A 56269-nucleotide genomic window follows, 5' to 3' on the forward strand; every position below is an offset into this window, starting at 1 on the left:
CGTCACCATGTCGGCCTCAGTCCGCGTCGCGGCTCAGGGCGCGCACCGCCGCGGCGAACGACTCCCCCCGCTCGGCGTAGGAGCGGAACTGGTCCATCGAGGCGCTGGCGGGCGCGAGCACCACGCTGGCCGGGCCCGGCCGCACCATGGCGGCGAGCCTGCGCGCCTCGTCGACGGCTCGGTTCATCACCGTCCCAGTGTCACCGGGATCCACCCGTGCCACGGGAACCTCCGGCGCGTGTCGGGCGAGCGCCCCCGCGAGCGGCTCCGGGTCCACGCCGATGAGCACGACCCCGGCGAGCCGGTCCTTGCGGGCCAGCACCAGCTCGTCGAACGTCGCGCCCTTGGCCAGGCCGCCGGCGATCCACACAACGCTGCCCGGCTCGAACGCTGCCAGCGAGGCCGCGGCGGCGTGCGCGTTGGTGGCCTTCGAGTCGTCGACCCAGCGCACGCCGTCGACCTCCGCGACGATCGCCGAGCGGTGCTCGCCCGCGGCGAACCCGCGCAACCCGTCGCGCACCGCGGCCGGGGCACAGCCGTGGGCGAGCGCCAAGGCGGCGGCTGTCAGTGCGTCCTGGACAACGTGCGGCGGGACCCCGTCGGGGCCGGCCAGGTGTGCCAGGTCGGCGAGCGTCCCGAGCTCGGCCGCGTGGGTGTGCCGCTGCGGGGTGAATCCCCGGTCCACGAGCACGTCCTCCACGACGCCGAGCTGGCCGACGCCCGGGGTGCCGAGCGTCACGCCGATCGCCCGTGCGCCCTCCTCCACGTCGGCGTCCCGCACCAGCTGCTCGGTGAGCGGGTCGGACAGGTTGTAGACGCACGCGACCTGCGCGCGCTCGTACACCCGCCCCTTGTCCGCGGCGTACGCCTCGAAGGACCCGTGCCAGTCGAGGTGGTCGGGCGCCACGTTGAGCACCGCCGCTGCCTGCGCCGACATCGAGTGCGTGAAGTGCAGCTGGAAGCTCGAGAGCTCGACGGCGATCACGTCGAGGGAGGGATCGGTCACGACCTGCGCCAGTGGAGTGCCGACGTTCCCGGCCGCGACGGCGTGCTCGCCGCCGGCCCGCAGCATCGACGCCAGCATGCCGACCGTCGTGGTCTTGCCGTTGGTGCCGGTGACCGCCAGCCAGGGCGCGGGCCCGCGCCCGTCCGGGCGGTCCACCCGGAGCCGCCAGGCGAGCTCGACCTCGCTCCACACGGGGATGCCGCGATCGACCGCCGCCGCGAGCAGCGGGTTCGACGGGGGCCAGCCGGGCGATGCGACCACAACGTCCACGCCGTCGAGCCCGCCGTCCGCGACGAACCCCTCGACGTCGCGCACGTCGGCCTGCTCGGCGTGCTCGTCAGCCGTGGTCACGACCGCGCCGCGCGCGAGCAGCGCCTCGCGCGCCGCCTGCCCGGAGACGCCCAGCCCGGCGACCAGCACCCGGGCCCCGTCCACCTCCTGGAGGTCGCCGAACGGCACTAGCCCGTCACCCACTCCGCATAGAAGACACCGATGCCGAGCGCCACGAACAAGCCCGCGACGATCCAGAACCGGATCACGATCGTGACCTCGCCCCAGCCGGACAGCTCGAAGTGATGATGCAACGGGGCCATCTTGAACACCCGTTTGCCGGTCATCTTGAAGAAGCCGATCTGGATCACGTCAGAGAGCACGATCAGCACGAACAAGCCGCCGATGATCGCGGCGAGGATCTCTGTGCGGGACAGGATCGACAGCCCGGCGAGGGCGCCGCCCAGGGCCAGCGACCCGGTGTCGCCCATGAAGATCTGGGCAGGGCTCGCGTTCCACCACAGGAAGCCGAAGCAGGCGCCGGTGATGGACGCGGCGACCACCGCGAGGCTCATCGGGTCCCGGACCTCGTAGCACCGCGGGCCTGCCGAGCTCAACAGCTGGCAGCTCTGGTTGAACTGCCAGACGCCGACCAGAACATACGAGCCGAACACGATGAGCGAGACGCCCGTCGCGAGCCCGTCGAGCCCGTCCGTGAGGTTGACGGCGTTGGACCAGGCCGTGATGAGGAAGTTCGCCCAGATGACGAACAGCACCATGCCGAGGGTGACCCCGGCGAAGGCCAGGTCGAGGTTGGTGTCGCGGATGAACGAGATCTTGGTGGACGCCGGGGTGCGGAAGGCCTCGTTGGGGAACTGCAGGGCCGCGAGGGCGAAGGTCACGCCCACCACGCCCTGGCCAAGGAACTTCCACCGCGCCTTGAGGCCGAGGCTGCGCTGCCGGGAGATCTTGATGAAATCGTCCAGGAAGCCCACGATGCCGAGGCCGGTCATGAGGTACAGCACGAGCACCGCCGACACGGTGGGCAGCTGCCCGGTCGCGAGCAGGCCGCCGCCCCAGCCGAGCAGCGTGGCGCCGATGATGACGACACCGCCCATGGTGGGGGTCCCGCGCTTGGTGAAGTGCGCGGTGGGCCCGTCTTGCCGGATGAACTGGCCGTACTGCTTCTTGACGAGGAAGCGGATGAACAGCGGCGTGCCGAGCAGCGCGATCAGCATCGACAGGCCGCCGGAGATCAGGACGGCCCTCATGACGCGGCCACCTGCCCGCCCGCGATGAGCCGGTCACCCAGGCGCCAGAGCCCGGCGCCGTAGGAGGACTTCACCAGCACGACGTCGCCTGGGCGGAGCTCCTCGTCGAGGAACCGCTCGGCGGATTCGATGTCGTCGGCCACGGCGATCTCATCGCCCCACGACCCCTCGCGGTTGGCGCCGTCGCGGATCGGGTGGGCGCCCTCCCCCACGACGACGGTGAGCGCGATGTTGAGCCGCACGGCCAGCCGCCCGATGGCGTCGTGGGCCTCGCGCGCGTCCTCGCCGAGCTCGAGCATCTCGCCGAGCACGGCGATCGACCGCCGGTCGCGGCCTGCGACCACGGCCAGCGCCTTGAGGGCGGCCTGCATCGAGTCGGGGTTGGCGTTGTAGGAGTCGTCGATGACGGTCACGCCGTCGGGGCGGTCGACCACGTGCATGCGGTGCGGGCTGAGCGCCTCGGCCTCGCTGAGCGACGCGGCGACCTCGTCGAGGCCGAGCCCCACTTCCAGCGCGGCGGCCGCCGCGGCGACCGCGTTGTGCGCGTGGTGCTCCCCGACGAGCCGGAGCTCGACCGGGGCCTGGCGCACGACGCCGTCCGGCCCGGGGGCCTCGAGGGTGAAGCCTGCCCGGCCCGCACGGTCGATCCGCACGCCGCGCGCCCGGACGTCGGCGCCGGCCGACGTGCCGAAGGACACGACCTGGCCGGGGGCCACGTCCGCCATGGCCCGCACGCGCGGGTCGTCCGCGTTGAGCACCGCGACGCCATCCGGGACGAGGCCCTGGACGATCTCGGCCTTGGCCCTCGCCACCGCCTCGATGCCCCCGAACTCGCCGATGTGCGCGCTGCCGACGACCAGCACCACGGCCACGTCGGGCGGCGCGATGCCGGTCAGGTAGGTGAGGTGGCCGATGCCGCTGGCGCCCATCTCGAGCACCAGGTACCGGGTCGACTCGTCGGCGCGCAGCACCGTGAGCGGCAGGCCGATCTCGTTGTTGAAGGACCGCTCCGGCGCGATCGTGGGGCCGGCCGCCCCGAGGACCTGCGCGAGCAGGTCCTTCGTCGTCGTCTTCCCGACCGAGCCGGTCACGCCGATCACGCGGAGCCCGGCGCCGCCGGGCTCGAGCGAGGCCTCTCGCAGTCGGGCCAGCACCTCGCGGGCGAGATCGCCCAGCGCGCGCTCCACGTCCGGCACGACGACGCACGGCAGCGGCGCGCCGTCGGCCCCGTCGAGCGGGCGGGCGGCGAGCACCAGCCCGGCTCCCGCCTGGACGGCGCCGGCGGCGAAGTCGTGGCCGTCGACGTGCTCGCCGGGCAGCGCCACGAACAGCGAGCCCTCCTCGACCTCGCGCGAGTCGACCACGACCGGGCCGGTGACCACCGTCGCGGGGTCGAGCGACTCAGGGCACAGGGCTCCCCCGGTCGCGGCCGCGATGTCGGCCGCTGTCAATGCGATCACGCGTCCTGCCCTTCGAGCTCGCGCCGCGCCTGTGCTGCGGCCCGCAGCACGTCACGGTCGTTGTACCGGTGGAAGACCCCGGCGATCTCCTGGGTCGGCTCGTGACCCTTGCCCGTGATGATGATGGTGTCCCGCTCCGTCGCGATCTCGAAGGCGTCGTGGATGGCCTGGCTGCGGCTGGTCGCCTCGTGCACGTCGGCGAGGTCAGGGCGCACGGTCCGCACCCCGGAGAGGATCGCGGCGCGGATGGCCGCCGGCTCCTCGGAGCGCGGGTTCTCGTCGGTGACGATCAGCACATCGGCCTGCCGCGCGCCGATCTCGCCCATCATGGGGCGCTTGCCCTGGTCACGGTCGCCGTCCGACCCGAAGACCAGGATCAGCCGTCCGGGCGTGATGGGGCGCACGGCGTCCAAGGCGAGCACCAGCGCGTCCGGCGTGTGCGCGTAGTCGACCAGCCCGAGCGGCATGCCGTCGCCGCGCTCGACGACCCGCTCCATGCGCCCGGGGATCGCCGAGGCGTGGCCGACCGCGGCGATGGCCGTCGGCAGGTCCACCCCGGCGCGGTGCGCGAGGACGATGGCCAGTGCGGCGTTCGACACGTTCACCCGCCCCGGCAGCGGGCTCGCGGCGGCGTGCTCGGTCCCGTCCGGACCGCGGAGGGTGAAGCTCGAGCCGATGCCGTCGAGGCCGATGTCGGCGCTGGTCACCGCCCAGTCGGCGGTCTGAGCCGACGGGCCCTCGACCAGGGTCGAGACGGACTCGACGGGGATCGGCGCCTCGGCGGCGAGCCGCTGGCCCCACTCGTCGTCCACCACGACCACGCCGCGGCGGGCCTGGCCGACCGCGAACAGCCGCGACTTGTCCCGGAAGTACCCCTCCATGTCGCCATGGAAGTCGAGGTGGTCGCGCTGGAGGTTGGTGAACCCGACGACGTCGAACTCGAGACCGCCGACCCGGCCCAGCGCCAGCGCGTGCGACGAGACCTCCATGGTGCAGGCGGTCGCACCGCGCTCGTGCATGAGCGCCAGGATGGACTGCACCACCGGCGCCTCGACCGTGGTGCGAGGGCTCTCGATGGCCTCCGGCCCGATCCGCAGCTCCACGGTGCCCATGACCCCGGTGCTCGCGTGCTGGGCGCGCAGCGCCGCGTCGACGAAGTAGCTCGTGGTGGTCTTGCCGTTGGTGCCCGTGACGCCGACCGTGACGATCCCGTGCGCCGGGTGGTCGTGCGCCCAGGCCGCGACCGGGCCCGCCAGCGCGCGAGGGTCCGCGGTGACCAGGACGGGCACGGGTGGCTGGGCGGCGGCGAGGAGCTCCGCGCCGGCCTCGTCGGTGAGGATCGCGACGGCGCCGGCCTCGAGGGCCTGGGCCGCGTACGTCGCGCCATGGACCTTCAGGCCGCTCAGGGCCACGAAGAGGTCGCCGGGCTGGACGTCGCCGCTCGCCACGCTGACGCCGCTCAGGAGGGCGTCATGGCCAGGGACGACGCCGCGGACGGACAGGTCGAACGCGGCGACGAGGTCGACGACCCGATGTCTGGCTGGGTGCTGCGGGCGCATCCGACCCTGGGGGGACGTCATAGGGAGAATCTACCCCGGTCGGACGTGAGCCCCGCGCGCCGGCCGGGCCTCGAGCGCGTGACCGCGCGCACGCGCCGACGCTGCGCCGGGCCGTCCACCGGGATCACCACGTCGTCGGGTAGAGCGTCGCGACGGCGCCGCTCGGCGGCACCCCCAGCTCGAGCAGCGCGTCACGGGTGACCGCGCTGAAGACCGGCGCCGCGACCGTGCCGCCCCACTCGGAGGTGCGTGGGTTGTGCAGCACCACGCTCACGGCGATGCGGGGCTCGTCCGCGGGGGCCACGCCGATGAAGGAGGCGGAGATCCCCTTGGGGTTGAACGACTGCGCCGTGCCGGTCTTGCCGGCCACCCGGTAGCCGGGCACCGCCGCTCCCCCGCCCGTGCCGTCGTCGACCACACTCTCGAGCATGGAGAGCACGGTGTCGGCCGTGACCTTCGAGACGACTTGCGTGGGCGCGGCCTGGGTCGAGGCGGTGTACTGCCCGTCCGCCGACGTCCAGCCCTTGATCAGGTGGGGCTGCACCCGCACGCCGTCGTTGGCGATGGTCGCGAACACCTGGGTCGCCTGCAGCGCCGTGACCGAGACCCCCTGGCCGAATAGCACCGCGTGCTTGGTGCGGCCGTCCCACTCCTCCCACGGGTGCAGGATGCCGCGGGACTCCTGCGGCAGCTCGATCCCGGTCTTGGCGCCGAACCCGAACCGGGACAGGTAGTCGTGGCGCACCGCCAGCGGGAGCTTCTCGCCGATCATCACCGTGCCAGTGTTCGAGGACTGCGCCAGCACCCCGGTCGTCGTCAGCCGCTGGCCCGCGTGCTCGTGGGAGTCCTTGAAGGTCTGGTTGTTCTCCGTCGTGTACAAGTACGGCACCTCGAACTGCGTCAGCGGGTCCACCACGCCGTTCTCGAGGGCGGCGGCCATGGTGATGACCTTGGCCGTCGATCCGGGCTCGAACACGTCTGAGATCGCCCGCGAGCCGTTCAGGTCGCCGGTGGGGGCGTTCGGGTCGACCGATCCAGAGTCGGCCAACGCCAGGATCTCCCCGGTCACGACGTCCATCACGATCACGGCGCCGCCGTCGGCGCCCGTCGCCGCCACCTGGGCGTTGATGGCCTCCTCGGCCTTCCACTGCAGGTCGCTGTGGATCGTGAGCTGGACGGTGTCCCCCTCGACCGCGTCCGTCGACTCCTCATATCCCCCGGGGATGGCCTGCCCGCCCTTGCCCCGCTCCCAGACGAACGTCCCGGGCGACCCGGTGAGCTGGTTGTCGAGCATCGATTCGAGGCCCTGGGCGCCCACACCCTCCGCGTTGACCCAGCCCAGCAGGTTCCCCGCGACCGACCCGTTCGGGTAGACGCGGCTCAGCACGCGCTCGAACTGCACGCCGCCGATCGACAGCTTCTTGATGGCGCGCATCTGCTCGGGGAGCAGGCCCTTCTTGACCACCTTCCAGGTGCTCTCGCCCGTGAGCAGCGCGCCCAGCTCCGCGGCGTTCATCTCGAGCAGCGGGGCGAGCTTGGCGGCGGCGCCCGACGGCCCGCCGATCCGCGGCTCCGAGCCGCGCACCGACCACTCGGCGAGCTCCACCTGGTTCACGGCCAGGGTGTACCGCTCGACGGAGCGCGCCAGGACATCGCCCTTGGCGTCGGTGATCTGGCCGCGGACGGCCAACGTCGAGTCGCGGCCGAGCCGCTGCTGCAACGCCTCCTGGGCGACGGCCTCGCCATTGATCCCCTGCACGTACACGAGCCGGCCTGCGAACACTGTCAGCACCACCAGGACTGCGACCGTGAGGAACGCCTGGCGGCGGCGCGGGTCGCCAGGCCGCGGGCCTTGCGGGCCGCGCCCGCCTCGGGGCCCGGGCGGGCCGGGGGGGCGTCCGCCGCCCACGACAGCAGGCGTGCGGGTGCGCGCCGGGGCCTGTCCGCGCCCGCGCGCCGCGCCGGCCTTGGTGGGCGACGCGTCCCGCGGCGCCGACTGCGCGCGCCGCGCCGCGTCAGGCGCAGGTCGCCGCGCGCCGACGGCTGGCGCCGCGCCGCGCGGCGACGCTCCAGGGGTCCGCCGAGGCCCGTCGCCCTGCCCACGCGCCGCCGCGCCCCCACGCGGGGTCGGCGAGGCCTGCCGAGGGACGCCGGGATGATCCTGTGCGGGTCGACGCGCCCCCCGGCCGGGAGCCGGGGAGTCGGGCGGCGTCGGGACCCGCGGTGTCATCCGCCTGCTCCCGCACCCCCGGGGGCGCCCTGCACCGTGCCGTCGGCGAGGAACAGCCACGCCGTGCTCTCTGCCTTCACCATGCCGAGCGCCTGCGCCGATGAGGCGAGGTGCTCGGGCGATCGCAGCCGGTCGGCCTGCGCGGCGAGGTCCTGCTCTGCCTGCGCCAGCCGGTACAACTCGACGTCGAGCGCCTGCTTCTCGAACGCGCCACGCGCCATCGTCGTGTTGAGCAGCAGCGCCGTGACCAGCGCCGCGCCCAGGATGACCATGCATGCGAGCACGAAGGGGACCCGCGTGCGCGCCTGGGCCGGGGCCCGGACCAGCAGCAGCCTGGGGGTGGGCTGGCTCGCTGGGGCCGGCGCGGCGGGACGTGCCGGGCGCGGGACGGCGCGTGCCGCTGCCTGTGCGCTCATGACGATCTCCTCGGTGCGCCTCGGTCTCGCAGATGGTCTGGGGTGTCGCGCAGTCGTTCCGCGGCGCGCAGCCGCACCGATTGGGAGCGGGGGTTGCGCTCCCGCTCGAGCTCGTCGGCCTCCTCCGCGCCGCGGGTGACCAGGCGCAGGAACGGCCGATGGGTCTCGGGCTCCACGGGGAGCCCGGGGGGCGCGCTCGACGTGGCCCCCACCGCGAGCGCCCGCTTGACCAGCCGGTCCTCGAGGGAGTGGTAGGCCTCCACGACGATGCGCCCGCCGACGGCCAGCGCCTCGATCGACGCGGGAAGGGCCCGCTCGAGGACCTCGAGCTCGCCGTTCACCTCGATCCGCAAGGCCTGGAAGGTGCGCTTGGCGGGGTTGCCGCCGGTCTTGCGGGTGGCCGCCGGGATGCTGGCCCGCAGGATGTCCACGAGCTCTCCGGTGCGCGCCAGCGGCGCCGTCTCCCGCTGGGCCACGATGCGTCGAGCGATGCGCTGGGCGAACCGCTCCTCCCCGTACTCCCGCAGGATGCGGGTGAGGTCGCGGACGTCGTAGGTGTTGAGGACGTCCGCCGCGGTCTGCCCGACGGTCGCGTCCATCCGCATGTCCAGCGGGGCGTCCTGGGAGTACGAGAAGCCACGCTCCGTCTCGTCGAGCTGCAGCGAGGAGACGCCGAGGTCCATGAGGACTCCCTGCACGGCGGGGATGCCGAGGGAGTCCAGGACGTCGAGGATCTCGTCGTAGATCGCGTGCACAGGGGTGAAGCGCTCGCCGAACGGGGCCAGCCGCCTCCCTGCGAGGGCCAGCGCCTGGGGGTCCCGGTCGAGGCCGATCACCCGGACGTGCGGGAATCGGGCCAGCACCGCCTCGGTGTGGCCCCCCATGCCGAGGGTCGAGTCGACCATCACGGCGCCCGGCGCCTCGAGCGCCGGCGCGAGCAGCTCGAGGCAGCGCTCGAGCAGCACCGGGGTGTGGCGCGTCGACGCGTCGTCAGGCTCGCGGCCGTCCACGTCAGGGTGCATCGGTGTCTCCTCTCGCTTCGTCGGGCTGTGCGTCCCACCTGTACCCGGTGGGCCTGTATGTGGTCGGACGGCCCCTCCGCCGTCCGACCAGATCCCCCACCGGCCCTCTGTCGCGGGGAAGTGCGACAGAGAAGACGGGAGGAGATCTCATCGGGCGGTCTCAGGGCCTGTGTGGCCGCGGTCAGAACGGGCCGTTCGGGAAGACCTCCTCGGCGGTCTCGGCGTAGCCGGCCTCCTGCTCAGCGAGGTACGACTCCCACGCGGCGAGGTCCCACACCTCGACCCGGGATCCGGCGCCGATCACGGCGACCTCCCGGTCCAGGCCGGCGTAGGTGCGCAGCATCGGAGGGATCGAGATGCGGCCCTGCTTGTCGGGCAGCTCGTCGCTGGCTCCAGAGAGGAAGACGCGCAGGTAGTCCCGCGCCTGCTTGCTGGTCACCGGCGCCTGGCGGATCTGGTCGTGCATGCGCCGGAACTCGTCCATCGGCAGCAGGAAGAGGCATCGCTCCTGGCCACGGGTCATGACCAGTCCCGGGGCCAGCTGGGCGCGGAACTTGGCGGGAAGGATCAGCCGCCCCTTGTCGTCGAGCCGGGGCGTGTAGGTGCCCAGGAACGGCGCGGAGGAGCCGAAGCCGCTGAAGGTCGACTCGATGCTCACCGCCGCCCCCTCTGCTCCCCGCCGGCTCGCGCTCCACGTCTCTCATCCAGTCCTCACCAAGTGCCTCCACGGTACTCCACTTCCCTCCACCCGCAACCGGTGAAATTGGCGATTCACCCGACAGGGATTGCAAAACCGCAGGTCAGAGCGGTGGAGCGGAGTGGAGGGCGACAACGTCCAGCCGCCACGCGAGACGCGTGTCGCCGATCAGACCCGGTCAGCGGGGCGACCGTTTATGGTGGTTCCTCCACCCGCAATCGGAGGATCCGGACAGTCCTCCGAGTGGTCGCATGCCACGACGGAGAGGAACGTGGGGGGAAGTGGGGGCCGCCGCACCAGGCGGGTCAGATTCACCTGTACGGAGCACGCCACGCGCCAGCCCGCACATAGGCTCGTGCCCCCACCAGAAGGAGAGTCCCCATGCTGCAGGCTGTGCCGACGACCTCCGAGCTCACGGAGCTGGTCGAGACGACCGACCAGATCCGCGCGGGGATCGAGACGGTGGTCACCGGCCGGTCCGAGATCGTCGGGATCACGGTCGCCGTCCTGCTGGCCGAGGGCCACCTGCTGCTCGAGGACGTGCCCGGTGTCGGCAAGACCACGCTCGCCAAGGCGCTCGCCCGCACGATCGCGTGCAGCGTGGGGCGGATCCAGTTCACGCCCGACCTGCTGCCCAGCGACCTCACCGGCGTCAACATCTACCGCAGCCAGACCCACGAGTTCGAGTTCCGGCCGGGCCCGCTCTTCGCCCACATCGTCATCGGCGACGAGATCAACCGCGCCTCCCCCAAGACGCAGTCGGCGCTGCTCGAGTGCATGCAGGAGACGCAGGCGACGGTCGACGGCAAGACCTACGCCCTGCCCCGCCCGTTCCTGGTGATCGCTACCCAGAACCCCGTCGAGATGGAGGGGACGTACCCCCTCCCCGAGGCGCAGCGCGACCGCTTCATGGCGCGCCTGACCGTGGGCTATCCCAGCCTCGACGCCGAGCTCGACATGCTGGACCTGCAAGAGACGGCCGACCCGCTCGGCGCACTGCGACCCGTCACCGACGCCGCGCAGGTCGCCCAGCACGTCGCCACTGCCCGCCGGCTGTACGCGGCGCCCGGGGTCAAGCGGTACGTGGTCGACCTGGTGACCGCGACCCGCGGTGACACCGGCCTGCGCCTGGGGGCCTCCCCGCGAGCCTCCATCCAGCTGCTGCGCGCCGCCAAGGCGCTCGCGGCGATGTCCGGGCGCGACCACGTGCTGCCGGACGACGTGCAGCGGCTCGCCGAGCCCGTGCTGGCCCACCGCTTGATCGCGAGCACCGAGGCGCGGCTCTCCGGCCGGTCCACCAGCGACATCGTCCAGGACATCGTGGCCCGCATCCCACTGCCCTCCTCGAGCGCGGCGCCCCGCGAACGGCGGGCGACCGGCTGATGCGTCCGCGGCTGACCGGTCGTGGGGTCGGGCTCGCCGTCGGTGGGGCCTGCGGGGTGGCATTGGGGATCGCTCTCGGCGCGGTCGACCTGGCGCAGATCAGCGCGGTGGCGCTGCTCCTGGTCGTCGGGGCCTTCGTCGTCACCGCGCTCCGAGACCCCGGACGCGGGCGGCACCGGCTGCGGGTGCACCGCAGCGTCAGCCCCAGCCCCGTCCACGCCGGCTCCGAGGCACACGTCAGCGTCGAGGTCGTCGCCGACGACCTGACCGGCCGCGTGCGGCTCGGCGGGCTCCGGCTCGGCGAGCAGGCCTCCGCCGAGCTGTCCGGCGGGCGCCCGCTGCGCGCACGGGTGGTGCGCACCCACAGGTCCGTCGGCCTGACCTACCCGGTGCACCCCGCCCGCCGCGGCAGGTGGGAGCTGGGGCCGCTCATCGTCACGTGGAAAGACCCTTTCGGAGTGGTGCGCTCCAGCACCGCGCTGGGCGGGCAGGCGGTCATCGCCGTCTGGCCGGCGGTGACGGACTTGCCGACGCCGCGCGGGTTCCTCGTCGCCGAGCCGGACCGGGTCTCGCTGGGCGCCCGGAGCCCTTCCACGGACGACTCCTCGCTGCGGGAGTACCAGCTCGGCGACGACCTGCGGCGCGTGCACTGGCGGAGCAGCGCCAGGCGGGGCGAGCTCGTCGTGCGGTCCGACGAGCGCGCCGGCACCCGGCCGGTCACGGTGCTGCTCGACCTGCCCGGCCAGGTGGACGCCCTCGACTGGACGATCTCCTTGGGCGCCTCCATGGCCCTGGCGATGCTCGACGCCGGCCATCCGGTCCGGCTGCTCGGGCCGCCGTCGCCTCCGGGTTCGGACACCGCCGACGGCGTGCACGCGCGCCCCGGCCACGCCGCCCGCGCCGAGCTGCTCGACCGGATGATCGACGTGCAGTCCCCCGCGGCCGCAGACGCGGAGGACCAGTTGCTCACCGCGGTGCGCCTGCACCTGGGCAGCAGCAACGGCAATGAGATCGTGATGGCCATCGTCGGGCCGCTGAGCGCGCCCACACGCAGCGCCCTCGGGCAGCTCGCGACCGGCGCCGAGGGCTGGGCCATGGTGCGCACCGACCCGGAGTGGTCCGTCAACGACCGCCACGAGGCGGAGCGCACGGTCAGCCAGCTGCGGAAGCTGGGCTGGCGGGTGTGCGCCGTGCAACCCGGTGACGACCTCCGGGACAGCTGGAGCCGGATGCTGGGGGCACGATCGTGAAGGCGCCCCGCGAGCAGCGTGTCGTGCTGCGCGGAGCCCGAGGCGCCCTGGGCTCGGCACTGGTCGCGACGGCGGTCGGGGGCTGCCTGCTCGCCGTCCAGCCGCTGATCGCCCCTGGGCCGTGGCTCGCGGCGGCCCTCGCGGTGGTCGTGCTGCTCGCGCTCGTCACCGCGAGCGCGCGTGCGGTGACCCGCCGGCGGTGGGCGCCGACCCTCGTCGGCGCCCTCATCACGGCCGCCGGGGTGCTCATGTACTTCGGCGCCCCCGCGGGCCGCGTCGAGCTGGTGCCTGACGCGGGCTTCGTCGAACGCCTGGTGGCGATGACCCGCATCGCCTTCGACCTCATCAACGCCTCCGTCATCCCCATGCAGGCCTCCCGACCGATCGTGCTGCTCGTCGTGGTCGGCGCCGCGGTCCTCTTCCTCGCTGCCGACCTCGTGGCGCTAGGACTCGGCGCCCCCGCCTGGTCGGCTCTCGTCCTCTTGACCGTGTGGATTCCGGGGATCGTCCTCGGAGCGCCCGCCTCGGCGCCCGCCATCGCGATCACCGCGATCGCGTACCTGCTGCTCCTGGCCCTGTCGGCCGCCCCGGCCGATGTGAGCCTGGGGGCCGGCCAGCGGGCCGGCTGGTCAGTCGCGGCCGCCGGCGGCCTCGTCGCCATGGCGTTGGCCGCTGGACCGCTGATCTCGAGCGCGCCAGGCTGGGCCACGCTCCAGCTTCCGCAGTCCGGCTCCCACGCGGCTGGGCCTGTGCGGCTCGACGACTCCTTGGACATGCGCGACAGCCTGGGCCCGCGCTCGGAGCAGGTCGTCCTGCGCTACACGGTCGAGGGGACGGCCGACGGCTCGTCCCTGTCGGACGCTGCCACCCGAGCCGACGCCCAGTCCATCGGCCCGCTCCGCGCGTTCACGCTGCGCGACTTCGACGGCAGGACGTGGGAGCACTCCGGGTCGGATGACCCGCACCCCTGGGAGCGCGGCGAGCTCCTCACCCCGGACCCCGCCCTCCGTGGCGAGGTCCCCGACGCGTCCGCCGGGCTCCTCGCCGAGGTGAACGTCGACGTGGAGGGCCTGCGTGACTCGCGTCTACCGGTGAGCACGTTCGCCCGCACCGTGGAGATCGACGGGCCGTGGCTCTACGACGACGAGCAGGACGAGGTTGTCGGCGAGCGCACCACGCGCCGCGACACCACGTACGCGATGACGGTCCAGATCCCCGACCTGACCGCGGCGGACCTCCGCGCCTCCGCGCCCGGGGACGCCGCCGAGGTGGAGCCCTACCTCGCGGTGCCCCCGACCGACCACGCGCAGGACGTCGCGAACCTCGCCCGCGAGATCACCGCCGGAGCCTCCGGCGCCTACGAGCAGGCCATGGCGCTCCAGTCGTGGTTCCGCGATCCCCGGAACTTCGTCTACGACACCCGGGTCGACGCGGCGACCTCCGCGGACTCGGTGTGGGACTTCCTGCAGAGCAAGCGCGGGTACTGCGTGCAGTACGCCACCTCCATGGCGATCATGGCCCGCACCTTGGGCGTCCCCGCACGGGTCGGTGTGGGCTTCTTGCCGGGGACCCCCGGCAACGCTGGGGAGTACGTGGTCACCGGCCGGCAGTCCCACGCCTGGCCTGAGCTGTACTTCACCGATGTGGGATGGGTGAGGTTCGAGCCCACGCCCGCCGTGCAGACGGGCTCCCCGCCACGGTGGAGCGACCCGCTCGTGGCGGCCCCCGCGCCTTCCGTCCCGGCGCCCGCGGAGCCGGTCGCGCCGGCTGGCCCGGTCCCCACGGCGAGCGGCGCGCCCGCCGCTCCCAGCCAGGCCGTCCCCGAGCCCGACGTGGACGAGGCGGAGATCCCCCGGGCCCTGACGGCGCCGCTCGCCGGCATCGCCCTGGCGCTGCTGCTGGGCATCGTGGTGCTGGTGCGGCGCCGCACCGCCCGCGTCGCCCAACTCAGCGCGGAGGATGCCTGGGAGTGGCTCCGCGGGCGCCTGCGCCGGGAGCGCATCACGTGGTCGGACGCCCAGACACCGCGCCAGGTCGCGGCGCTGGTGCGGGAGCGGGCGGCGGAGGTCCGCGGGGAGCCATTGGGCCCCGAGGCGGATGCTGCTCTGACCAGGCTCGCCGACGCCGTCGAGAGCGACCGCTACGCGCCCTACCCATCGCCCCTGTCGCCGGACGAGGTGCGTGGTTGGGCCCGCATGGTGCTCGAGGGCGTCACGGCTCCGGCGGGCGACCCCGCCGATCCGGTCGATGCTGGGGCTGCGCAGCAGTAACCGGGCACCCGCGCGGGCATGCGCGGTGGACGCCTAGGCCCCCGGTAGGCGACGAGCGCGGCCCACGACCGCATGAGGCACTAGTGGTCGCCACACCGTGCGATCGCGCGTGGACGCCGTCCTGCGGCTGCGGCGAGGCGAGAAGCGATGGCCCCACCCCTCAACTCGGTGGGTCCGCACACGGACGACCCGCGCGTGCCCACGATGGGGGCGGAGGGGTCAGCGCCCGCCCTGGTCGCGCCGGTGCTGCCACCGCTGCTCGAGGCGCGTCATGAACCCGGCCTGGCGCTTCTGGCTGCCGGCAGGCTTCCCCTGCGTCGGCGTCGCCTTCCCGTTCGCGGGCTCCTTGGAGGAGCCGTGCGTGAACCCGAAGGCGACCGCGCCGAACATGATGACGAAGCCGAGGACGCCGATCCAGGCCTGCCGGGTGGCGGCTCCCGCGACCAGCATGAGGAGTCCCGCGACTGCGACCGCGCTCGCGAGGACGTATCGGCCGACAGACCGCCGGCCCCGCGAGGCCAGTGTGTTGGCGAGTCTGGGGTCGTCAGATGTGAGCTGTCGCTCCATCTGTTCCAGTACGCGCTGCTCGTACTCGGACAGAGGCATTACTACCCCCGTACTCCCCCGTAGAGACATCTTTCGATAAGGATAGGTCCCCGGGCACGAAGTCGGTAGTCGAGTCTCGCGCCCGCGGAGGGGGAATTGACCCGGCCGCGATGGCAGACCGTCCGAAACGCCCTCGAACCAAGTCCATCGCCCGTTCGGCATCACGACGAGCCGTGGTGTTCTCCGCCACAGCCTCCTCGAGCGTCGGCTGCTGGACCGCGGTCACCGCCGGGCTCAAACCCTCGGTGCGCACCCCGACCAGGCGTACCGGCAGTCCTCCGAGGTCCACTCCCGCCAGCAGGGCCCGCGCCGCCAGGTACACCTCCCGGCCGACGTCCGTGGGAGTCGCCAGGGTGCGCGACCGGGTGAGGGTGCGGAAGTCAGAGGTGCGCACCTTGAGGCTCACCGTGCGCGCGACCAGCCCGTGCGACCGGAGGCGCCCGGCGCACCGGTCGGCGAGATCGAGCACCTTGGCCTCGACCTGGCCGAGGTCGTGCAGGTCGACGTCGAAGGTGTGCTCCGCGCCGATGCTCTTCTCCTCGCGTCCGGGCTGCACCGGCCGAGGATCACGTCCCCAGGCCAGGTCGAACAGGTGCGCCCCCGCCACCTTGCCGACCGCGCGCTGAATGGTCCGCACGTCGCTGTCCGCGAGCTCGGCCACCGTGCGCACGCCCCAGCGTGCGAGCGCGGCCTCCGTCGCCTCCCCCACCCCCCAGAGGGCGCCGACGGGAAGCGTGCGCAGGTACTCGACCGTCGCCGCCCTCGGCACCAGCAGCACGCCATCGGGCTTGGCATGCCCCGATGCCAGCTTGGCGACGAACTTCGTGGAGGCGATCCCGACCGAGCACGTGATGCCGAACTCCGCTCGCACGTCGCGACGGATCTGCTCGGCGATGTGGCTCGGCGGCCCGAGCCGTCGTCGCGCCCCCGCCACATCGAGGAACGCCTCATCGACGCTCACCTGCTCGACCAGCGTCGTCACGTCGCGCAGCACGCGCATCGCGCCCTCCGAGACCGCGGAGTAGGCGGCGTGGTCGGGCGGGACGATGACAGCCTGCGGGCACATCCGGCGGGCCATCGCCATCGGCATCGCCGAGTGGACCCCGTAGGCGCGAGCCTCGTACGTGGCGGCGAGCACCACACCACGCTGCTCGCCGCCGACGATGACGGGCTTGCCTCGCAGATGGGGACGGCGGGCGAGCTCGACGGAGGCGTAGAAGGCATCCATGTCGACGTGCAGGATCGATACGCCGTCCTCGTCGTCACCCCAGTCGCGCCGCCCCGTGGGGCGCGGCCCCCGGCTCATGACGCGCGCGCGGCGAGCACGCCCGCGCCCGCGCCGTCATCGTCCGCCGCCCCGTCCTCGACGAGAGCGCGGACCGCGTCGAGGAAGTCCTCGGCAGCGCACACGGCCTGCTCCGCGCGGGCCGGGCTCACGACGTCGAACCGCCCGGCCTCGACGGCGGACCGCAGGGGCGCGCCAGCGGCGAAGTAGGCGCTCCACCGCTGCACCTCGGGAGCGACGAGGTCGATCATGTCCCACACCGTCCGGGGCGCGCGACGCCCGCCGGGGCGCCCCCGGGCCGCCAGCAGCGCGGCGCCCGCGCGGACTGCGGCGAGGTGGGCGTGCGACAGCTGCTCCCACGGCTCGGGGGAGAACTGCGCCGCCAGCAGCTCGCCATCGGCGCGCTGGAGCAACTCAGCGGCCGGGCCTGGGAGGCCGACCGTGACTCGGGATCGGATGGCGTCCATCTCCGACCACCTCCCTCTCTGCTCGGCTCAGTATCGAACACCTGTTCGACACTCGTCAACCCGTACCGTGGTGCTGTGGCTTCCCGCGACAGATCGGGGCGACGTCCCCCACAATCCCACCGCCCACCGACACGACCGGACTGGCCCGACGGGCCCATCACCATCCCCACCGGCACGGTCGAGCTCCTGCGATCGGCAGACGACCCCTCGGGGATCACCGTTCTCGTCAACGGAGTGCCCAGCTCGCACCTGGACCTCGACGACCCGCTGCGGCTGTCGTTCGAGTACATGCAGCAGATGGCGGTGCTCATCGGCCACGCCGCGCCCCCGGGCAGCCCGCTCGCCGTGGTGCACCTGGGCGCCGCGGGCTGCGCGCTCGCCCGGCACGTGCACGCCAGCAGGCCAGGCTCCCGCCAGATCGCCGTGGAGCTCGACACTGCGCTGCCCGAGCTGGTCCGCGCCTGGTTCGACCTGCCGCGCGCGCCCGCGCTGCGCATCCGGCCCGGCGATGCCCGCGAGCAGCTCTCGGCCATGGCCGACTCCTCGGCTGACGTCGTCGTCCGGGACGTCTTCGCCGGGGACCGCACCCCCGAGCACGTCACCACGGTCGAGTTCGCGCGAGAGGTCGCCCGGGTGCTGCGCCCCGGGGGCCTCTACCTCGCCAACTGCGCCGACCGTCCGCCGCTCGCCCTGGCGCGCTCCGAGGCCGCCACGCTCCAACAAGTGTTCGGCCACCTTGCCGCCATCGCCGAGCCTGGGCTCCTGCGGGGGCGCGGGTACGGCAACGTGGTGCTCGCCGGCACGGACGACGCCGCACTGCTCGCCTCGGCCCAGGTCGACCGCGAGATCCGGTCGCTGCCGGCCCCGGCCCGCATCCTGCACGCGGACGACGTGCGCGCGTTCGTGGGATCCGCCAGGCCGATCCTCGACCCGCGGCCCGTCGCGTCCGCCACGTCCGTGGACGCCGACGCCCCTCCGCCGCGTCTCCCCTGACGTGCTCCCCCGGCCCCTTATGCGACGGGCGGCGGGCTCCCCCTCCACGGGCAGCGGGGCGCGCACAACGCGACGAGGTCGCGCCCCCGTCGGGACGCGACCTCGTCGGTGGAACGCCTACTCCAGGCCGTGAGGGCCCCGGACTCAGCGAACGCGGGTGATCAGAGCGGGCGGACCTGCTCCGCCTGGGGGCCCTTCGGGCCCTGCGTGATCTCGAACTCGACGCGCTGACCCTCCTCGAGGGAGCGGTAGCCCTGCGAGTCGATCGCGGAGTAGTGAACGAAGACGTCTGCGCCGCCGCCGTCCTGGGCGATGAACCCGTAGCCCTTCTCAGCGTTGAACCACTTGACAGCACCCTGTGCCATGTTTCCCTGTCCTTCTGTTCCAACCGGTGACGACGCCGGGCCCAGCGCCCTGCGTCGTGCCGCAATGCCTTGTCCCGCGTCCTGCACCGGGTAGACCAGCCGGTCGGCTGGGGGTGTCACCCCTGGTGGGGCGGTGCCGGTCAAGCGTCAGTACGTCACTGCAACAGTCGCGATCTTCTCACGATGCCCCTGAGGACGCCATGGTTTGTGACCCGATGTGTCCCCAATTCGGCAACGATCCGATCACGACCACAGTGGGCCTTCGGGGACGTCGAGAACGACCGCCCGACGGGCTCAGGCGGCAGGCCCCTCGTCCGTGCGCTCGGCCAGGAATCGCTCGAACTCGGCCCCCAGCTCGTCGGCCGTGGGGAGCTGCGTGGTCTCGGCCAGCAGGCCGGTCCGCCCGGCGCTCCGCGTGAAGGCGTCGTACTGCTCTTCGAGGGCATGGACCACAGCGGCGACCTCCTCCGAGTCGCTGACCTGCCGCTCGATCTCGGCGATCGTCTCGTCGGCGGCCTCCGTCAACCCGCCCAGCCCGAGGTCGAGGCCGGTGGCGCGCTCCACGTGCTCGAGCGCCACCTTGCTCGCCAGCGGGAACACCGACTGGGCGAGGTAGTGCGGCACGTGGACGGCGAAACCCATCGCGTCGTGGCCGGACTCGCCCAGGCGCATCTCGAGCAGCGACGCCGCACTCGCCGGCACCTGGACGGCGCCGAACCATGCGGGGTAGCTGGCCACCAGCTCCGGCCGGGTCGCGTGCGCGGTGGCGGACAGCGGGCGGGTGTGCGGCACCCCCATCGGGATGCCGTGCAGCCCCACGGTCAGGGGGACGTCGAACCGCTCGACGAGCTGGCGCACTGCCGCGGTGAACCGCTCCCACTGGACGTCGGGCTCGGAGCCGTGCAGCAGCAGGAAGGGAGCCCCCTCCACGTCGCGGACCAGGTCCACGGCGAGTGCCGGCTCGTCGTAGTCGCTCCACGTGGTCGAGTCGAAGGTCATCGTGGGGCGGCGGGACCGGTAGTCGATGAGCTGGTCGACGTCGAACGTCGCCAGCCGAGAGGTGGCGAGGCTGTCCGTCAGGTGCTCGGCGGCCTTCCGGCCTGCCCCGCCGGCATCGACGAAGCCCTGCAGGGCGTGCACCAGGACCGGTCCGGACCCCAGCGCGGCACGCGCGGCCACCTCGGCGGCGACCACGGGGTCAACGTCGTAGAGCTCGCTCGGATCGAGCATGGGTCCTCACTCTCGTGCCGTCATGGAGCAGCGCGAACGCTGCTGCTCACCAGGTCAACGCACGGGCAGGCTGTGGTCTTCCCGTATCCGCGTGCCATCTCGGCACGCGGGCAGCGCGGAGCCCCTCAGCGCTTGGGCAGCCGGACCACCGTCACGAAGAAGTCGTCGATCTGGCGCACGACCTCGATGAACCGGTCGAAGTCCACGGGCTTCGTCACGTAGGCGTTGGCGTGGAGCGAGTAGCTCCGCACGACGTCCTCCTCGGCCTCCGAGGTGGTGAGCACGACCACGGGGATCGACCGCAGCTTCTCGTCGCCCTTGAGCGCCATCAGCACCTCGCGCCCGTCCATCCGCGGCAGGTTGAGGTCGAGCAGGATCAAGTCGGGCGTGGCGACGTCGGCGTACTGGCCCTCCTTGCGGAGGTACTCGAGCGCGCTCACGCCGTCGGAGACCACCGACAACCGGTTCGTCACCTTGTTGTCGGCGAACGCCTCGCGGGTCATCAGGACGTCGCCGGGGTCGTCCTCCACCAGCAGGACGTCGATGTCCCTGTGCGAACTCACCACGGGCGTCTCCTCAAGTCTTCGATCACGAACTCGTCACCGACCCGGGAGGGTCAGTTGTCCTGCGCCGCAGACGAGGGAAGCGTCCAACGGATGCTCGTCCCGACGCTGGGCGCCGGGTCGATCCAGATGTGACCGCCGTGGAACTCGACGATCTTCTTGCACAGCGCCAGGCCGATGCCGGTGCCCTCGTACACGTCCTTGGGGTGCAGCCGCTGGAAGATCAGGAACACGCGCTCCGCGTACTGCGCGTCGATGCCGATCCCGTTGTCGGTGCACTGGAACTCCCAGGAGTCTCCCACCTTCTGGGCGCTGACCTGAATCTGGGGCACCCGGTCGGGGTGGCGGAACTTCACGGCGTTGCCGACGAGGTTCTGCAACAGCTGCACCAGCAGTGCCCGCTCGCCGACGACGACAGGCAGCGGGCCCACGTTGATCTCCGCCCCCGTGGCCGCGACGGCCTCGTCGAGGTTGTCCACCGCTCGGGTGAGCGCGTCCGCCACATCGACTGGCTCCATCACGCCGCCGCCCCGTCCCGCCCGGGAGAACCCGAGCAGGTCTTGGATGAGCTGCTGCATGCGCTTGGCGCCGTCGACCGCGAACGCGATGTACTCGTCCGCCCGGTCGTCGAGCTGGCCCCCGTACCGCTTCTGCAGGAGCTGCGTGAAGCTGGCCACCTTGCGCAGCGGCTCCTGCAGGTCGTGCGAGGCGACGTACGCGAACTGCTCGAGGTCGCGGTTGGACCGGCGCAGCTCCTCGGCCTGCTCGGTGAGGCGCTCATGGGCCGCGGCGACCTCGCGTGACGACTCCTCGAGCGCGTCGAGCTGGTCGACGAGCGTGCGGCGCATCCGCTCCATGTCGAGAGCGAGCCCGGCGATCTCCCCAGGGCCGGTGACCACCACCGGGTGGGACAGGTCGCCCGAGCTGACGGCACGCGCGTCGGCTGCGAGTGCCGCGACGGGGGCGGTGATCCACCTCCGCAGCAGCACCCACAGCACGGTGCCGACGCCCAACGCCGCGAGGACCAGCACGACCACGGCGCTCGAGAGGATGGTCGTCCACGTGGACAGCTCCGCGCCGGCCGCGTCACGCAGCGCCCGCAGCTCGGCTAGGTAGGTCTCGACCTCCGACCGGGCCACGTCGAAGAGCAGCCGGCCGGCCTCGATCTGCTCGGCCGTCACCGACGCCGCGCCCTGGGAGGCGACCTGCGCCACCAGCGGCTCGGCGAACTCCTGCTGCCACCGGGCGGAGCCCTCGGCCGCGATGCGCGCGGCGTCGGTCGCCTCGGCGGGAAACCCGTGGGACTCCGCGAATTCCGCAAGGGACGCGAAGGTGGTGGCGGACTCCGCCGCCCGCTCGAACGGCTCGAGCGTGACCGCGTCCCCGGTCAGGGCGTAGCCGCGGACCGCGGTCTCGGCGTCGACCAACCGGACGTAGGCGCCGTCAGCGCGGGTGATCGCGTCGAAGTACACGCCCGTCACGTCGCCCTGGAGGGACACCACCCGGTTCAGGGCGATCCCCGAGGCCCCGACCACGAGGCCCAGCAGCACGCCGGCGGCGACCAGCATCTGGCCCAGCCGGTAGCGCAGGGTCGACGACCCGAGGCCCCGGCTCATGCGCCCCACCCCACGACCACGAGCGCGGCGTCGTCGACGAGCTCCCCGCCGTGCAGCTCATGGACGCCATGGAGCACCTCGGTGACCAGGTCGTGCGCGGCGTGGGCCACCGCGGCGTCGACGAGCCTGCGCAGTCCCTCCTTGCCGATCCGGTCCGCGCTGTCGCGCACCGTCGCCTCCAACACTCCGTCCGTGTACATCATGATCTTCCAGGCGTCGCCGAGCTCCAGCCGGAGGGGCGACCATCCACCGGTGACGGGGATGCCGAGGGCTCGCCCACGGGCCGTGGCAGGGGCCAGCCGGCTCCGCTCGCCCAGCATCAGCGGGACGGGGTGCCCGGCGAGGTACAGGTCGGCGCTGGCCCGATCGGCCGCCACCTCGATCATCGAGACCGTCGTGAAGACCTCCGGGCGGGACCGCTCGGCCTCCAGCACCCGCTCCAGCAGCGGGAGGATGTCCTCGGCGGCGACATCCGCCAGCACCAGCGTGCGCCAGGCCGTGCGCAGCGTGGCGCCCAGGGCGGCCTCGTCGGGCCCGTGCCCGCAGACGTCCCCGACCAGCGCCAGCACGGTGCCGTCATGGCGCTCGACGACGTCGTAGAAGTCGCCTCCGAGCAGGCCGTCTCGCCCGGCTCGGTATCCGACCCGCACCTCGAGGCGCGGGTCGTGCACCATCGGCGTGGGCAGCAGCGCGCGCTCGAGCCGGTTGTTCTCCTCCGCTCGCACGAGGCTCCGGTACAGCGCGCGGTCCGACTCCTCCAACCGGCGCCGCTGCACGGCGTACCGCACGGAGCGCCCGAGGGTCTCGCTGTCCGCCTCCCCCTTGACCAGGTAGTCCTGGGCGCCATGGGCCACCGCCGCGAGCCCGACGTCGCCGCCGGCCAACCCGGTGAGCACCACCACGGCGGGGGCGCCCGCCGCGAGCAGCCGCTGCAGGGCGTCGAAGCCGAAGGCGTCCGGCAGCCCCAGGTCGAGCAGCACGCAGTCGACGTCCAGGCGCTCCAGCGCCTCGTCGAGCGTCCGAGCCCGCAGCAGGCCCACGTGGAGGTCCGCGTCGCGCAGGCCCTCCTCGACGAGCAGCGCGTCACCGTCGTCGTCCTCGACGAGGAGCACCCGGAACTCGTCCTGTCCCGCGACGGGCGTCCCCACCGCCACCTGCGGCGCTGAAGCCATGTCGGTCACGGGTGTCCTCTCGTCGGTGCGGCGACCTGCAGCCTAGGGGCGCTTGCTGCGACCCGCCCGACGCGAACGGACATCTGACGCGATGCGGACATCGGCCTGCGTGCCGGATAATAGACGGCTGCCCGCGCTGCCATGCGGAGGGCGGGGGCGCCATGACGAACGGGACGGTGGATGTGGCGGGCATCGATGCGGAGCTGCGCGACGAGCAGGAGATGGTGGACCGGCTGTACGGCCGCCTGGACGCGCTCCGGGCCCAGACTCGCGACCGGCTCGTCGAGGTCCGGCGGCACGGCCCCTCGGGCTCCCCGCAGAACCGCAGCGAGCGCGACGCCTTCGCCACGCTGTACGAGGACCGGCTCGCCCAGCTCGAGGCTGTCGAGGAGCGCCTCGCGTTCGGCCGCCTCGACCTCACCGACGGAGCGCGCCGCTACATCGGCCGCATCGGCCTGACGGACTCCGAGCACGCCTCGATGCTCACCGACTGGCGCGCGCCCGCCGCGCAGGCCTTCTACCGCGCGACGGCGGCCCAACCCGACGACGTGGTGCGCCGCCGGCACCTGGTCACCCGTGGCCGCGCGGTCACCGGGGTCGAGGACGAGGTGCTCGACCTGGACCACCTCGCGGGGAGCGCGGACGGCGAGGCGTCGATGGCGGGCTTGTCCGGCGAGGGCGCGCTGCTGGCCTCGCTGGCCGCCGGCCGCACCGGTCACATGGCCGACATCGTGGCGACGATCCAGGCCGAGCAGGACGCGATCATCCGCTCGGACCTGCAGGGGTCCCTTGTCGTGCAGGGCGGGCCGGGCACGGGGAAGACGGCCGTGGCGCTGCACCGCGCGGCCTACCTGCTGTACGCACACCGGCGGCTGCTGGAGCGCTCCGGCGTGCTGCTCGTCGGCCCGAGCCGCACGTTCCTGCGCTACATCGACCAGGTGCTCCCCTCGCTCGGGGAGACCGGTGTGGTCACCTCGACGATCGCCGAGCTGTTCCCCGGCGTCGTCGCGACGGGCGTCGAGGACGACGCTGTGAGCGAGATCAAGGGCCGGCCGGTGTGGGCGCGGATCATCGAGCGCGCGGTTCGCCAGCGCGAGCGCACGCCGCGCGAGGCCACCGAGATCTCGGTGGACGGCCGGATCGTGGTCGTCGAGCCGTCCGACGTCGCGTCGGCGATCGCCCGCGCACGCCGTGGCAACCGGCCCCACAACCTGGCCCGCACCGCCTTCGTGCGGGACATGCTGTCCCGTCTCGCCGACCAGTACATCGCCCAGCTCGGATCCCCCCTGGCGCCCGAGGACCGCGCGGAGATCGTCGAGGAGCTGCGCACCACCCGCGAGGTGCGGATCGCCCTCAACCTGGCGTGGATGCCGCTGACGCCACAGGGCCTCGTGCGGGACCTGTTCAGCAAGCCGTACCGGCTCGAGGCCGCCGCGCCCGAGCTCACGAGCCGCGAGCGCCGGCTCCTGCTGCGCTCCGCCGACGCCGAGTGGACGGCGGCGGACGTCCCGCTGCTGGACGAGGCGGCGGAGCTGTTGGGCGAGGACGACCAGGCAGCCCGCGCGCAGGCCCGCGCGGACGCGGTGCGTCGTGACGCCGAGCTGGACTACGCGCGCCGGGTGCTGCAGTCGAGCGGCAGCGACGGGCTGGTCTCCGCCGAGATGCTCGCGGACAGGTTCGCGGCCACCGGCCCCCGCCTGACCACCGCCGAGCGCGCCGCCGCCGACCGGACGTGGACCTACGGGCACGTGGTCGTCGACGAGGCGCAGGAGCTGTCGGCGATGGCGTGGCGGATGCTGCTGCGCCGGGTGCCGACCCGGTCGATGACCATCGTGGGGGACGTCGCGCAGACGAGCTCGGCGGCCGGGGCGCGCAGCTGGCAGACGATGCTCGACCCCTTGCTGCGGTCGTCCTGGCGGCTGTCGGAGCTGACGGTGAACTACCGCACCCCCGCCGAGGTCGCCGACGCCGCGCAGCGGGTCGCACGCGCTGCAGGGCTGCCCGTGAGCCGGCTGACGTCGGCTCGCCGTGTGCCCGGGGCGCTGGCCATCGAGCGCGTCGACCGGGAGGGCGTGGCGGCTGCCGCGGCAGGCCAGGTGCGCCACTGGCTCGACGAGCTGGACGCGGGGGGATCGGGCGGGCGGATCGCCGTGGTGGGAGCTCCTGAGCTGCTCGCGGAGGCGCGCGCGGCCGTCCACGCCCTGGGGCTGGGCGAAGCGCTCGGCGCGCGTGCGACGGGCCCCGGCGTGGCGACGCTCGACTCCCCCGTCTCCCTGCTCACCCCGCGCGAGAGCAAGGGCCTGGAGTTCGACGTGGTGGTGCTGCTCGAGCCGGCGCAGGTCATGGCGGCCAGCGCGGGCGACCTGTACGTCGCGATGACGCGCCCGACGCGCGCGCTGCGGGTCGTGCACAGCGCCCCGCTCCCCCCTGGCCTCGACCCGGACGCCTGACCTGGGGCGGTCGGGCGCGTCGGGCCTCCGACCGGATCGCACGGGTGCGCCGATCGTGTCCGAGGGACGGGACCGGCTTGGGGTCTTCCAGCACGGAGGCGCACCATAGGGGCGTGCAGCGCGCCCTTCTCCTTGAGAACCTCCATCCCCAGGCCACGTCGATCCTCCAGGACGCCGGGTTCGAGGTGACGACCCGTACCGGCGCCCTGGACGAGGCTGAGCTCGTCGAGGCGCTGCAGGGCGTCCACCTGCTCGGCATCCGCTCGAAGACCCAGGTCTCGGCGGCCGTCCTCGAGCAGGCGCCCGACCTCGTGGCGATCGGCGCCTACTGCATCGGCACCAACCAGATCGACCTGGCGGCCGCGGCGTCCCGCGGCGTCGCGACCTTCAACGCGCCGTTCTCGAACACCCGCTCTGTCGTCGAGCTGGCGATCGCGGAGATCATCGGCCTCACACGCCGCCTGACGGAGTTCGACCGCGCCATGCACGACGGGTTGTGGAACAAGTCGGCCACCGGCGCCCACGAGGTGCGGGGCCGGACGCTGGGCATCGTCGGCTACGGCAACATCGGCACCCAGCTCTCGGTGCTCGCCGAGAACCTTGGCATGTCGGTGATCTTCTACGACACCTCCGAGAAGCTCGCCCTGGGCAACGCCCGCCGCGCCGCGTCGCTCGATGAGGTTCTCGAGGTCGCCGACGTCGTCACCCTGCACGTGGACGGCCGCGGCGGAAACGCCGGCCTGTTCGGCGCGAAGCAGTTCGCCGCGATGAAGCCTGGCTCGGTGTTCCTCAACCTGTCCCGCGGGTTCGTGGTCGACTACGCCGCGCTGCGGGACGCCGTGGTCTCCGGCCACATCAGCGGCGCCGCCGTGGACGTCTTCCCGGTCGAGCCCAAGCGCAAGGGCGACCCGTTCGACTCGGAGCTGCGCGGCCTGCCGAACGTCATCCTCACCCCGCACACTGGCGGCTCCACGGAGGAGGCACAAGAGGCCATCGGGCAGTTCGTCTCCCACAAGCTGCGCGACTACATGGCCACCGGCTCCACGACGCTGAGCGTCAACTTGCCGAACGTCGCGCTGGACCGGCAGCCGGACGCGCACCGGCTGGCGTACCTGCACCGCAACGTGCCCGGTGTGCTGGCGGCCGTCAACGCGACCCTCGCCGAGCACGGGGTCAACATCGAGGGCCAGTTGCTCTCGACCCGGGGCGAGATCGGCTACGTGGTCACCGACGCCGGCGCCGCCGTGGACCCCGCCGTGGTCGAGGCGCTCGCCTCACGGCCCGAGTCGGTGCGCCTGCGCGTCCTCACCTGAGGCATCCCTCACGGCGTCTGCGAGCAGTCGCCGTGATGCCGTGACAGCAAGACGGCGGCGGACCAGGACGGTGTCCTGGCCCGCCGCCGTCTTGCTGTGGCTGGCGTGGCCTGTCAGGCCGAGCCGGACTTGCGCCGGAACTGGCGCTGCACCGGGCCGGCGGTCTCCGAGCCGTGCACCGAGCCCGTGTTCGTGGAGCCGTCCGTGGTGCGGTGCTGGGTGGCCTTCTTGCGGTCGAGAGCCTCGCGGAACTTCGCCTTGGCGTCCTCGGAAGCCCCCGGTGCTGTCGCCCTGTCGTCGTTCTGCGCCATCGCGGTGCCTCCTCGTGGGTACTGCGTGAAGTCGGTGACGCTCGGGGTTCCGCCGCGTCGCCCGTCCAGCCTTCCCGACATCGTGGCCGAATGCCAGCGCATTGCGCGCGGGTCGACGTCGGGGCCGGGCTGGTGAAGCCCATGCGGGCTGACGCCCCAGTCTAGGCGCGGCGTCAGGGCTACCGTCGTGCCATGCCCTCCACCTCCCCCGACATCCCTGGACCGCTCCCACTGCGCCCGTGCGGCCGTAGCGGCCTGAGGCTCCCGGAGGTGACGCTCGGGCTGTGGCAGAACTTCGGGGAGGCGACCCCGTTCGACGCCCAACGCGAGCTCGTGCTACGGGCGATCGACCTCGGTGTGACGCATCTGGACCTCGCGAACAACTACGGCCCGCCGCCGGGCGCAGCCGAGGCGACCGTGGGGCGGCTGCTCGCGCGAGAGCTGTCCGGGCGCCGCGACGAGCTGGTCATCGCGACCAAGGCGGGCTATCGGCAGTGGCCGGGCCCGTACGGCGAGCACGGCTCCCGCAAGTACCTCCTCGCGTCGCTCGACCAGTCCCTGCGCCGCCTCGGCCTCGACCACGTCGACCTCTTCTACAGCCACCGTTTCGACCCCCGCACGCCGCTCGAGGAGACGATCGGCGCCCTGGGGGCCGCGATCGCGTCAGGCCGCGCCCGTGCCGTCGGGATCTCGTCCTACTCCGCGAGGCGCACCGTCGAGGCCCTCGAGGCGGCCGACACGCTCGGCGTCCCGATCACCGTGTGCCAGCCGTCGTACTCGATGCTGAACCGGTGGATCGAGCGTCCGGACCCCGCCGCGGGCGGCCGTTCCCTGCTCGACGTCGCGGCTGACGCAGGACTCGGCGTCGCCGCGTTCTCCCCGCTCGCCCAGGGGATGCTCACGGACCGGTACCTGGCGGGGGTGCCCGAAGACTCCCGCGCCGCCCGTGGCGGCCCGCTGAGCGCCTCGTACCTGACCGAGGAGAACCTCGCGCACGTCCGCGCGCTCGACGCCGTCGCCCGTCGGCGCGGCCAGTCACTCGCCCAACTGGCCATCACCTGGGCTTTGCGGGACCCACGAGTGACCACCGTCGTCTTGGGCGCCCGCACCCCTGCCCAGCTCGAGCAGAATCTCGCCGCGCTGGCTGGGGCGCCCCTCGGCGCCGAGGAGCTCGAGGCGATCGAGGCCGATGCGGTCGACGCGGGGGTGAACCTGTGGGGCCCGCGGTCGAGCGACCTGTAGCGCCTGGCATCGCGCCGGGCGCCTCGCGGGTTGCGTAGAGAACAAACCTACCCTCTAGTAAGTTACGGGAGCGTAGGTTACTCTCGACGCGTGAGACCCACCCCCGCACTGCCATGGCTCGCCTCCTACGCTGACGGCGTCCCCGCGACGATCACACCGCCGGACGAGCCTTTGACCGACAGCCTCTACCGCGCCGCAGAGCGATTCCCCGATCGCGTCGCGGTGGACTTCGAGGGCAAGGCCACGACGTACCGCGAGCTCCTCGACGAGGTCGAGCGCGCGGCCGGGGCGCTCCTCGCGCTCGGCGTCCAGCACGGGGACCGCGTCGCGATCGCCCTGCCCAACTGCCATACCCACGTGGTCGCCTTCTGGGCCGTGCTGCGCCTGGGCGCCATCGTCGTCGAGCACAACCCCACGTACTCCGCGGTCGAGCTCGAGCACCAGCTCGCCGACTCCGGAGCCGTCGCCGCGATCTGCTGGGAGCCCACCGCGGCGCGGGTCGCCGAGGTGCAGCAGAACACCCAGCTCCGGCACCTGATCGCCGTGGACCTCACACGCGACCTGCCGCGCACCAAGCGGATCGCGCTCACCCTGCCCGTCCCCGCCGCCCGCAAGCAGCGCGCGGCCCTCCGCGGCCCGACGCCCGCCGGGGCCCTCGAGTGGCACCGCCTCGTCGCCGACGCGAAGCCCGTATCCGCCGCGCACCCGGCCGCATCCGCCGACGACGTCGCCACCATCCAGTACACCGGTGGCACCACCGGAACGCCCAAGGGCGCCGTCCTGACCCACCGGACGCTGGGATCCAACGCCGTGCAGGGCGCCGCGTGGACCCAGTTCAAGGACGGCACGGAGACCATCTACGGCGTCCTGCCGTTCTTCCACGCGTTCGGCCTCACGCTGTGCCTGACGTTCGCGGCCCGCATCGGCGCCACGCTCGTCGCCTTCGGCAAGTTCGACCCGGCCGGGGTCCTCGCCGCGCAGCGCCGCCGCCCCGCGACGTTCCTGCCCGGCGTGGCGCCCATGTTCGACCGGCTGTCGGCCCTCGCGGAGAAGACGGGCGCCGACCTCAGCACGATCCGCATCTCCCTCGCCGGCGCCATGCCGATCTCCCGCGCCACCGCCGAGCGCTGGGAGAAGCTGACGGGCGGGCTGCTCATCGAGGGCTACGGGCTCACCGAGACTGGCCCGGTCGCGCTCGGCAACCCCTGCACGGCCGACCGTCGGCCCGGGGCACTTGGCCTGCCGTTCCCCAGCACCGAGATCCGCGTCGTGGACCAGGACGACCCCACCGTCGACGTCGAGCCCGGAGAGCGCGGCGAGCTGCTCATCCGCGGCCCGCAGGTGTTCAGCGGCTACTGGAACCGGCCGTCGGAGAACGCGGACCAGCTGCTGCCCGACGGCTGGCTCCGCACCGGAGACGTCGTGGTGGTCGACGAGCACGGCTTCGCCACGCTCGTCGACCGGATCAAGGAGATGATCGTCACCGGCGGCTTCAAGGTGTACCCGTCCCAGGTGGAGAGCCACCTGCGATCCATGCCGGGCGTCGCCGACGTCGCCGTCGTGGGCATCCCGGGCGGAGACATGGGCGAGAAGGTCGTGGCAGCGGTCGTGCTCGACCCCTCCGCCTCCCCGAACATCGACCTCGCCGCCGTGCGCGAGTGGTGCGGGCAGCGCCTGGCCCGCTACGCGGTGCCGCGCGAGCTCGTCATCGTCGCCGACCTGCCCCGCTCGCAGATCGGGAAGGTGCTGCGACGAGTGGTCCGCGAGCAGGTGCTCACACGCGCCTGACGGGGGCGGCTACTGCTCTGAACGCGCCTCGTCGTCCCCCGGCCCCGCCGGGTCGGACGACGAGGCGACGTCGCGCTCTGCCCGCAGCACGGTGATGGCGGCCTCGAAGTCCTCGAGCGAGTTGAACGCCTGGTAGACGCTCGCGAACCGGAGGTAGGCCACCTCGTCGAGCTCGCGCAGCGGTCCCAGGATGGTCAGGCCGATCTCGTAGGCGTCGAGCTCCGCGGTGCCACTGGCCCGAATCGTCTCCTCGACGCGCTGCGCGAGCAGGGCGAGGTCGTCATCGCTGACCGGCCGGCCCTGGCATGCCTTGCGGACGCCGTTGACCACCTTCTCGCGGCTGAACGGCTCCGTGACTCCCGATCGCTTGACGACCGAGAGGCTGGCGGTCTCCACCGTGGTGAACCGCCGGTTGCACTCGGGGCACTGGCGGCGTCGGCGGATCGACGCGCCGTCGTCCGAGGTGCGCGAGTCCACCACGCGCGAGTCCGCGTGCCGACAGAACGGGCAGTGCACAGGTGGCTCCTCGCCAGCTCGACCGCCGCGATGTCGCGGCAGAGGACCGGTGTGACGATGTGCCGTGCTGGAGCGCGGCATCGCGGCGCCGTTGACAGACGCCAGCGAAGAACCTATGACGTCCAGTCCTCGCCCTGCAAGGCAGCAGGCTGTGACCCTGTCAGCGCTCGACGGGCAGGAGGATGCGCTGGCCCGCGGTGAGCCCGGCGCCCTGCGCCCCGTTGAGATCGACCAGCTCGAGGAGCACGTCGCGGACGTCCTCGCCCGGCGCCGCGAGATCGGCCGCCAGGTCCCAGTACGTGTCCCCCGCCGCCACGGTGTAGGCCTGCACCTCGAGGGCCCGCGCAGGCGCGCCGGCCACGGCCTTCGTGCCGATGAGGCCGAACGCGGTCACCAGCATGAGGGAGAGCATCGCGACGACTCGCCGCCCGCGGGGGGTCAGCTGCAGCGTGGGCTCGACCGGGCGCGCGGGCCTGGCGGTCCCACGGCCTGCGGCCGGCGACGGGCGCCGGGCGGGGCAGGGGATGACCACGGCGTCGCCCTGACGTGCGACCGAGCCGATCACCATCGTGCTCATCTCGTTGCCACCTCTCTGATCGAACACCTGTTCGTCGAACGCTTGTGCGATGTCTACCACCTCGCCCGGGGGATGTCGAGACTCGCTCGAACAGATGTTTGATCGAAAGGCCCCGCTCCCCTAGGCTGGCGCAGCAGGCGACAGACCATCACGAGGCGCTGACACGGGACCCCCGGTCGGCCTAACGGCGGCGGCGCCGGAGCACAGACGACGGACTGGGGAGGCCAACGGTGGGCAGCGACGGCAGGACGGTCGACGACGACCTCGCAGGGCAGACAGCCGCGCCGCAGCGCGCCTCCGAATCGGGGGCGGGCGCGCAGGCCGTCGAGGACCTCGGGCCTATGGGCGCGGCGCCCGCCGGCAAGGTCGCCCTCGCCGTGGTGGGCACGCCCGCGCCTGAGGCTGGTGACGAGCTCACGCCGCGGCAGCGGCTCGTGCTGGAGACCGTGCGTGCCGCCGTCGAGTCCCGCGGCTACCCGCCGAGCATGCGGGAGATCGGGGAGGCCGTCGGCCTGACCAGCCCGTCGAGCGTCAAGCACCAGCTCATGTCGCTCGAGCGCAAGGGCTACCTCCGCCGCGACCCGAACCGCCCGCGGGCCATCGAGGTCGTCCAGCGTGACGACTCGCGTGGCGTGCAGCGCTGGACCGCCCCGCAGCCGCCGCACGTCGACCTCGCGGCGGTCGGGCAGGACGAGGCCGCCCCGACCCCCACCTACGTCCCCCTCGTGGGCAGGATCGCGGCGGGCGGGCCCATCCTGGCCGAGCAGGTCGTCGAGGACGTCTTCCCGCTCCCCCGCCAGCTCGTGGGCGACGGCGAGCTCTTCTTGCTCAAGGTCGCCGGCGACTCGATGATCGACGCCGCCATCTGCGACGGGGACTGGGTCGTGGTGCGACGCCAGCCCGTCGCGGAGAACGGCCAGATCGTGGCCGCGATGATCGACGGCGAGGCCACGGTGAAGACGTTCAAGAGGGCTGACGGCCATGTGTGGCTGCTGCCGCACAACGCGGCCTACGCGCCTATCCTCGGCGACGAGGCGCAGGTCCTGGGCCGGGTCGTGAGCGTGCTCCGCAGCCTCTGACCCACCGCCGCCGGCACGACATGCGCCGTCAGCGGGCCTCGGCCAGGCTGGCGGCACACGGCCTCGCCGATCGGCCCGCAACGCGTGAAGGAGGGGCACGATGCCTGGACGCATCCGAGATCCCAGGCCCGACACCAGGGCCAGGCTCTCCGAGGCATTGCGCCGCGACGGCGACAGCACCCAGGAGCCGGCACGGAACTCCACCTCGACCGACGGGTACGAGGGATGGACCGTGGACAACCTGCGGCGCCGCGCGGCCGAGGTCGGCATCGAGGGCCGCTCCACCATGCGCAAGGACGCGCTGATCGAGGCCCTCCGCTCCCGCTGAGCGATGAGCGTGGCCCGCCGCGGGCTTCCCCGCAGCGGGCTATCGGCGCCGGATCAGGCGGACCGGGGTGGCCTCCGCTCCGGAGGACAGCCCGGGCACTGACTAGAGGCCGAACCGTCGCGCGACCGCCTTGAGCGCCTCGGCGGAGCGGCGCAGCCCAGCGAGCTCGTCGGCCGACATCGGCACCTCGAGCCGCTCCCCGACCCCCTGGCCGCCCACCAGGGTGGGAACTGACAGGCACACGTCGGAGATGCCGCGGTAGTCCTGCAGCAGCGAGGAGACCGGCAGGATCCGCTGCTCGTCCTTCAACACCGCCTCGATGATGCGCGACCCCGCCAGCGCGACCGCGTAGTTGGTCGCGCCCTTGCCCTCGATGATGCGGTAGGCGGACTCGACGACCTCGCGGGCGATGCGCTCGCGCACGTCGTCGGTGAGCGGCCCCTTGCCACCGAGGCCGTTCCAGTCGAGCAGCGGCACCGCGCCGATGGTCGCCGAGCTCCACAGCGGCAGCTCGGTGTCCCCGTGCTCCCCGGCGATGTAGGCGTGCACGTTCTGCACGGCGACCCCGGTGTGCTGCGCGATCAGGTAGCGCATCCGGGAGGAGTCCAGCACGGTGCCGGACCCGAAGAGCTGGTTGGAGGGCAGGCCCGAGACCTTGAGCGCCGCGTAGGTCACGATGTCCACGGGGTTGGTGACCATCACGTAGACCGCGTTGGGCGCGACCTCGACCAGCCCGGGCAGGATCTTGCGGACCAGGGAGATCGTCGCGCCCGCGAGGTCCAGGCGGGACTGGCCGGGCTCCTGCTTCGCGCCCGCGGTGACCATCACGATGTCGGCGTCCGCGCAGACCGCGATGTCGTCCGAGCCGACCACCTCGGCCATCGGCATGAACTGGATGCCGTGGCCCAGGTCGAGCGCCTCGGCCTCGACCTTCGCCTTGTTGATGTCGTAGAGGACAACGTTCCGCGCGGCCCCGCGCATCAGGGCCGCGTACGCCATCGTCGCGCCGACCGAGCCCGCGCCCACCACGGCCAGCTTGCTCGTGCGCCGCTGCGGGCCGGCGGTCGTGTCAGGAAGTCCCAGGTCGTCGGTCTCGTGTTGCGCGCTCACGCGTCCTCCTCGCCATAGGGCCGTGTCGCCCGTGCGGCGCGCGCTGGCGCCTCTCACAGGCTAGTTCGTGCCGGGCGAGTTCGTGACGGGAGAGGACGCGTCGAGACGCCGAAGCGCGGCGAGCGCGACCTCGCGGTCGGTCGTCCGCCAGAAGCCCGGGAGGGAACGGGCCAAGAACTCGCCATAGCGCGCGGTCGCGAGCCGGGGGTCCAGCATCGCGACGACGCCCCGGTCTGACGTCGATCGGATGAGCCGCCCCGCGCCCTGCGCGAGCAGCAACGCGGCATGCGTGGCCGACACCGACATGAACCCGTTGCCCCCTGCGGCGGCGACCGCGTCCGACCGCGCCGAGCGCACCGGGTCGTCGGGCCGCGGGAACGGGATCCGGTCGATCAGCACCAGCTGGCATGAGGGGCCGGGCACGTCGACGCCCTGCCACAGGGACAGCGTGCCGAACAGGCAGGCCCGCTCGTCGGCGGCGAACTCCCGCACCAGGGTCGGCAGCTGGTCGTCCCCTTGCGCGAGCACCGGGACGTCGAGGCGCTCGCGCATCGCCTGGGCCACGGCGTCCGCGGCACGCCGCGAGGAGAACAGCCCGAGGGTGCGCCCACCCGCGGCGGTGATGAGCTCGGCGATCTCGTCGAGCTGGGCGTCGGTGGCGGGCTCGCGGCCCGGAGGCGGGAGCCGTCGCGCGATGTAGAGGATGCCCTGGCGCGCGTAGTCGAAGGGGCTGCCGACATCCAGCCCGTGCCACTTGGGCGCCGCCGGGTCGGCGGCCTTGCCCCCGCCCGCCGCGGGAGCAGCCCCGCTGGCGCCGGGCAGCCGGTCCGGCCCCGACGGCTCGGAGCCGGTGGAGACGTCCAGGCCCACCGATCGCGCCACTGACGTGAACGAGCCGCCGAGCGCGAGGGTCGCGGACGTCAGCACGGCTGAGCGCCCGGCGAAGAGGTTGGTGCGGATCAGCCCGTTCACGGCCAGCGGCGCGGCGTGCAGCCGGGTCATCGTCCCGCCGCGGGCGGCGCCGTCGCCTCGCGAGCACCACAGCACGGTGTGGCGGTTCTCCTCCGGGTCGCCGGCCATCCGCTCAGCGGTCTCGAACAGGGTCAGCATCGCGGACACGGCCATCTTCAGGCCACCGTCCGGGGAGCCCCCGGACGCGCGGCCCACCGCCTGGGCCGGCACGCCCTCGGGCTTCAGGTGGGACAGCAGCACACGGGCGGCGTCCCGCACCGCCCCCACCACCTCGAGCGCGGCAGGGGGCAGCCCGTCGGGGAACCGCCCCTCCGGCAGCTCCATGAGCACGGCGCCGAGGGCGATGCTCGCGGCGTCCAGGTCGGTCGTCGCGAGTCCCCCGTGCCTGCGGGCGAGCCGCGCGGCGTGCTCGATGACGCCCACCGAGAGCTCGCCGGTGGCCTGCGCGGTCACCCGGTCGGTGAGCTCGTGGGCCTCGTCGACGATGAGCACCTCGTGCTCGGGCAGCACGTTGGGGGATCCGGAGGCTGCGATGCCGAGCATCGCGTGGTTGGTGACCACGACGTCCGCCTCGCGCGCCAGGCCCCGGGCGCGTTCGGGGAAGCACTCGGAGAGCATCGGGCACTTGCCGCCCAGGCACTCGAGGGACGTGACCGACACCTGGCGCCAGGCGCGCTCGCTGACGCCGGGGACCAGGTCGTCACGGTCTCCGGTGTCGGTCTCCTCCGCCCACTCGCGCAGGCGCACGACCTGCGCGCCGAGGTCCTCCGACGCCGGGCGGCCGCCGTGCCCTCGGGCCTCCGCCGGCTCGGGGGCGGGGTGGTCCGCGGCGCCGGCGTGGTCGCCCAGGTCGAACAGCGTGCCCGGCTCGTCGGACGGGTAGCCGCCGGCGACCTTGTGCACGCACACGTAGTTGTGCCACCCCTTGAGCAGGGCGATCCGGGGGGTGCGTGGCAGCCGCGGGGCGAGCGCGTCGGCGACCAGCGGCAGGTCGCGCGTGATGACCTGGCGCTGCAGGGCCAGCGTCGCGGTGGACACGATCACCCGCTCGTCCTCGAGCACCGCGTGGCGCACGGCGGGCACGAGGTAGCCGAGGGACTTGCCCGTGCCCGTGCCCGCCTGGACCAGCAGGTGCTCACCGGCCTCGATGGTCGTCGCGACGGCGCGCGCCATCTCCTGCTGGCCCTCGCGCGGGGAGCCGCCGAGGGCACCGACCGCGAGGTCCAGGAGCTCGTCCACGGACGCAGCGGCAGGCTCAGGCACCGCGACAGCCTAGTCGCCGAGGCTGACGCCTCAGCCCGCGCGCACCGCCGCCTCGGCGAGCTCGGCGGCGAGGGACTCGTCGACGCGCCCGCGCAGCGCCGTCCCGGCCGGGGTGTGCTCCTCGGAGTCGATCTCGCCGTGCAGGTGGACCCGGTTCACCAGGTCGCCCCGGTCGTAGGGGATCACCACGTCGACGGGGACGCCCGGGCGGGGCAGCTGGTCGGCGATGAGCGCCTGCAGCTCGTCGATGCCCTCACCGGTGTGCGCGGAGACGACGATCGCCCCGGGCTCCTGCGAGCGCAGTCGGGCGACGACGTCCGGCTGGGCGAGGTCGGCCTTGTTCAGCACGATGATCTCGGGGACGTCCATGGCGCCGGGGATGTCCGCGAAGACGTGGCGGACCGCGGAGATCTGGCCCTCCGGATCGGGGTGCGAGGCGTCGACGACGTGCAGCACGAGGTCGGCGTCGGCGACCTCCTCGAGGCTCGAGCGGAACGCCTCGACGAGCTGGTGCGGCAGCGAGCGCACGAACCCGACGGTGTCCGTCAGCGTGAACACGCGGCCGTCAGCGGCCTCCGCGCGCCGGACCGTCGGGTCGAGGGTCGCGAACAGCGCGTTCTCGACCAGCACCCCGGCGCCGGTGAGGCGGTTGAGGAGCGACGACTTGCCGGCGTTGGTGTACCCGGCGATCGCCACCGACGGGATGGCGTGGCGCTTGCGGTTCGCGCGCTTGGTGACGCGCGCGGGCTCCATCGCGGCGATCTCGCGGCGCAGTTTGGCCATGCGGTCGCGGATGCGCCGCCGGTCGAGCTCGATCTTCGTCTCACCAGGACCGCGCGAGCCCATCCCGGCGCCCGCCCCGCCGACCTGGCCACCTGCCTGCCGGGACATCGAGTCACCCCAGCCGCGCAGCCGAGGCAGCAGGTACTCGAGCTGCGCGAGCTCGACCTGCGCCTTGCCCTCACGGGACTTGGCGTGCTGGGCGAAGATGTCGAGGATCAGCGCGGTCCGGTCGATCACCTTGACCCGGACGACGTCCTCGAGAGCTCGCCGCTGCGACGGCGCCAGCTCGGCGTCGACCACGACGGTGTCAGCCCCGACGGCGGCGACGACGGACGCCAGCTCGGCGGCCTTGCCCGAGCCGAGGAACGTGCCGGGGTCGGGGTTGCGTCGCCGCTGCAGGAGGCCGTCGAGCACCTCGGACCCAGCCGTCTCGGCCAGGGCCGCGAGCTCGCGCAGGGAGATCTCCGCCTCTTCGGCGGTCGTCGCGCCCTCCTCGGAGGACGGCGCGCCCCAGATGCCGACCAGCACGACGCGCTCCAGCCGCAGCTGCCGGTACTCGACCTCGGTGACGTCCTCGAGCTCGGTGGACAGCCCGGCGACACGGCGCAAGGACGTGCGCTCCTCGAGCTCGAGCTGGTCGCCGTCATAACTCGAGTGGATGGTGCCGCCGTCATGCCGGGCGGTGCCGGCACGGGCGAGCACGCGCGCGACGACGTCGTCCGCCACCTCTTGAGCGCTGCGCGGCACGACGACCTCGTCGTTCTCTTCCTGGCGCGTCACGGGGTGCTGCGGGTCGTTCACATGGGGCCTCTCGTCCGTGCTCCGCGTCGACCGCGAGCCACCGGGTCGACGCTCCGCCGGGTGATCCGACGACACGTCCAGGGTGACACGCCGAAGGGCGGGGTCGCGACGCTATTCGCTGCGGGCAGAGGACCCAGCCCGCCCCGATAGGGTCAGGTGGTGACAGGGAACGACCACTACTTCACCGCCAACCCGGCCTCGGCCGACGAACGGCGCACGCTCACGGTCCACCTCGCCGGACGCGATGTCGAGGTTGAGACCGCCGGTGGCGTCTTCTCCCCCGACCACGTCGACCTCGGCACCGGGGTGCTGTTGCGCACCGTCCCGGCGGTCCCCGGCTCCGGGGACGTGCTGGACCTCGGCTCCGGCTGGGGCCCGGTGGCGCTGTCGATGGCCCTCGAGTCGCCCGGCGCGCGCGTGTGGGCCGTGGACGTCAACGAGCGGGCCCTGGACCTGGTGCGCCGCAATGCCGAGCGGCTCGGCCTGGACAACGTGCGGGCAGTGCTCCCCGACGACGTCCCCGCCGACCTCGCGTTCGCGGCCATCTGGTCGAACCCGCCGATCAGGGTCGGGAAGGACTCGCTGCACGCATTGCTGCTGACGTGGCTGCCGCGGCTGGCGCCCGGCGCGGAGGCACACCTCGTGGTGGGCAAGAACCTGGGCGCGGACTCCCTCCAGCGGTGGATCGCCGAGCAGCTCGGGGACGCCGCGCACGTCGAGCGGATCGCGAGCGCGAAGGGGTTCCGGGTGCTGCGCGTGACCTCGCGCTGAATCTCGTCGCCGGAGGGCGCCGCAGGCGCCTTCGCCTCAGGCAGAGCTGGAACTCTCGAGGCTCCCGATCACCCGGGCGAGGGCCGCCCGGGCCTGGGCGAGCGTCGGGGCGCCCGTGGCGCGCACCCGCTCGGCGCCGTTCGCGTCCAGCACCAGCACCGTCGGCGTGGCCCGGATGCCCAGCCACTCCCCCAGCTCCAGGTGATCGGCGACGTCGATCTCGACGTGGGCCACACCCTCGTGCTGGTCGGCGACCTGGGCGAGCACGCGCCGGGCCGCCCGGCAGGGCAGGCAGAAGGCGCTCGACACCTGGACGAACGTCGCCCGCTGGCCCAGGCGGGCGCCCAGGTCGGCCGCGGTCAGGACCGCCTGACCGGGCTCCTGGCCGGCGCCGGCGCTCATGCGCCCAGGGCCGCCAGGTCGACCTCGACGGCGGCGACCAGGACCGCCGGGCCGGCGAGCTCGACATGGCCACCGTCGAGCAGCCGCACGCGGACGGTGCCGCCAGGCACGTCGACGAGCCACACGTCCGGCGCGCCGTGCCCGGCCCACGTCCGCACGGCGAGCGCCGCAGCGCACGCCCCTGTCCCGCACGAGCGGGTCTCGCCCACGCCGCGCTCGTGGACGCGCATCCGCACCCGCCCGACGAGCGTGCCGTCGGGGGCGGCGCCCTCCCCGAGCGGGACGACGACCTCCACATTGGTGCCGTGCGGCGGCGCCGGGGAGACCGACGGCGCCCGGGTCAGGTCCACCGACTCCAGCTCGGCCTCGCCCGCGAGCGCCAGCACCGTGTGCGGGTTGCCGACGTCCACGCTCAGCGCGGGGCGGGCCACCTCCAGCCCGGCGACCACGACCTCGGAGTCGAATCCCGCGGCCTGCGCCGTGTCACCGCCCGGCAACGTCCACGCGCCCATGTCGACTGCGTACCAGACGCCACCGGGCGCGCCGGGCGCGGGCTCGCGGCGCACGTGCCGCACCCCCGCGCGGGTCCCGATCGTCAGGTCCCCGTCGGCCGGGTCCCACAACCCGAGGCTCGCCAGGTAGGCGGCGAAGACCCGCACCCCGTTGCCGCACATCTCCGCGATGGACCCGTCGGCGTTGCGGTAGTCCATGAACCACTGCGCCCGCGGGTCCTGCGTGAGGCTCGCAGCGCCCTCCGGCAGCGCCGAGCTCGCGACGAGGCGGATCACGCCGTCGCCGCCGATCCCGGCGCGCCGGTCCGCGAGCGCGCGGACCAGGGCGTCGGTGAGGTCGAGCGCGCCGTCGCGGTCGTCGAGCAGCACGAAGTCGTTCTGCGTGCCGTGGCCCTTGGTAGCCGACAGCGTCGCGGGGGCGCTGAGGGGCACGGGCGCCCCGGTGGCGGCCAGGTCGGTGTCGGGACTGGTCATGAGCCCAGACTACGGCGCGGCTCCGGGTCGACGACGGGCGGCTCGAGCCGCCCCGCGTCGGCGGCGGCGACCAGCTCGAGGGCGTGGTCGACCAGGTCCGGGTCCTGCGCGTCGAGCCAGTGCACCCGGGGGTCGCGCCCGAACCACCCCATCTGCTTGCGCGCCAGGCGCCGGGTGCCCGCCGCGATCGCGTCGCGGGCCTCCTGCTCGCCGAGCTCGCCGTCCAGCAGGGCCAGCGTCTGCGCGTACCCGACGGCGCGGGCGGCGGTCCGGCCGAGGCCGTGCGCGGCGAGCGCGCGCACCTCGTCCACCAGCCCGGCGTCGAACATGCGCGCGACCCGGGACTCGATCCGCGCGTCGAGCACGGTCCGGTCGCAGTCCAGCCCGATCTGCAGCGCGGGGACCTCGTAGACGTGCTGCGGCAGGCTCGCCGAGTAGGGGCGGCCGGTGAGCTCGATGACCTCGAGCGCGCGGACCACCCGGCGGGCGTTGCGGGGCCCGATGCCGGCCGCCGCCGTCGGGTCGAGCCGCTCGAGCTCGGCGTGCAGCGCTCGCGACCCCTCGGCCTCGACGCGCTCCTCGAGCCGCGCGCGGACCTGCGGGTCGGTGCCCGGGAACTCCATCCGGTCGAACAGGGCCCGCACGTAGAGCCCCGAGCCGCCCACGGCCACGGGCCGGCGCCCGCGGCTCCCGATCTGGCGCAGATCCTCCCGCGCCGCGGTCTGGTAGTCGGCCACCGAGGCGTCCTCGAGCGGGTCGAGCACGTCGATCTGATGGTGCGGGATCCCCCGGCGCTCGGCCGGGGTGAGCTTGGCGGTCCCGACGTCCATCCCGCGGTAGAGCTGCATCGAGTCGGTGTTGACGATCTCCCCGTCGAGCCGCTCCGCGAGCGCGAGCCCGAGGTCCGACTTGCCCGTCGCGGTGGGCCCGACGATCGCGATGACGGTCGCGGCGCTCATCGGAGCGCCTCCCCCGCCGGGAGCCAGGTGGCGACGACGTGCTCGGCGCCGAGCGGGGCTCCCGATGCGAGCACCTCGGAACTGATCCGCGCGTCCGCGGCGACAGCGCCGAGGAGCACCTGCATCGGCCCCCAGAGGCTGATCGCGAGCCGCTGGGCCGCCTCAGGCGAGGCCGCGGCGAGGAGCGCGCGCGCCTCCGGCCCTGCATCGGCGATCGCGTCCAGCAGTGCGGCGTCCACGATCGCGGCCTCCGGGTCCTCCGCGAGCGGGGCGTCAGGCCCGTGCCGTGCGCTGAGCGAGCCCGCGACGACAAGGCCGACCCGGGCCCCGGGCGGCGGGGACTGGGCGAGGCGCCCGCCGAGGGCGCGGAGCTGGCCGGGGCAGGCCGCGGTCGACGGCGCGTCCGCCTGATCCGGCACGGGCTGTCCGACCTCGACCACCTCGGTGCGCCCCTGCCAGCCGGCCGCGGCGAGCAGCAGCATCGCGACGCTGGCTCCGGGACCGGCGACGACCGCGTCGTCGCCGTGCGAGGACGAGGGCTGCCAGCCGAGCGCCTCGTCGGGGATCCCGGCCGCCCGCAGGCTCGGCCGAGCCTGGTCGCCGAGCAGGCGGTCGAGCGGGCCCGGGGCGACCGCCACGACCACGTCGGGAGCCTGCGCCAGGACCTGGGCGACCGCGGCCAGCGCGGCCTCCCGCACCTCCCCCAGCACCTCGGCCCGGCCAGCGGCCCCGGGGACGAGCAGTGCGGTCTCGGGGACCAGGGCGGCGGCGGCGAGCATGCCTCGACGGTAGCCGCTCCGGTCGCGTCACTCGGACGAGGTCACCAGACCAGGTCACGGATCGACGTGATGCGTTCGACGTCACTGGGAGGCGAGCCCTGCCCGCTGCGGTCGAGCCACACCCCCCGAAGCCCTGCACGGGCGGAGCCGCGCGCATCGGCCTCGAGGTCGTCGCCCACGAACGCGCACGCGGACGCGGGCAGGCCGAGCCGGGCGCAGGCGACCTCGAAGACGCGGCGTCCAGGCTTGCGCTCGCCGACCTCGCTCGAGGCGATGAGCGTGCGGCCGGCGAGCCCCAGACGGTCGCGCTTGCGCACCTGCTGGTCGAGGTCGCCGTTCGTCACGATCGCGACGGCCACACCCGCCTCGTCGAGGGCGCCGAGCGTCTCGTGGACATCGTCGAAGACCCGCCACTCCCTCTCGTAGCACTCCAGGTACCGCTCGAACCACCGCCCGCGCTCCTCTTCTCCGCGGAGGCCGAGCCGCGCGAGGCATCGAACACGCGCATGCGCTGCGCACGCTGCTCCGCGAACGTGAGGCGCCCATCGAGGAACTGCTGGAAGTACTGCGTCTCACAGGTCGAACAGAACGGCCTCGGTGGCTTGCCCGCCGGCTCGCATCCGCGAACGACGTCAGGCGCTCGGCGTGGTCGCGTGCCCGGCGAGCTGTGCGCGGGACTCGGCCACCGCCTGCGGGTACAGCGAGTCGAGGTGCGCGAAGAACTGCAGCGCGGTGCTGATGCCGCACGCCATGTGCAACTCGAGCTGGCCGTCGGTGACACCGTGCTCGTAGTCGACGGTGTGCTCGGAGTACACGCCAAGCCGCTCGCCCTCGTCTCGCACGTAGACCTTGGGCCACAGCTTGTCGAGGTTCCAGGCGTTGACCTCAGCGGTGAGCGCGTCGACCTCGCTCGGCGGGACGTCGCGGCTCCAGCGTCCGCGGACCTGCAGGTACTCGGAGTCGCGCCCGAGCAGGAAGAAGTAGAAGGCGTGGTCATCCCATCGGCCACCGATGTCCCCGTCGTCGTCGACGCCGTAGGTGAAGCCCTGCGCCTCGAGTCGCTCGATGATGCGCTGGTGGCTCAACGGTGCGAGCTCGGATGCCGTGGCATCCGCGTCCGGCCTGCTGAAGAAACCCATGACAAACGACCTCATGTCTCGTGAATCGCGCGGGGGTAGCGCTGCCGCCCGAGGGTAGCCCGAACCCGCGGCCGAGGTCATTCCCAACGTTCGCGCGCGTCGCCACGTCGGTTGGCAGACCACCAGGCGAGCACGAGTAGGGTTTCGGCCATGGGTTTCTTCCGGGACCGTCGGCTGAGCCGGTGGCTCGGGCTACCGCCGGAGAGCGGCCGGCGCGCGCCCGATGACGGCGCCGATGGCGTAGACGAGCATGACGAGCTCCACCAGCAGGTCACAGGCCTCCTCGCACGCGAGCTGGGCGCACAGGTCGTCGACACCCCCCGCCCGGTGACGACCGAGCGCATCGCGCAGTGGTTCGCACGCAACGACTTCAGCTACTTCGTGGACAGCGATGGCGACCTGGGCGGGCTGTGGCGCGGAAGGCTGTTCTACTTCTTCCTGTTCGGCGAGGAGTCCGAGATCTTGCAGGTCCGGGGCCAGTGGAACCGCGAGGTGACGATCGAGCGGCTCGAAGAGGTGCTCGACGCGTGCAACGAGTGGAACGCCGACCGCATCTGGCCCAAGGCGTACGTGCGGGTGCGGGACAACGGGATGATCCACGTCATCACCGAGGTGGCCACCGACCTGGAGCACGGGGTCACTGACGACCAGCTGAACCAGCTGCTGTTCTGCGGCCTGAGCACCGGCAGCATGTTCTTCGACGCGATCGACGAGCTCTACCCCGATCCCGCCGGGATCGCCCCGTGAGCGCCCGCCCGCTCGGCGCGTGGATCTCGCGGATGCTGGGGACCCGCTCGCCCGCGAAGAGCACCACGCCCCGGTCCGGCTCCCCGATCCCCACGCCGCTGACGCGCGCCCGCATCGGCGACTACCTGCGCGGCCGCGGCTACCAGTTCCTCGTGGACGACGACGGCGACCTGACCGGCACCTGGGACGGCAACCGCTTCTGGTTCCTGCTGCTCGGCGAGCACGAGGAGATCCTGCAGGTGCGCGGCCGGTGGCAGCGGCAGTTGCCGCTCGAGCGGCGGCAGGCAGTCGCCCTAGCGGTCAACGATTGGAACCGCGAGCGCATCTGGCCGAAGGTCTACGTCCGCGAGGAGGAGGGCCTGCTCGCGTTGTACAGCGAGGTCTCGGCCGACCTGGAGCAGGGCGCCACGGATCTGCAGATCGCCCAGCTGGTCGCGTGCGGGCTCGGCACCGGGGTGCAGATGTTCTCGGCGTTGGAAGGGCTCATCCCGAGCGACGACGCGCCTCCGCCCGGGGTGCCGGACAACTGACTGCGGGACCCGCGGTCAGTGAGCGGGGCGGCCCAGCGTCGGCAGCCCGAGCACCACAGGCCCTGTCGGCCCGGACGCCCCCGTGCCGCACCCGCCCGCGGCGGCCGCGTCGCCGGCGCCGTGGTCGCCGCCTGCCGTGCGAGACGCCCAGGCGTCTCCCGCCCGGGTCCGCCGCACGGCGAACGCAGGGACGGGGTCCAGCGCCGAGTCGGCGACGAGGTGGTACGGCGCCGCCCGGGTGACCGTCACGGTGACCAGGTCGCCCGGCCGCGGCTGGTGCTCCTCGGCGAGCCCGGCGGGGAGCGCCAGGTGCACCAGACGGTTATCCGCGGCGCGGCCGGTCACGCGGTGCGTGGCGCCGTCCTTGCGCCCCTCCCCCTCGGCGACGAGCACCTCGACGGTCCGTCCCACCTGCGCGCGGCTCTCCTCGAGGGCGATGCGGTCCTGCAGGTCGGTGAGGCGCTGGTAACGCTCCTGGACGACCTCCTTGGGCAGCTGGTCGGGCAGGTCGGCGGCCGGCGTGCCAGGACGCTGGGAGTACTGGAACGTGAAGGCGGACGCGAACCGGGAGGCCTCGACCACGCGCAGGGTCTCCGCGAAGTCCTCCTCGGTCTCCCCCGGGAAGCCGACGATGATGTCGGTGGTGATCGCCGCGTCGGGCATCGCGGCCCGCACTCGGTCGAGGATGCCGAGGAACTTCTCGGAGCGGTACGAGCGGCGCATCGCGCGCAGGATCCGGTCCGATCCGGACTGCAGCGGCATGTGCAGCTGCGGCATGACCGTCGGGGTCTCGGCCATCGCCGCGATCACGTCGTCGGTGAACGCGGCGGGGTGAGGCGACGTGAAGCGCAGGCGCTCAAGGCCCTCGATGGCGCCGGCCGCGCGGAGCAGCTTGCCGAAGGCGCCGCGATCGCCGAACTCGACGCCGTAAGAGTTCACATTCTGGCCAAGCAGGGTGACCTCGATCGCGCCCTGGCCGACCAGGGCGCCGACCTCGGCGAGGATCTCGCCCGGGCGACGGTCCCGCTCCTTGCCGCGCAGGTGCGGCACGATGCAGAAGGTGCAGGTGTTGTTGCAGCCGACGCTGATCGACACCCAGCCCGCGTACACCGACTCGCGCCGGGTCGGGAGCGTCGAGGGGAAGACCTGCAGCGACTCGGCGATCTCCACCTCGGCGCGCTGGTTGTGCCGTGCCCGCTCCAGGAGCACCGGGAGCGCGTCGAGGTTGTGGGTGCCGAACACGACGTCCACCCACGGCGCACGCTCGACGATGCCAGCGCGGTCCTTCTGCGCCAGGCAGCCGCCCACGGCGATCTGCATGCCCGGCCGCGAGCGCTTGGCGCCAGCCAGCCGCCCCAGGTTGCCGTACAGCTTGTCCGCGGCGTTCTCACGCACCGCGCACGTGTTGATGACGATGATGTCGGCGGCCTCCTCGGCCGCGTCCTGCGGACTGGCGGCCACGTAGCCGGCCTGCTCGAGCATGCCGGCCATGTGCTCGGAGTCATGGACGTTCATCTGGCAGCCGAGCGTCTTGACGAGATACGTGCGGCGCGCGCCGGTGTCGGCGTCGGCAGCGGCAGCGGCGGTGCGAGGGGGCGTGGTCGTGGACATCACCCTCAAGGGTAAGGCGCGGCCACGCGGCGACCGCGTCACCTGCGGCGTCGCATCCCCCAGTCAGATGTCCAGAACGTTGCCAGGACGTGACCTATACCGGTAGCACTCGCAACATAAGCCCCCTAAGTTCGTCGAATGGCAGAGGAAACCCCAGTCGACGCTGCACCAGGCACACCCGGCAATCCCCCGGACGCGTCCCGCCCCATCGGCGACCCGCTGGTGGTGCTCACCGGCGTCGACAAGCACTTCGGCGACCTCCACGTGCTGCAGGGCATCGACCTCACAGTCAGCCGAGGCGAGGTGGTCGTCGTCATCGGACCGTCGGGCTCCGGCAAGTCGACGCTGTGCCGCACGATCAACCGGCTCGAGACGATCGACTCCGGGACCATCACGATCGACGGGGCCCCCCTGCCCGAGGAGGGCCGCGAGCTCGCCCGGCTGCGCGCGGACGTCGGGATGGTGTTCCAGTCGTTCAACCTCTTCGCCCACAAGACCGTCCTGGAGAACGTCACGCTGGGCCCGATCAAGGCGAAGGGCACGAAGCCCGCCCAGGCCCGCGAGCAGGCCATGGCGCTGCTCGAGCGGGTCGGAGTGGCGAACCAGGCCGACAAGCTGCCCGCGCAGCTGTCCGGCGGGCAGCAGCAGCGCGTCGCCATCGCGCGGGCCCTCGCGATGAGCCCCAAGGTCATGCTCTTCGACGAGCCGACCTCGGCGCTCGACCCCGAGATGATCAACGAGGTCCTCGACGTCATGGTCTCCCTGGCCCGCGAGGGGATGACGATGATCGTCGTCACCCACGAGATGGGCTTCGCGCGGAAGGCCGCGCACCGCGTGGTGTTCATGGACGGCGGCCAGATCGTCGAGGAGGCCACCCCCGAGACCTTCTTCACCGCGCCCCGCTCCGACCGCGCCCGTGACTTCCTGTCGAAGATCCTCACCCACTAACCCCCCGCACAGACCCTCACGACCCCGTGGTGCCACGCAACGAGAGGAACGAATGATGCGCAGACGACCCCTGGGGGTGGCGGCGATCGCCGCGACCGCCCTCCTGCTCACCGCTTGCGGTGGGAGCGACGACAACTCGGGCGACTCGGCCTCCGAGAGCGCCGGTGGCGGCGGCACAGTCCGGATCGGCATCAAGTTCGACCAGCCCGGCCTTGGATTCAAGGAGGGCAACGAGTACTCCGGCTTCGACGTCGATGTGGCCCGCAACGTCGCGGAGGCGCTCGGCTACTCGGAGGACCAGATCACCTGGGTCGAGGCGCCCTCCGCCCAGCGCGAGAACCTCCTGTCCACCGGCCAGGTCGACATGATCTTCGCGACGTACTCGATCACGGACTCCCGCAAGGAGACTGTCGCGTTCGCCGGCCCGTACTTCGTCGCCGGGCAGGACCTGCTCGTCGCGGCCGACGACGACTCGATCAACGGGCCCGAGGACCTCGAGGGCAAGAACCTGTGCTCGGTGACCGGGTCCACGTCGGCCCAGCGCATCAAGGACACCTACGCCGCGGGCGTGAACCTGCTCGAGCAGCCCGGGTACGCCGAGTGCGTCACAGCCCTCACCTCCGGGGCGGTCGACGCGGTCACCACCGACGACATCATCCTGGCGGGCCTGGCCTCCCAGCCCAGCAACGTCGGCAAGGTCAAGGTGGTGGGCAACCCGTTCTCCGAGGAGAACTACGGCGTGGGCCTCCCCCAGGACAACACCACCTGCCAGCAGGTCAACGACGCGATCACCGCGATGATCGAGGACGGCACCTGGCAGGAGCTGCTCGACGCGAACGTCGGCGAGTCCGGCTACAAGGCCAACGAGGAGCTGAACCCGCCGGAGGTCCAGGCCTGCGCCTGACCTTCCGCATCCCGGTGGTGGGGACGTCCGCTCCGGTCGTCCCCACCACCGTCCATCACGCACCGAGGAGGTGAGTTCGCTGGACGGCGACTACCTGTCCCAGTTCCTGTCACTGTTCTCCCAGTTCGACGTCCCCGCGGCGTTCTGGGTCAACATCAAGCTCACCTTCTTCGCCGCGATCATCGCGCTGGTGATCGGCACCGTGCTCGCCGTCATGCGGATCTCGCCGCTGCCGAGCCTGCGCTGGGCGGGCAGCACGTACGTCAACCTGCTCCGCAACACACCGCTGACCATCATCATCGTGTTCTGCGTCCTGGGGCTCTGGAGCCAGCTCGGGGTCACGCTCTCCAGCGACTTCAACGAGAACTTCTTCCGGCTGGCGGTGCTCGGCCTGGCCGTCTACCACGCGGCCTTCGTGTGCGAGGCGCTCCGCTCGGGGGTCAACACCGTGCCCATCGGCCAGGCCGAGGCCGCGCGTGCCATCGGGCTCGGGTTCCTGCCGACCGCGCGGCTGATCATCCTGCCGCAGGCCTTCCGGGGCGCCGTCGCCCCGCTGGGCAACACCCTGATCGCCCTCGCGAAGAACTCCACCGTCGCCGCGGCCGGCTCTGTCGCCGAGGCCTCGGGCCTCATGAAGACGATGATCGAGTTCCGCCCGGACGTCATCTTCGCGATCTTCTTCACGTTCGCCCTGGGGTTCGTCATCATCGTCATCCCGATCGGCCTGGCCACCACCTCCCTCTCGCGCCGACTGGCGGTGACCCGATGACCAGCCAGAGCGTGCTGTTCGACGCCCCCGGCCCCAAGGCCCGCCGCCGCATGATGTGGCTGAACATCGTGTTCGGGCTCGTCGTGGCGGGGATCGCGGTGCTGGTCCTGGCCCAGCTCGGCGCCAAGGGCCAGCTCGCGGCCGACCTGTGGACCCCGTTCCTGCAGTGGAGCGCCTGGGAGAACTTCCTCATCCCCGGGCTGATCAACACGCTGCGCGCGGCGGGGCTGGCGATCATCGGCTCCGCGGTGTTCGGGCTGCTCTTCGGGCTCGGGCGCCTGTCGCAGTCGCGGATCATCCGGACCCTGTCCGGGATCGTCGTCGAGTTCTTCCGCGCCGTGCCCGTGCTGCTCATGATGATCTTCATCTGGCTAGGGCTGTCCCAGGTGAACATCACCATGCTGCGGCCCAGCGAGTACCCGCTCGTGGCCGTGGTGGCAGCACTCATCCTCTACAACGGCTCCGTCTTCGCCGAGCTCGTCCGCTCCGGCGTGTACAGCCTGCCGCGCGGCCAACGCGAGGCCGCCCTCGCCGTCGGGCTCACCCGCCCCCAGTCGCTGCGCTCCGTCGAGGTCCCCCAGGCCCTCATCGCGATGCTCCCGGCCCTGGTCAGCCAGCTCGTCGTCATCCTCAAAGACACCGCGCTCGGCTACATCATCACCTACCGCGAACTGCTCCAAGAGGCCCGCGGGCTCGGCAACGCCAACGGCAACATCCTCCAAGCGCTGGCCGTCGCCGCCGTCATCTTCATCGTCATCAACTACGCGCTGACCAAGCTCGCGCCATGGGTCGGCCAGCGGCTCGGACGGCGGACCAGCGGGCGGACGAAGGCTGAGGCGCCGAGCCTTATCGCGGCGACGAAGGGGGCGCCGACGCGGTGAGGCACGGCGCTCGGCGACCTCGGGCGCCGAGCCGCTGACGGATCAGCGGGAGAATCCTCCCTCGGAGTCGATGGTCTGCCCGCACACCCACTGGGCCTGGTCGGACAGCAGCCACAGCACCAGGTTCGCCGCGTCGTCGGGACGACCCCACCGCCCCTGCGGCATCCGTTCGCGCACCCAGCGCTCCCCTGCCTCGTCGGCCCATCCGGTGTCCGTGGGGCCGGGATTCACGCAGTTGACGGTGATCAGGCGGGGCGCCAGGTGCGCCGCGAGGCTGGCCGTCATCTGCTGGATGGCGCCCTTGGAGAGGACGTACGGGAGCTCTGCCGGCATCCCACCCCGGTGCTGCCCCGAGGTGAAGAGCACCACCCTGCCGCCTGGCCGCCCGTCATGCTGAGCGGCGAACTCCTTGACGAGCAACGCGGTGGCTCGGGCGTTCACAGCGAAGGACAGGTCGAGCTCGGCTGCGTCGATCGTCTCGAGAGTGCCGGCCATCCCGCGTGCGTGGTTCGCCACCACCCCGTCGACGTGGCCGTGCGCGCTGACCGCCTGCTGCATCACCTGTGCTGGCGCGAGGGGATCGGCGAAGTCCGCGGCGATCTGGGTGACCGTCGCTCCCATCGCCTCGCACTCCGCGGCGATCGAGGCGGGCCCTTCTGAGTCCTCTCCCCATGGCTGACCGGCATCGTGCGGCGACCACGACTGCAGCACCAGGTCTGCCCCGGCTGCCGCGAGCTGGCGCGCGATCCCGGCGCCGATGCCCACCCGCCGCGACGCGCCGGTCACCAGGTACACCCGTCCACGGAAGTCGAACGACGCCGTGCCGGCGGCGGTGGGCGTGGTTGTCCGTGTCATGTCGCAGCACCTCAGGGTCGCGCGGTTGGGTCCGGGCAGATGATGCCCTGCGCACACGCGCCGACGCCATGAGATTCACGAGTCGGCTCACCCGCCCAGCGGCCGTGCGACGGCTCGCGTGGGCGCGCTGCCGCTCAGCCGGCTGTGGCGCTGGCCCGGATCTCGCGGACGACGGTGACCTTGATCTCACCCGGGTAGGCGAGATCGGCCTCGATGTGCTTGGCGATGGCGACGGCGAGCTGCGGGAGCGCGTAGTCGTCGACCTCGGACGGCTCCACGACCACCCGGACCTCGCGGCCCGCGGACATGGCGAGAGCGCGGCGGACCCCCGCGTGGGCGGTGACGAGCTGCTCGAGCTTGTCCATGCGCTCGACGTACTGGTCGAGCTCCTCGCGGCGCGCGCCAGGACGGGCCGCGGAGATCGCGTCGGCCGCCTGCACGAGGACACCCTCGACCGTCTCGACCGGAACCTCGTCGTGATGGGCGGCGATGGCGTTGACGACCGCCGGCGACTCGCCATGCTGACGGGCGAGCTCGGCGCCGAGCTGGGCGTGGGTGCCCTGCTTCTCGGCGGTGAGGGCTTTACCGATGTCGTGCAGGAACGCCGCCCGGCGGGTGGCGGCGACGTCGGCGCCCACCTCGGCAGCCACCGCCCCGGCGATCAGGGCGCTCTCGACGAGGTGCTCGAGCACGTTCTGGCCGTAGGAGGTGCGCAGCCGGAGTCGGCCCATGGTGCGGACGAGCTCGGTGGCCAGGCCGTTCACCCCGGCCCGTTCCGCCGCCTCGTGGCCGGCGGCGAGGGTCCGCTCGTCGGCGCCGGCGACGGCCTCGGCGTAGGCGGCCTCGATGCGCTGCGGGTGGATGCGGCCGTCGGCCATGAGCGACTCGAGCGCGACCTGGGCGATCTCGCGGCGCTCGGCGTCGAAGCAGGACAGCACCACCGAGTCGGGGGTGTCGTCGATCAGCACGTTGACACCGGTGAGGGCCTCGAAGGTGCGGATGTTCCGCCCCTCCTTGCCGATGATCCGGCCCTTCATCTCCTCGGAGGGCAGGCGCAGCACGGTGATCGACGACTGGGCGCTGGTGGCCACCGCCGCCCGCTGCACCGCGGTGGCGACGATCCGCTTGGCCTTCGCCTCGGCGGTGCGCCGCGCGTGGGCCTCGGCGCGCCGCACCTGGGCCTCCGCCTCGTTCGTGGCGGCCTCCACCGTGCGGCGCACGAGCTCGGCTCGCGCCTCGTCAGTGGTCAGCCCTGCTGCGGACTCGAGCAGCTCGCGGGCGTGCTGCTCGGCGGCGGCGCGCTCGCTGGCGGTGCGCTCGCGGAGGGCCTCGAGCTCTGCCGACCGCCCCTGCAGCTCGCCCTCACGGTCTTTGAGGGCTCGACGCTCAGCCGCCAGCTCGTCTTCGCGCTCGGCCAATCGCGCAGTGCGGCGCTCCGCGTCAGCCAGCAGGGCTCGTGCCTCGCTGCGGATCTCCGCGACGTCCTTGGTCGCCTGCTCGCGCTGCGCGGTGGCCTCGCGTCGCGCGATCAGCACGAGCAGGAGCGCCACCAGGCACACGATCAGCAGGGCGACGACGATCCCGATCTCCCCGAACGGCACGGGCACCTCCAGGACTCATTGGCCGGGTCTCGGCATCCACGGTGGTTGTCGGCCAGTCAGGCGCCATTCTCCCCCACCGACCAGCGCCGCAGGTCAGGGTTCCATCCCTCGATCACGATCACGGGGATATCACCTGGTCTGGGAGGTTGGACGGCGGCTCAGTCAACCGGTGCGAAACCCTCGTCCTCGACGTCCGCGCCCTCAGCGGCGAGCTCCTCACGGACGAGCATGCTGACCAGGCCGGGCGGGTAGCCCTTGCGTCCTAGGGCCGCGAACGTCCGCCGGGCGCGCACCTGCGGGTCGAGGCCACGGGTCGACGCCAGTCGCTTGCGCACGAGGGCGCGCGCCGCCTGCGCCTCCTGGGCGTCGTCCACCTCGTCCAGGGCTGCCAGCGCGAGGTCGTCGTCGATGCCGCGGCGACGGAGCTCGACGCTGATCGCGCGCCGTGACAAGCCGCGCTCGGCATGACGAGTCCGCACGAGCATCCGCGCGTACTCCTCGTCGTCGATCAGGCCGACCTCGGTGAACCGGTCGAGCACCGCCTCGGCGACCTCGACGGGCACATCCTTGGCGGCCATCGCCTCGGCCAGCTGCGCCCTGCTGCGCGCTGAGTGGTTCAGCAGCCGCAGCGCGATGGCGCGGGCCACCTGCTCCGGATCGGCCTCGACGTCCTGGCCCGCCGACCGCGGCGCGGGAGGCTCCTGGCCTCCCGCGCCGCGACGTCGTCCGTGCCCCACCTCAGAAGTCGACCTTGCCCTCAGCCTCGGCCGGGGCAGTGACCTGCGGGCCGATGCCGAGCTTCTCCTTGATCTTCTTCTCGATCTCCGCGGCGAGGTCCGGGTTGTCACGCAGGAAGGCGCGCGAGTTCTCCTTGCCCTGGCCCAGCTGGTCGCCCTCGTAGGTGAACCAGGATCCCGACTTGCGCACGATGCCGTGCTCGACGCCCATGTCGATCAGGCTGCCCTCACGGGAGATGCCGACGCCGTACATGATGTCGAACTCGGCCTGCTTGAACGGCGGGGCCATCTTGTTCTTGACGACCTTGACTCGGGTGCGGTTGCCGACGGCGTCGGTGCCCTCCTTGAGGGTCTCGATGCGACGGATGTCGAGGCGCACCGAGGCGTAGAACTTCAACGCCTTGCCACCCGTGGTGGTCTCCGGGGAGCCGAAGAACACGCCGATCTTCTCGCGGAGCTGGTTGATGAAGATCGCGGTGGTGCCCGACGAGTTCAGGGCGCCGGTGATCTTGCGGAGCGCCTGCGACATCAGGCGGGCCTGGAGGCCGACGTGGGAGTCGCCCATCTCGCCCTCGATCTCCGCCTTGGGCACGAGCGCCGCCACGGAGTCGATGACCACGATGTCGATCGCGCCGGAGCGGATCAGCATGTCCATGATCTCGAGCGCCTGCTCGCCGGTGTCCGGCTGCGAGACCAGCAGCGCGTCGGTGTCGACGCCCAGCTTCTTGGCGTACTCCGGGTCCAGCGCGTGCTCGGCGTCGATGAACGCCGCGATGCCGCCTGCGCGCTGGGCGTTGGCCACGGCGTGCAGCGCGACGGTGGTCTTGCCGGAGGACTCGGGGCCGTAGATCTCGACCACGCGGCCGCGCGGGAGCCCGCCGATGCCGAGCGCGATGTCGAGGGCGATCGACCCCGTGGGGATCACCTCGACCGGGGCGCGGCCGTCATCGCCGAGGCGCATGATCGAGCCCTTGCCGAACTGCCGGTCGATCTGTCCGAGCGCGGCCTCGAGAGCCTTCGCGCGGTCCTGGGGAGCTGCCATCTTCGTCACACCTTGTCGTCTCAGGCAGCGTCGCGCTGCTCGTCATAGGGGCTGGTCTGTCGACTGCGAGAGACGCTATGCCCGACCACCGACATGCGTCTGAGCCCTGTCCACAGGCGGTGGGCGGGCGCTCCGCTCACCGTGCCTGAGGACGCTCTGTTCCTCACCAACCCAGCGTAACCGAACATCTGTTCGAGACAAGCGCGTGCCCCGCGTGTCGCGGCCGGGCGTGGTCAGTGGGCGACCGGGACCTCCACGGCCTCCCCCGGCTGCAGGACCAGGGCCGTGCAGCCGGGCGCCGTCCGCTCGAGCGCCACGGCGAAAGCGGCTCCCGCGCGCTCCATCCACCCCGGGGGGAGGCGACGGCCCGCCGGCGCGTGCAGCGTGCCCCAGTGGATCGGCATCGCGAACGACGCGCCTGCCAAGGCGCACGCCCGGGCCGCCTCGACCGGTCCCAGGTGCCCGCCGGACAGCCGCGGTCCCCAGCCGCCGACCGGCACGAGCGCCACGTCGATCGGCCGCCCCGCCTCCGCGGCGAGGTCCGCCATCTCGGGGAACGGCCCGGTGTCGCCCGCGAACCACACCGTGGCCGAGGGCCCTGAGACCAAGAAGCCGGTCGCCGCGTTGGGCCGGTGCGGCATCGGCCGCTCGCCGTGCACCGCGCGCGTGGTGCGGACCCGGACCTCTGACCCCGGCGCCTGCCACCACCGCCCCGGCGGCAGCCCGTGTGAGCCCGGGATGCCGCGGCGCCGCAACCACGCGGCGTTCGCCGGCGCGGAGAGCACCGGCGCGTCCCGCACCAGGCGCAGCGACCCGAGCTCGGCGTGATCGTGGTGCAGGTGGGAGACCAGCACGGCGTCGGGGTCCTCCCAGCTGGCGGCGCGGGGAGTCACTCCGAGGCGACGCAGCAGCCCGGCGTGCCGGCGCAGCAACGGGTCGGTGAGCACCCGGGCGCCGTCGAGGTCGAGCACCGCGCTGGCATGCCCGAGCCAGGTGATCCGCAGCCCGGGCGTCATGACCGCAGGCCCAGCTGCTCGGCCCAGCGGACGAGCTGGACGTGGACCCCCTCGGAGCCCACGATCATCGGCGCGCCGCCCACGTCCTCGAGGAGGTCCTCGTCCACCTCGAGCTCCACCGGGTGCACCAGCACCGCGACGTTCTGCTCCCCGCCCAGGCCGCCGTGCGAGCCGACCAGCCCTTCGAACGCGTGCACGTGCCCGGTGGGCTCCACCGAGGAGACCAGGAGCAGGTCGCCGGTGTGCGGGAGGCGCCCGGCCCGGGCCAGGTCGGCGCGTGCCCGTGGTCCCAAGGGCACGAGCGGGTCCTCGCCCTCGGCCGCCTCGTCCTGCTCGAGGAGCACCAGCCCGCGCGGCCCCACCGCGACTAGTCCCCGGGTCGCGGTGTCGACGACCACGGCGCCGACGCCCGGCGTCGCCGCGAGCCCTGCGACCAGTCCCGGCCAGTGCTCCTGGACCTCCTCGAGCACGAGGCGGCGCGGCGAGCCGGGGAACCACACGAGCCCCAGGTTGCCGGACGCCGCGACCGCGATCTCGGCCGGCTCCTGCGGGGCCGGGCGGCCCGAGCGCCCACCGGAGGACCCGTCCCCCGACCGGCCGCCGTCCCGCCGGGCGCCGTCTCGGCGGGCGCCATCACGTCGGGCGCCATCACGTCGGACGCCATGGCCCTCCGCGTCCGGGCCCAGCATGACGGGCCGGCGATCCCCTGCCCGTCCGAACACCGAGGTGAGCAGCGCGTTGACCGGCCCCCACGCCTCGCCCGCCTCCGCCTGCACCGCGGTGGCGTCGGGCTCATCCATCAACGCCCGCACGGTGTCGAGCAGGCTGCGCCCGGTGACCTGCTCGAACGTCGCGCCGAGGGACTGCCCGTGGTCCGACAGCACGACCACGCGGTAGTCGCGGCCCGCGACGGGAAGGACGCGCTCGAGCACGCCGATCACACGGTCGAGGCCTTCGAGCGCCCGCAGCGCCTCGGGGCGTGTGGGCCCGGCGTGGTGCGCGATCTCGTCGTAGTCCACCAGGTCGACGAAGATCGTGGGCGTCCCACGCACCAGGTGCTGCGCGACCAGCGCCGTGTTGAGGTCCCGGAGCAGGACGTTCGACACCCCGCGCAGGATCACGTACCAGCCGGCGCGGGACACCCGCGGCTCGACGCCCCGGACCTTCTGGCGGCGTGCCTGGTACAGCTCCTTGACCATCTCGCCGACGCTGAGGATCAGGGCGCGGGCGACGACGAACGGGCTCGCGAAGAACCGCAGGTACGACGTGCCGGGTCCCAGCCCGGCACGCCGGCCGTCCGGGCCCGGGGTGCGGCTGCGGCTCATCACCAGCTGGTTGACCGCCGCGTCGCCCGAGAACATCGTCGAGATGGCGGCGCCACCGCCCGCGAGGAGCCCCTTGCCGGTGGCGAGCCGCTCCTCGACGATCCCCGCGTCCACGGGGTGGTTCGTCACGACCATCCGGCCCAGCCCGCGGTCCCACCAGCGGAAGGCCGGGATCTGGGTGGAGTCCCCGTGCAGCAGGCCAGCCTGGCTGGCGGGCGTCGTCGAGGGGACCCGGGCCCACCACCGCTGACTCCGGTGGGCGCCCTGGTGGATCCATCGCGCCAGGGTGGGGGCGAGTCCGCCCTCGATCGCCTGCTCGAGCACCGCGGCGCCCAGGCCGTCCAGCTGCACCACCAGCAGGCCCGGCTCGCGGTGGTCGGCCCCCGACCTGGCGGGCGCGGCGCCGGCGCGGCGGGCCTGCGCGCGGGCTCGGCGCAGCACGTCGGCGATCACGTACTCGCTGTCGTTCACGCCCCAGAGCCAGCGCCCGACGGCCATCACCAGCGCGGCGATCAGCAGCACCGGCGCCACCGACCAGGTCGACGCCAGCTCCACGCCGGGCACGAGCCGGAGCCCGAGCCACAGCACCGCGACCTGGGCGGT

The 56269-nt window shown here is 73.0% G+C and carries 52 protein-coding genes and 1 pseudogene (2 of these 53 cut by a window edge); 17 read left to right on the forward strand and 36 right to left on the reverse strand.

Features of this window, described 5'->3' with window-relative positions; genetic code table 11:
* From ftsW to mraZ, 9 genes are all read right to left on the reverse strand, one after another.
* Nucleotides 1-9, reverse strand: the beginning of a protein-coding gene (gene ftsW, locus NP064_RS09785; protein ID WP_227570913.1) for a putative lipid II flippase FtsW. Its footprint begins 1254 nt before the window's first position; only the first 9 of its 1263 coding nucleotides appear in the window; it begins with the start codon at nt 7-9; its stop codon lies beyond the left edge, outside the window.
* A 7-nt stretch (nt 10-16) separates the two neighbouring features.
* Nucleotides 17-1480 carry a UDP-N-acetylmuramoyl-L-alanine--D-glutamate ligase gene (murD, locus tag NP064_RS09790; protein WP_227570914.1) on the reverse strand — a complete coding sequence of 488 codons (1464 nt, stop codon included), beginning with the start codon at nt 1478-1480 and terminating at the stop codon, nt 17-19.
* Nucleotides 1465-2547, reverse strand: a complete 1083-nt coding sequence (gene mraY / locus NP064_RS09795) for a phospho-N-acetylmuramoyl-pentapeptide-transferase (protein ID WP_227570915.1) — start codon at nt 2545-2547, stop codon at nt 1465-1467. The genes murD and mraY overlap by 16 nt, the downstream gene beginning before the upstream one ends.
* A complete protein-coding gene (locus NP064_RS09800; protein ID WP_227570916.1) occupies nt 2544-4007 on the reverse strand; it encodes a UDP-N-acetylmuramoyl-tripeptide--D-alanyl-D-alanine ligase in 1464 nt (487 codons plus the stop codon). The genes mraY and NP064_RS09800 overlap by 4 nt, the downstream gene beginning before the upstream one ends.
* Complete coding sequence (locus NP064_RS09805) at nt 4004-5587, reverse strand: UDP-N-acetylmuramoyl-L-alanyl-D-glutamate--2,6-diaminopimelate ligase (protein WP_227570917.1); 1584 nt, start codon at nt 5585-5587, stop codon at nt 4004-4006. The genes NP064_RS09800 and NP064_RS09805 overlap by 4 nt, the downstream gene beginning before the upstream one ends.
* A gap of 103 nt (nt 5588-5690) precedes the next feature.
* A complete protein-coding gene (locus NP064_RS09810; protein ID WP_227585110.1) occupies nt 5691-7358 on the reverse strand; it encodes a peptidoglycan D,D-transpeptidase FtsI family protein in 1668 nt (555 codons plus the stop codon).
* A 434-nt stretch (nt 7359-7792) separates the two neighbouring features.
* Nucleotides 7793-8212, reverse strand: coding sequence for a cell division protein FtsL (ftsL, locus tag NP064_RS09815; protein WP_227569843.1), 420 nt, complete (start codon nt 8210-8212; stop codon nt 7793-7795).
* Complete coding sequence (gene rsmH, locus NP064_RS09820; protein ID WP_227569842.1) at nt 8209-9234, reverse strand: 16S rRNA (cytosine(1402)-N(4))-methyltransferase RsmH; 1026 nt, start codon at nt 9232-9234, stop codon at nt 8209-8211. The genes ftsL and rsmH overlap by 4 nt, the downstream gene beginning before the upstream one ends.
* A gap of 181 nt (nt 9235-9415) precedes the next feature.
* Nucleotides 9416-9886, reverse strand: coding sequence for a division/cell wall cluster transcriptional repressor MraZ (gene mraZ / locus NP064_RS09825; protein ID WP_372456389.1), 471 nt, complete (start codon nt 9884-9886; stop codon nt 9416-9418).
* Between the two features lie 426 nt (nt 9887-10312).
* On the opposite strand from mraZ, the gene NP064_RS09830 reads away from it, so the two are divergent.
* Genes NP064_RS09830 through NP064_RS09840 form a run of 3 tightly spaced genes read left to right on the forward strand, consistent with a single transcriptional unit; the run spans nt 10313 to nt 14834 of the window.
* On the forward strand, nt 10313-11314 hold the full coding sequence (locus NP064_RS09830) for an AAA family ATPase (protein WP_227569840.1): 1002 nt from the start codon (nt 10313-10315) through the stop codon (nt 11312-11314).
* A 56-nt stretch (nt 11315-11370) separates the two neighbouring features.
* Nucleotides 11371-12564: a DUF58 domain-containing protein gene (locus NP064_RS09835; protein WP_227569839.1), complete on the forward strand. Its 1194-nt coding sequence runs from the start codon at nt 11371-11373 to the stop codon at nt 12562-12564.
* A complete protein-coding gene (locus NP064_RS09840) occupies nt 12561-14834 on the forward strand; it encodes a transglutaminase TgpA family protein (protein ID WP_256813535.1) in 2274 nt (757 codons plus the stop codon). The genes NP064_RS09835 and NP064_RS09840 overlap by 4 nt, the downstream gene beginning before the upstream one ends.
* Nucleotides 14835-15053: 219 nt before the next feature.
* Here NP064_RS09840 and NP064_RS09845 read toward each other — a convergent pair whose 3' ends face one another.
* From NP064_RS09845 to NP064_RS09855, 3 genes are read right to left on the reverse strand one after another with little or no spacing between them, the layout of a single operon-like run.
* Nucleotides 15054-15470 carry an SCO2097 family morphological protein gene (locus tag NP064_RS09845; RefSeq protein WP_308015353.1) on the reverse strand — a complete coding sequence of 139 codons (417 nt, stop codon included), beginning with the start codon at nt 15468-15470 and terminating at the stop codon, nt 15054-15056.
* Nucleotides 15379-16746, reverse strand: coding sequence for a DNA polymerase IV (locus tag NP064_RS09850; protein ID WP_227569836.1), 1368 nt, complete (start codon nt 16744-16746; stop codon nt 15379-15381). The genes NP064_RS09845 and NP064_RS09850 overlap by 92 nt, the downstream gene beginning before the upstream one ends.
* A complete protein-coding gene (locus NP064_RS09855; RefSeq protein WP_227569835.1) occupies nt 16743-17192 on the reverse strand; it encodes an SAV_6107 family HEPN domain-containing protein in 450 nt (149 codons plus the stop codon). Before NP064_RS09855 ends, NP064_RS09850 begins: the two co-directional genes overlap by 4 nt.
* Nucleotides 17193-17426: 234 nt before the next feature.
* Here NP064_RS09855 and NP064_RS09860 point away from each other — a divergent pair, with 234 nt between their 5' ends.
* The gene (locus NP064_RS09860) at nt 17427-18185 is read left to right on the forward strand and encodes a spermidine synthase (RefSeq protein WP_227569834.1); all 759 of its coding nucleotides are present in this window, start codon (nt 17427-17429) and stop codon (nt 18183-18185) included.
* A gap of 161 nt (nt 18186-18346) precedes the next feature.
* Here the strand turns inward: NP064_RS09860 and NP064_RS09865 are convergent, their stop codons facing one another.
* The 5 genes from NP064_RS09865 to NP064_RS09885 all read right to left on the reverse strand — a co-directional run bounded on the left by NP064_RS09865 (nt 18347) and on the right by NP064_RS09885 (nt 23131).
* On the reverse strand, nt 18347-18550 hold the full coding sequence (locus NP064_RS09865; RefSeq protein ID WP_066582120.1) for a cold-shock protein: 204 nt from the start codon (nt 18548-18550) through the stop codon (nt 18347-18349).
* A 294-nt stretch (nt 18551-18844) separates the two neighbouring features.
* Nucleotides 18845-19780, reverse strand: coding sequence for a proteasome assembly chaperone family protein (locus NP064_RS09870; protein WP_227569833.1), 936 nt, complete (start codon nt 19778-19780; stop codon nt 18845-18847).
* A 125-nt stretch (nt 19781-19905) separates the two neighbouring features.
* Complete coding sequence (locus NP064_RS09875; protein WP_431355866.1) at nt 19906-20343, reverse strand: response regulator; 438 nt, start codon at nt 20341-20343, stop codon at nt 19906-19908.
* A gap of 53 nt (nt 20344-20396) precedes the next feature.
* Nucleotides 20397-21959, reverse strand: a complete 1563-nt coding sequence (locus NP064_RS09880; protein WP_227569831.1) for a sensor histidine kinase — start codon at nt 21957-21959, stop codon at nt 20397-20399.
* Nucleotides 21956-23131 (reverse strand): PP2C family protein-serine/threonine phosphatase, encoded by a 1176-nt coding sequence (locus NP064_RS09885; RefSeq protein WP_227569849.1) that lies wholly within the window; start codon nt 23129-23131, stop codon nt 21956-21958. Before NP064_RS09885 ends, NP064_RS09880 begins: the two co-directional genes overlap by 4 nt.
* 161 nt (nt 23132-23292) lie before the next feature.
* Here NP064_RS09885 and NP064_RS09890 point away from each other — a divergent pair, with 161 nt between their 5' ends.
* Together NP064_RS09890 and serA are read left to right on the forward strand one after the other, a co-directional pair.
* Nucleotides 23293-25581, forward strand: coding sequence for a HelD family protein (locus tag NP064_RS09890; protein ID WP_227569830.1), 2289 nt, complete (start codon nt 23293-23295; stop codon nt 25579-25581).
* Nucleotides 25582-25694: 113 nt separating this feature from the next.
* Nucleotides 25695-26894, forward strand: coding sequence for a phosphoglycerate dehydrogenase (serA, locus tag NP064_RS09895; RefSeq protein ID WP_227569829.1), 1200 nt, complete (start codon nt 25695-25697; stop codon nt 26892-26894).
* 113 nt (nt 26895-27007) lie between these two features.
* Here the strand turns inward: serA and NP064_RS09900 are convergent, their stop codons facing one another.
* Nucleotides 27008-27205 carry a DUF5302 domain-containing protein gene (locus tag NP064_RS09900; protein ID WP_227569828.1) on the reverse strand — a complete coding sequence of 66 codons (198 nt, stop codon included), beginning with the start codon at nt 27203-27205 and terminating at the stop codon, nt 27008-27010.
* Between the two features lie 192 nt (nt 27206-27397).
* On the opposite strand from NP064_RS09900, the gene NP064_RS09905 reads away from it, so the two are divergent.
* A complete protein-coding gene (locus NP064_RS09905; protein ID WP_227569827.1) occupies nt 27398-28447 on the forward strand; it encodes an aldo/keto reductase in 1050 nt (349 codons plus the stop codon).
* Between the two features lie 90 nt (nt 28448-28537).
* On the forward strand, nt 28538-30235 hold the full coding sequence (locus NP064_RS09910; protein ID WP_227569826.1) for an AMP-binding protein: 1698 nt from the start codon (nt 28538-28540) through the stop codon (nt 30233-30235).
* 9 nt (nt 30236-30244) lie between these two features.
* On the opposite strand, the gene nrdR is transcribed toward NP064_RS09910, so the two are convergent.
* Together nrdR and NP064_RS09920 are read right to left on the reverse strand one after the other, a co-directional pair.
* Nucleotides 30245-30751: a transcriptional regulator NrdR gene (gene nrdR, locus NP064_RS09915; RefSeq protein WP_227569825.1), complete on the reverse strand. Its 507-nt coding sequence runs from the start codon at nt 30749-30751 to the stop codon at nt 30245-30247.
* Nucleotides 30752-30911: 160 nt separating this feature from the next.
* The gene (locus tag NP064_RS09920; protein ID WP_227569824.1) at nt 30912-31328 is read right to left on the reverse strand and encodes a LysM peptidoglycan-binding domain-containing protein; all 417 of its coding nucleotides are present in this window, start codon (nt 31326-31328) and stop codon (nt 30912-30914) included.
* Between the two features lie 341 nt (nt 31329-31669).
* On the opposite strand from NP064_RS09920, the gene lexA reads away from it, so the two are divergent.
* Nucleotides 31670-32407 carry a transcriptional repressor LexA gene (gene lexA, locus NP064_RS09925; protein WP_227569848.1) on the forward strand — a complete coding sequence of 246 codons (738 nt, stop codon included), beginning with the start codon at nt 31670-31672 and terminating at the stop codon, nt 32405-32407.
* A 100-nt stretch (nt 32408-32507) separates the two neighbouring features.
* The gene (locus NP064_RS09930) at nt 32508-32735 is read left to right on the forward strand and encodes a Rho termination factor N-terminal domain-containing protein (protein WP_227569823.1); all 228 of its coding nucleotides are present in this window, start codon (nt 32508-32510) and stop codon (nt 32733-32735) included.
* Nucleotides 32736-32837: 102 nt separating this feature from the next.
* Here NP064_RS09930 and NP064_RS09935 read toward each other — a convergent pair whose 3' ends face one another.
* Genes NP064_RS09935 through hflX form a run of 3 tightly spaced genes read right to left on the reverse strand, consistent with a single transcriptional unit; the run spans nt 32838 to nt 37664 of the window.
* The gene (locus tag NP064_RS09935; protein WP_227569822.1) at nt 32838-33845 is read right to left on the reverse strand and encodes an L-lactate dehydrogenase; all 1008 of its coding nucleotides are present in this window, start codon (nt 33843-33845) and stop codon (nt 32838-32840) included.
* A gap of 60 nt (nt 33846-33905) precedes the next feature.
* Complete coding sequence (locus NP064_RS09940; protein ID WP_227569821.1) at nt 33906-36080, reverse strand: ATP-dependent DNA helicase; 2175 nt, start codon at nt 36078-36080, stop codon at nt 33906-33908.
* 30 nt (nt 36081-36110) lie between these two features.
* Nucleotides 36111-37664, reverse strand: coding sequence for a GTPase HflX (gene hflX / locus NP064_RS09945; RefSeq protein ID WP_372456385.1), 1554 nt, complete (start codon nt 37662-37664; stop codon nt 36111-36113).
* Between the two features lie 159 nt (nt 37665-37823).
* On the opposite strand from hflX, the gene NP064_RS09950 reads away from it, so the two are divergent.
* Nucleotides 37824-38435 carry a class I SAM-dependent methyltransferase gene (locus NP064_RS09950; RefSeq protein ID WP_227569820.1) on the forward strand — a complete coding sequence of 204 codons (612 nt, stop codon included), beginning with the start codon at nt 37824-37826 and terminating at the stop codon, nt 38433-38435.
* A 36-nt stretch (nt 38436-38471) separates the two neighbouring features.
* Here NP064_RS09950 and NP064_RS09955 read toward each other — a convergent pair whose 3' ends face one another.
* From NP064_RS09955 to NP064_RS09980, 6 genes and pseudogenes are all read right to left on the reverse strand, one after another.
* Nucleotides 38472-38837 carry a TlpA family protein disulfide reductase gene (locus tag NP064_RS09955; RefSeq protein ID WP_227569819.1) on the reverse strand — a complete coding sequence of 122 codons (366 nt, stop codon included), beginning with the start codon at nt 38835-38837 and terminating at the stop codon, nt 38472-38474.
* Entirely contained in the window at nt 38834-39823 is a 990-nt protein-coding gene (gene dapF, locus NP064_RS09960; protein ID WP_227569818.1) for a diaminopimelate epimerase, read from the reverse strand. The genes NP064_RS09955 and dapF overlap by 4 nt, the downstream gene beginning before the upstream one ends.
* Complete coding sequence (miaA, locus tag NP064_RS09965) at nt 39820-40782, reverse strand: tRNA (adenosine(37)-N6)-dimethylallyltransferase MiaA (protein WP_227569817.1); 963 nt, start codon at nt 40780-40782, stop codon at nt 39820-39822. The genes dapF and miaA overlap by 4 nt, the downstream gene beginning before the upstream one ends.
* Nucleotides 40779-41561 (reverse strand): class III extradiol ring-cleavage dioxygenase family protein, encoded by a 783-nt coding sequence (locus tag NP064_RS09970; protein ID WP_227569816.1) that lies wholly within the window; start codon nt 41559-41561, stop codon nt 40779-40781. The genes miaA and NP064_RS09970 overlap by 4 nt, the downstream gene beginning before the upstream one ends.
* Nucleotides 41562-41602: 41 nt before the next feature.
* Nucleotides 41603-42055: pseudogene (locus tag NP064_RS09975) on the reverse strand (HAD family hydrolase); the annotation flags it as partial.
* Between the two features lie 138 nt (nt 42056-42193).
* Entirely contained in the window at nt 42194-42700 is a 507-nt protein-coding gene (locus NP064_RS09980; protein WP_227569815.1) for a type III secretion system chaperone family protein, read from the reverse strand.
* Nucleotides 42701-42850: 150 nt separating this feature from the next.
* On the opposite strand from NP064_RS09980, the gene NP064_RS09985 reads away from it, so the two are divergent.
* Entirely contained in the window at nt 42851-43447 is a 597-nt protein-coding gene (locus NP064_RS09985) for a type III secretion system chaperone family protein (protein WP_227569814.1), read from the forward strand.
* Complete coding sequence (locus tag NP064_RS09990) at nt 43444-43977, forward strand: type III secretion system chaperone family protein (RefSeq protein WP_372456384.1); 534 nt, start codon at nt 43444-43446, stop codon at nt 43975-43977. Before NP064_RS09985 ends, NP064_RS09990 begins: the two co-directional genes overlap by 4 nt.
* Nucleotides 43978-43992: 15 nt before the next feature.
* On the opposite strand, the gene miaB is transcribed toward NP064_RS09990, so the two are convergent.
* Nucleotides 43993-45588 (reverse strand): tRNA (N6-isopentenyl adenosine(37)-C2)-methylthiotransferase MiaB, encoded by a 1596-nt coding sequence (gene miaB, locus NP064_RS09995; RefSeq protein ID WP_227569813.1) that lies wholly within the window; start codon nt 45586-45588, stop codon nt 43993-43995.
* Between the two features lie 219 nt (nt 45589-45807).
* Here miaB and NP064_RS10000 point away from each other — a divergent pair, with 219 nt between their 5' ends.
* The 4 genes from NP064_RS10000 (at nt 45808) to NP064_RS10015 (ending at nt 49090) form a co-directional block, all read left to right on the forward strand.
* Nucleotides 45808-46536 carry an amino acid ABC transporter ATP-binding protein gene (locus tag NP064_RS10000; RefSeq protein WP_227569845.1) on the forward strand — a complete coding sequence of 243 codons (729 nt, stop codon included), beginning with the start codon at nt 45808-45810 and terminating at the stop codon, nt 46534-46536.
* A gap of 55 nt (nt 46537-46591) precedes the next feature.
* The gene (locus NP064_RS10005; protein WP_227569812.1) at nt 46592-47440 is read left to right on the forward strand and encodes a glutamate ABC transporter substrate-binding protein; all 849 of its coding nucleotides are present in this window, start codon (nt 46592-46594) and stop codon (nt 47438-47440) included.
* 79 nt (nt 47441-47519) lie between these two features.
* Nucleotides 47520-48209, forward strand: a complete 690-nt coding sequence (locus NP064_RS10010; protein ID WP_227569844.1) for an amino acid ABC transporter permease — start codon at nt 47520-47522, stop codon at nt 48207-48209.
* On the forward strand, nt 48206-49090 hold the full coding sequence (locus NP064_RS10015; protein ID WP_227569811.1) for an amino acid ABC transporter permease: 885 nt from the start codon (nt 48206-48208) through the stop codon (nt 49088-49090). Before NP064_RS10010 ends, NP064_RS10015 begins: the two co-directional genes overlap by 4 nt.
* 42 nt (nt 49091-49132) lie before the next feature.
* On the opposite strand, the gene NP064_RS10020 is transcribed toward NP064_RS10015, so the two are convergent.
* From NP064_RS10020 to NP064_RS10045, 6 genes are all read right to left on the reverse strand, one after another.
* Nucleotides 49133-49945 carry an SDR family oxidoreductase gene (locus NP064_RS10020; RefSeq protein WP_227569810.1) on the reverse strand — a complete coding sequence of 271 codons (813 nt, stop codon included), beginning with the start codon at nt 49943-49945 and terminating at the stop codon, nt 49133-49135.
* A gap of 134 nt (nt 49946-50079) precedes the next feature.
* Complete coding sequence (gene rny, locus NP064_RS10025; RefSeq protein WP_227569809.1) at nt 50080-51552, reverse strand: ribonuclease Y; 1473 nt, start codon at nt 51550-51552, stop codon at nt 50080-50082.
* A gap of 152 nt (nt 51553-51704) precedes the next feature.
* A complete protein-coding gene (locus NP064_RS10030; protein ID WP_256813540.1) occupies nt 51705-52283 on the reverse strand; it encodes a regulatory protein RecX in 579 nt (192 codons plus the stop codon).
* A gap of 1 nt (nt 52284) precedes the next feature.
* Entirely contained in the window at nt 52285-53325 is a 1041-nt protein-coding gene (gene recA, locus NP064_RS10035) for a recombinase RecA (RefSeq protein ID WP_227569806.1), read from the reverse strand.
* 233 nt (nt 53326-53558) lie between these two features.
* Entirely contained in the window at nt 53559-54341 is a 783-nt protein-coding gene (locus NP064_RS10040; RefSeq protein ID WP_227569805.1) for an MBL fold metallo-hydrolase, read from the reverse strand.
* Nucleotides 54338-56269: the 3' portion of an alkaline phosphatase family protein gene (locus NP064_RS10045; protein ID WP_227569804.1), read on the reverse strand. It continues 261 nt past the right edge of the window; 1932 of the gene's 2193 nt are visible here — the last part of the coding sequence; the start codon falls outside the window, past its right edge; its stop codon occupies nt 54338-54340. Before NP064_RS10045 ends, NP064_RS10040 begins: the two co-directional genes overlap by 4 nt.

It is taken from the genome of Cellulomonas chengniuliangii, assembly GCF_024508335.1.
GTDB lineage: Bacteria > Actinomycetota > Actinomycetes > Actinomycetales > Cellulomonadaceae > Cellulomonas_A > Cellulomonas_A chengniuliangii.

Excerpts from the sequence above, each read along its gene's own strand:
- mraY (WP_227570915.1), bottom strand. The coding sequence starts at position 2,547 with ATGAGGGCCGTCCTGATCTCCGGCGGCCTGTCGATGCTGATCGCGCTG.
- NP064_RS09805 (WP_227570917.1), bottom strand. The coding sequence starts at position 5,587 with ATGACGTCCCCCCAGGGTCGGATGCGCCCGCAGCACCCAGCCAGACAT.
- ftsL (WP_227569843.1), bottom strand. The coding sequence starts at position 8,212 with ATGAGCGCACAGGCAGCGGCACGCGCCGTCCCGCGCCCGGCACGTCCC.
- rsmH (WP_227569842.1), bottom strand. The coding sequence starts at position 9,234 with ATGCACCCTGACGTGGACGGCCGCGAGCCTGACGACGCGTCGACGCGC.
- NP064_RS09830 (WP_227569840.1), top strand. The coding sequence starts at position 10,313 with ATGCTGCAGGCTGTGCCGACGACCTCCGAGCTCACGGAGCTGGTCGAG.
- NP064_RS09845 (WP_308015353.1), bottom strand. The coding sequence starts at position 15,470 with ATGTCTCTACGGGGGAGTACGGGGGTAGTAATGCCTCTGTCCGAGTAC.
- NP064_RS09850 (WP_227569836.1), bottom strand. The coding sequence starts at position 16,746 with ATGAGCCGGGGGCCGCGCCCCACGGGGCGGCGCGACTGGGGTGACGAC.
- NP064_RS09855 (WP_227569835.1), bottom strand. The coding sequence starts at position 17,192 with ATGGACGCCATCCGATCCCGAGTCACGGTCGGCCTCCCAGGCCCGGCC.
- NP064_RS09865 (WP_066582120.1), bottom strand. The coding sequence starts at position 18,550 with ATGGCACAGGGTGCTGTCAAGTGGTTCAACGCTGAGAAGGGCTACGGG.
- NP064_RS09870 (WP_227569833.1), bottom strand. The coding sequence starts at position 19,780 with ATGCTCGATCCGAGCGAGCTCTACGACGTTGACCCCGTGGTCGCCGCC.
- NP064_RS09880 (WP_227569831.1), bottom strand. The coding sequence starts at position 21,959 with ATGAGCCGGGGCCTCGGGTCGTCGACCCTGCGCTACCGGCTGGGCCAG.
- NP064_RS09885 (WP_227569849.1), bottom strand. The coding sequence starts at position 23,131 with ATGGCTTCAGCGCCGCAGGTGGCGGTGGGGACGCCCGTCGCGGGACAG.
- NP064_RS09890 (WP_227569830.1), top strand. The coding sequence starts at position 23,293 with ATGACGAACGGGACGGTGGATGTGGCGGGCATCGATGCGGAGCTGCGC.
- NP064_RS09900 (WP_227569828.1), bottom strand. The coding sequence starts at position 27,205 with ATGGCGCAGAACGACGACAGGGCGACAGCACCGGGGGCTTCCGAGGAC.
- NP064_RS09905 (WP_227569827.1), top strand. The coding sequence starts at position 27,398 with ATGCCCTCCACCTCCCCCGACATCCCTGGACCGCTCCCACTGCGCCCG.
- NP064_RS09920 (WP_227569824.1), bottom strand. The coding sequence starts at position 31,328 with ATGAGCACGATGGTGATCGGCTCGGTCGCACGTCAGGGCGACGCCGTG.
- lexA (WP_227569848.1), top strand. The coding sequence starts at position 31,670 with ATGGGCGCGGCGCCCGCCGGCAAGGTCGCCCTCGCCGTGGTGGGCACG.
- NP064_RS09930 (WP_227569823.1), top strand. The coding sequence starts at position 32,508 with ATGCCTGGACGCATCCGAGATCCCAGGCCCGACACCAGGGCCAGGCTC.
- NP064_RS09955 (WP_227569819.1), bottom strand. The coding sequence starts at position 38,837 with ATGAGCGCCGGCGCCGGCCAGGAGCCCGGTCAGGCGGTCCTGACCGCG.
- dapF (WP_227569818.1), bottom strand. The coding sequence starts at position 39,823 with ATGACCAGTCCCGACACCGACCTGGCCGCCACCGGGGCGCCCGTGCCC.
- miaA (WP_227569817.1), bottom strand. The coding sequence starts at position 40,782 with ATGAGCGCCGCGACCGTCATCGCGATCGTCGGGCCCACCGCGACGGGC.
- NP064_RS09970 (WP_227569816.1), bottom strand. The coding sequence starts at position 41,561 with ATGCTCGCCGCCGCCGCCCTGGTCCCCGAGACCGCACTGCTCGTCCCC.
- NP064_RS09980 (WP_227569815.1), bottom strand. The coding sequence starts at position 42,700 with ATGGGTTTCTTCAGCAGGCCGGACGCGGATGCCACGGCATCCGAGCTC.
- NP064_RS09985 (WP_227569814.1), top strand. The coding sequence starts at position 42,851 with ATGGGTTTCTTCCGGGACCGTCGGCTGAGCCGGTGGCTCGGGCTACCG.
- miaB (WP_227569813.1), bottom strand. The coding sequence starts at position 45,588 with ATGTCCACGACCACGCCCCCTCGCACCGCCGCTGCCGCTGCCGACGCC.
- NP064_RS10005 (WP_227569812.1), top strand. The coding sequence starts at position 46,592 with ATGCGCAGACGACCCCTGGGGGTGGCGGCGATCGCCGCGACCGCCCTC.
- NP064_RS10015 (WP_227569811.1), top strand. The coding sequence starts at position 48,206 with ATGACCAGCCAGAGCGTGCTGTTCGACGCCCCCGGCCCCAAGGCCCGC.
- NP064_RS10020 (WP_227569810.1), bottom strand. The coding sequence starts at position 49,945 with ATGACACGGACAACCACGCCCACCGCCGCCGGCACGGCGTCGTTCGAC.
- recA (WP_227569806.1), bottom strand. The coding sequence starts at position 53,325 with ATGGCAGCTCCCCAGGACCGCGCGAAGGCTCTCGAGGCCGCGCTCGGA.
- NP064_RS10040 (WP_227569805.1), bottom strand. The coding sequence starts at position 54,341 with ATGACGCCCGGGCTGCGGATCACCTGGCTCGGGCATGCCAGCGCGGTG.